The organism is Agreia bicolorata (assembly GCF_000938265.1).
Lineage (GTDB): Bacteria > Actinomycetota > Actinomycetes > Actinomycetales > Microbacteriaceae > Agreia > Agreia bicolorata.
The window spans coordinates 570,551-624,281 of record NZ_JYFC01000002.1; the positions used below are offsets into that span (position 1 = coordinate 570,551).

Annotated in this window: 69 protein-coding genes and 1 pseudogene (2 of these 70 cut by a window edge); 64 read left to right on the forward strand and 6 right to left on the reverse strand. The window is 64.7% G+C overall.

What is annotated here, in order from left to right; genetic code table 11:
- From TZ00_RS19925 to map, 33 genes are all read left to right on the forward strand, one after another.
- Positions 1 to 298: the 3' portion of an FHA domain-containing protein gene (locus TZ00_RS19925; protein ID WP_161793736.1), read on the forward strand. It extends 161 nt beyond the left edge of the window; only the last 298 of its 459 coding nucleotides appear in the window; its start codon lies off the left edge, out of view; the stop codon is at positions 296 to 298.
- A gap of 88 nt (positions 299 to 386) precedes the next feature.
- Positions 387 to 1,358: a hypothetical protein gene (locus TZ00_RS18725; protein WP_052521342.1), complete on the forward strand. Its 972-nt coding sequence runs from the start codon at positions 387 to 389 to the stop codon at positions 1,356 to 1,358.
- A 5-nt stretch (positions 1,359 to 1,363) separates the two neighbouring features.
- Positions 1,364 to 1,840, forward strand: coding sequence for a hypothetical protein (locus tag TZ00_RS06105; protein WP_044439994.1), 477 nt, complete (start codon positions 1,364 to 1,366; stop codon positions 1,838 to 1,840).
- Between the two features lie 83 nt (positions 1,841 to 1,923).
- A complete protein-coding gene (locus tag TZ00_RS06110; RefSeq protein ID WP_044439996.1) occupies positions 1,924 to 3,141 on the forward strand; it encodes a zinc ribbon domain-containing protein in 1,218 nt (405 codons plus the stop codon).
- 308 nt (positions 3,142 to 3,449) lie between these two features.
- Positions 3,450 to 3,824 (forward strand): 30S ribosomal protein S12, encoded by a 375-nt coding sequence (gene rpsL / locus TZ00_RS06115; RefSeq protein WP_044439998.1) that lies wholly within the window; start codon positions 3,450 to 3,452, stop codon positions 3,822 to 3,824.
- A complete protein-coding gene (gene rpsG, locus TZ00_RS06120; RefSeq protein WP_044440000.1) occupies positions 3,824 to 4,294 on the forward strand; it encodes a 30S ribosomal protein S7 in 471 nt (156 codons plus the stop codon). Before rpsL ends, rpsG begins: the two co-directional genes overlap by 1 nt.
- A gap of 102 nt (positions 4,295 to 4,396) precedes the next feature.
- Entirely contained in the window at positions 4,397 to 6,511 is a 2,115-nt protein-coding gene (gene fusA / locus TZ00_RS06125; RefSeq protein ID WP_044440002.1) for an elongation factor G, read from the forward strand.
- A gap of 133 nt (positions 6,512 to 6,644) precedes the next feature.
- Complete coding sequence (tuf, locus tag TZ00_RS06130) at positions 6,645 to 7,838, forward strand: elongation factor Tu (protein WP_044440003.1); 1,194 nt, start codon at positions 6,645 to 6,647, stop codon at positions 7,836 to 7,838.
- A gap of 161 nt (positions 7,839 to 7,999) precedes the next feature.
- Positions 8,000 to 8,209: an Rv0909 family putative TA system antitoxin gene (locus TZ00_RS06135; protein WP_044440004.1), complete on the forward strand. Its 210-nt coding sequence runs from the start codon at positions 8,000 to 8,002 to the stop codon at positions 8,207 to 8,209.
- A gap of 67 nt (positions 8,210 to 8,276) precedes the next feature.
- On the forward strand, positions 8,277 to 9,248 hold the full coding sequence (locus TZ00_RS06140) for a DNA topoisomerase IB (RefSeq protein WP_078713874.1): 972 nt from the start codon (positions 8,277 to 8,279) through the stop codon (positions 9,246 to 9,248).
- 407 nt (positions 9,249 to 9,655) lie between these two features.
- Complete coding sequence (gene rpsJ / locus TZ00_RS06145) at positions 9,656 to 9,964, forward strand: 30S ribosomal protein S10 (protein WP_018171443.1); 309 nt, start codon at positions 9,656 to 9,658, stop codon at positions 9,962 to 9,964.
- 17 nt (positions 9,965 to 9,981) lie between these two features.
- Positions 9,982 to 10,653, forward strand: a complete 672-nt coding sequence (gene rplC, locus TZ00_RS06150) for a 50S ribosomal protein L3 (RefSeq protein ID WP_044440007.1) — start codon at positions 9,982 to 9,984, stop codon at positions 10,651 to 10,653.
- A gap of 3 nt (positions 10,654 to 10,656) precedes the next feature.
- Positions 10,657 to 11,325 carry a 50S ribosomal protein L4 gene (rplD, locus tag TZ00_RS06155; RefSeq protein ID WP_044440009.1) on the forward strand — a complete coding sequence of 223 codons (669 nt, stop codon included), beginning with the start codon at positions 10,657 to 10,659 and terminating at the stop codon, positions 11,323 to 11,325.
- Positions 11,326 to 11,327: 2 nt separating this feature from the next.
- Entirely contained in the window at positions 11,328 to 11,633 is a 306-nt protein-coding gene (rplW, locus tag TZ00_RS06160; RefSeq protein ID WP_044440011.1) for a 50S ribosomal protein L23, read from the forward strand.
- An 18-nt stretch (positions 11,634 to 11,651) separates the two neighbouring features.
- Positions 11,652 to 12,491, forward strand: a complete 840-nt coding sequence (rplB, locus tag TZ00_RS06165) for a 50S ribosomal protein L2 (RefSeq protein ID WP_044440013.1) — start codon at positions 11,652 to 11,654, stop codon at positions 12,489 to 12,491.
- A 12-nt stretch (positions 12,492 to 12,503) separates the two neighbouring features.
- Positions 12,504 to 12,785 carry a 30S ribosomal protein S19 gene (rpsS, locus tag TZ00_RS06170; protein ID WP_044440015.1) on the forward strand — a complete coding sequence of 94 codons (282 nt, stop codon included), beginning with the start codon at positions 12,504 to 12,506 and terminating at the stop codon, positions 12,783 to 12,785.
- 24 nt (positions 12,786 to 12,809) lie between these two features.
- Positions 12,810 to 13,205, forward strand: coding sequence for a 50S ribosomal protein L22 (gene rplV / locus TZ00_RS06175; RefSeq protein ID WP_044440016.1), 396 nt, complete (start codon positions 12,810 to 12,812; stop codon positions 13,203 to 13,205).
- Entirely contained in the window at positions 13,205 to 14,014 is an 810-nt protein-coding gene (rpsC, locus tag TZ00_RS06180) for a 30S ribosomal protein S3 (protein WP_044440017.1), read from the forward strand. The genes rplV and rpsC overlap by 1 nt, the downstream gene beginning before the upstream one ends.
- 2 nt (positions 14,015 to 14,016) lie before the next feature.
- Positions 14,017 to 14,436 carry a 50S ribosomal protein L16 gene (gene rplP, locus TZ00_RS06185; RefSeq protein ID WP_044440018.1) on the forward strand — a complete coding sequence of 140 codons (420 nt, stop codon included), beginning with the start codon at positions 14,017 to 14,019 and terminating at the stop codon, positions 14,434 to 14,436.
- Complete coding sequence (gene rpmC / locus TZ00_RS06190; protein ID WP_044440019.1) at positions 14,436 to 14,765, forward strand: 50S ribosomal protein L29; 330 nt, start codon at positions 14,436 to 14,438, stop codon at positions 14,763 to 14,765. Before rplP ends, rpmC begins: the two co-directional genes overlap by 1 nt.
- Positions 14,765 to 15,070 (forward strand): 30S ribosomal protein S17, encoded by a 306-nt coding sequence (gene rpsQ, locus TZ00_RS06195; protein ID WP_044440020.1) that lies wholly within the window; start codon positions 14,765 to 14,767, stop codon positions 15,068 to 15,070. Before rpmC ends, rpsQ begins: the two co-directional genes overlap by 1 nt.
- Before the next feature lie 35 nt (positions 15,071 to 15,105).
- Positions 15,106 to 15,474 (forward strand): 50S ribosomal protein L14, encoded by a 369-nt coding sequence (gene rplN / locus TZ00_RS06200; protein ID WP_044440021.1) that lies wholly within the window; start codon positions 15,106 to 15,108, stop codon positions 15,472 to 15,474.
- Positions 15,475 to 15,477: 3 nt separating this feature from the next.
- Positions 15,478 to 15,837, forward strand: coding sequence for a 50S ribosomal protein L24 (rplX, locus tag TZ00_RS06205; protein WP_044440022.1), 360 nt, complete (start codon positions 15,478 to 15,480; stop codon positions 15,835 to 15,837).
- Complete coding sequence (gene rplE, locus TZ00_RS06210; protein WP_044440023.1) at positions 15,837 to 16,427, forward strand: 50S ribosomal protein L5; 591 nt, start codon at positions 15,837 to 15,839, stop codon at positions 16,425 to 16,427. Before rplX ends, rplE begins: the two co-directional genes overlap by 1 nt.
- 183 nt (positions 16,428 to 16,610) lie before the next feature.
- On the forward strand, positions 16,611 to 17,009 hold the full coding sequence (rpsH, locus tag TZ00_RS06215) for a 30S ribosomal protein S8 (RefSeq protein ID WP_044440024.1): 399 nt from the start codon (positions 16,611 to 16,613) through the stop codon (positions 17,007 to 17,009).
- A 6-nt stretch (positions 17,010 to 17,015) separates the two neighbouring features.
- Positions 17,016 to 17,552: a 50S ribosomal protein L6 gene (rplF, locus tag TZ00_RS06220; protein WP_044440025.1), complete on the forward strand. Its 537-nt coding sequence runs from the start codon at positions 17,016 to 17,018 to the stop codon at positions 17,550 to 17,552.
- A gap of 2 nt (positions 17,553 to 17,554) precedes the next feature.
- Positions 17,555 to 17,926, forward strand: a complete 372-nt coding sequence (gene rplR, locus TZ00_RS06225) for a 50S ribosomal protein L18 (protein WP_044440026.1) — start codon at positions 17,555 to 17,557, stop codon at positions 17,924 to 17,926.
- Positions 17,927 to 17,955: 29 nt separating this feature from the next.
- Positions 17,956 to 18,627, forward strand: coding sequence for a 30S ribosomal protein S5 (rpsE, locus tag TZ00_RS06230; protein ID WP_044440027.1), 672 nt, complete (start codon positions 17,956 to 17,958; stop codon positions 18,625 to 18,627).
- The gene (gene rpmD / locus TZ00_RS06235) at positions 18,627 to 18,812 is read left to right on the forward strand and encodes a 50S ribosomal protein L30 (RefSeq protein WP_044440029.1); all 186 of its coding nucleotides are present in this window, start codon (positions 18,627 to 18,629) and stop codon (positions 18,810 to 18,812) included. The genes rpsE and rpmD overlap by 1 nt, the downstream gene beginning before the upstream one ends.
- The gene (rplO, locus tag TZ00_RS06240) at positions 18,812 to 19,501 is read left to right on the forward strand and encodes a 50S ribosomal protein L15 (RefSeq protein WP_044440031.1); all 690 of its coding nucleotides are present in this window, start codon (positions 18,812 to 18,814) and stop codon (positions 19,499 to 19,501) included. The genes rpmD and rplO overlap by 1 nt, the downstream gene beginning before the upstream one ends.
- Positions 19,502 to 19,630: 129 nt before the next feature.
- Positions 19,631 to 20,953: a preprotein translocase subunit SecY gene (secY, locus tag TZ00_RS06245; protein ID WP_044440033.1), complete on the forward strand. Its 1,323-nt coding sequence runs from the start codon at positions 19,631 to 19,633 to the stop codon at positions 20,951 to 20,953.
- On the forward strand, positions 20,950 to 21,546 hold the full coding sequence (locus TZ00_RS06250) for an adenylate kinase (RefSeq protein WP_174436064.1): 597 nt from the start codon (positions 20,950 to 20,952) through the stop codon (positions 21,544 to 21,546). Before secY ends, TZ00_RS06250 begins: the two co-directional genes overlap by 4 nt.
- On the forward strand, positions 21,543 to 22,373 hold the full coding sequence (gene map / locus TZ00_RS06255) for a type I methionyl aminopeptidase (protein ID WP_044440035.1): 831 nt from the start codon (positions 21,543 to 21,545) through the stop codon (positions 22,371 to 22,373). The genes TZ00_RS06250 and map overlap by 4 nt, the downstream gene beginning before the upstream one ends.
- Positions 22,374 to 22,396: 23 nt before the next feature.
- On the opposite strand, the gene TZ00_RS06260 is transcribed toward map, so the two are convergent.
- Positions 22,397 to 24,307 (reverse strand): BglG family transcription antiterminator, encoded by a 1,911-nt coding sequence (locus TZ00_RS06260; protein WP_044440037.1) that lies wholly within the window; start codon positions 24,305 to 24,307, stop codon positions 22,397 to 22,399.
- A gap of 159 nt (positions 24,308 to 24,466) precedes the next feature.
- Here TZ00_RS06260 and TZ00_RS06265 point away from each other — a divergent pair, with 159 nt between their 5' ends.
- From TZ00_RS06265 to TZ00_RS06345, 17 genes are all read left to right on the forward strand, one after another.
- Positions 24,467 to 24,790, forward strand: coding sequence for a PTS sugar transporter subunit IIB (locus tag TZ00_RS06265; protein WP_044440038.1), 324 nt, complete (start codon positions 24,467 to 24,469; stop codon positions 24,788 to 24,790).
- A 36-nt stretch (positions 24,791 to 24,826) separates the two neighbouring features.
- Positions 24,827 to 25,093, forward strand: a complete 267-nt coding sequence (locus tag TZ00_RS06270; RefSeq protein ID WP_044440040.1) for an HPr family phosphocarrier protein — start codon at positions 24,827 to 24,829, stop codon at positions 25,091 to 25,093.
- Positions 25,094 to 25,098: 5 nt separating this feature from the next.
- Positions 25,099 to 26,751, forward strand: a complete 1,653-nt coding sequence (gene ptsP / locus TZ00_RS06275; protein WP_044440435.1) for a phosphoenolpyruvate--protein phosphotransferase — start codon at positions 25,099 to 25,101, stop codon at positions 26,749 to 26,751.
- Between the two features lie 67 nt (positions 26,752 to 26,818).
- Positions 26,819 to 28,384, forward strand: a complete 1,566-nt coding sequence (locus TZ00_RS06280; RefSeq protein WP_044440041.1) for a PTS mannitol transporter subunit IIBC — start codon at positions 26,819 to 26,821, stop codon at positions 28,382 to 28,384.
- A gap of 100 nt (positions 28,385 to 28,484) precedes the next feature.
- Positions 28,485 to 28,922, forward strand: coding sequence for a PTS mannitol transporter subunit IIA (locus tag TZ00_RS06285; RefSeq protein ID WP_044440042.1), 438 nt, complete (start codon positions 28,485 to 28,487; stop codon positions 28,920 to 28,922).
- Positions 28,919 to 30,073: a mannitol-1-phosphate 5-dehydrogenase gene (locus TZ00_RS06290; protein ID WP_044440043.1), complete on the forward strand. Its 1,155-nt coding sequence runs from the start codon at positions 28,919 to 28,921 to the stop codon at positions 30,071 to 30,073. The genes TZ00_RS06285 and TZ00_RS06290 overlap by 4 nt, the downstream gene beginning before the upstream one ends.
- 158 nt (positions 30,074 to 30,231) lie before the next feature.
- Positions 30,232 to 30,453 carry a translation initiation factor IF-1 gene (gene infA / locus TZ00_RS06295; protein ID WP_022883252.1) on the forward strand — a complete coding sequence of 74 codons (222 nt, stop codon included), beginning with the start codon at positions 30,232 to 30,234 and terminating at the stop codon, positions 30,451 to 30,453.
- A gap of 85 nt (positions 30,454 to 30,538) precedes the next feature.
- Complete coding sequence (rpmJ, locus tag TZ00_RS06300; protein WP_044440044.1) at positions 30,539 to 30,655, forward strand: 50S ribosomal protein L36; 117 nt, start codon at positions 30,539 to 30,541, stop codon at positions 30,653 to 30,655.
- Positions 30,656 to 30,803: 148 nt separating this feature from the next.
- Entirely contained in the window at positions 30,804 to 31,178 is a 375-nt protein-coding gene (rpsM, locus tag TZ00_RS06305) for a 30S ribosomal protein S13 (protein ID WP_044440045.1), read from the forward strand.
- A gap of 51 nt (positions 31,179 to 31,229) precedes the next feature.
- The gene (gene rpsK, locus TZ00_RS06310) at positions 31,230 to 31,628 is read left to right on the forward strand and encodes a 30S ribosomal protein S11 (protein WP_044440047.1); all 399 of its coding nucleotides are present in this window, start codon (positions 31,230 to 31,232) and stop codon (positions 31,626 to 31,628) included.
- Positions 31,629 to 31,780: 152 nt separating this feature from the next.
- Positions 31,781 to 32,770 carry a DNA-directed RNA polymerase subunit alpha gene (locus TZ00_RS06315; protein ID WP_044440049.1) on the forward strand — a complete coding sequence of 330 codons (990 nt, stop codon included), beginning with the start codon at positions 31,781 to 31,783 and terminating at the stop codon, positions 32,768 to 32,770.
- A gap of 56 nt (positions 32,771 to 32,826) precedes the next feature.
- Positions 32,827 to 33,408, forward strand: coding sequence for a 50S ribosomal protein L17 (gene rplQ / locus TZ00_RS06320; RefSeq protein ID WP_044440050.1), 582 nt, complete (start codon positions 32,827 to 32,829; stop codon positions 33,406 to 33,408).
- Between the two features lie 72 nt (positions 33,409 to 33,480).
- Positions 33,481 to 34,347 (forward strand): tRNA pseudouridine(38-40) synthase TruA, encoded by an 867-nt coding sequence (gene truA / locus TZ00_RS06325; RefSeq protein WP_238579597.1) that lies wholly within the window; start codon positions 33,481 to 33,483, stop codon positions 34,345 to 34,347.
- Between the two features lie 206 nt (positions 34,348 to 34,553).
- Positions 34,554 to 35,000, forward strand: coding sequence for a 50S ribosomal protein L13 (gene rplM / locus TZ00_RS06330; protein ID WP_044440054.1), 447 nt, complete (start codon positions 34,554 to 34,556; stop codon positions 34,998 to 35,000).
- A gap of 50 nt (positions 35,001 to 35,050) precedes the next feature.
- A complete protein-coding gene (gene rpsI, locus TZ00_RS06335) occupies positions 35,051 to 35,551 on the forward strand; it encodes a 30S ribosomal protein S9 (protein ID WP_044440056.1) in 501 nt (166 codons plus the stop codon).
- Positions 35,552 to 35,591: 40 nt separating this feature from the next.
- Positions 35,592 to 36,956: a phosphoglucosamine mutase gene (gene glmM / locus TZ00_RS06340; RefSeq protein ID WP_044440057.1), complete on the forward strand. Its 1,365-nt coding sequence runs from the start codon at positions 35,592 to 35,594 to the stop codon at positions 36,954 to 36,956.
- A gap of 38 nt (positions 36,957 to 36,994) precedes the next feature.
- On the forward strand, positions 36,995 to 37,849 hold the full coding sequence (locus tag TZ00_RS06345; protein WP_238579598.1) for an SDR family oxidoreductase: 855 nt from the start codon (positions 36,995 to 36,997) through the stop codon (positions 37,847 to 37,849).
- Between the two features lie 13 nt (positions 37,850 to 37,862).
- Here TZ00_RS06345 and coaA read toward each other — a convergent pair whose 3' ends face one another.
- Positions 37,863 to 38,819, reverse strand: coding sequence for a type I pantothenate kinase (gene coaA / locus TZ00_RS06350; protein WP_044440058.1), 957 nt, complete (start codon positions 38,817 to 38,819; stop codon positions 37,863 to 37,865).
- Between the two features lie 48 nt (positions 38,820 to 38,867).
- On the opposite strand from coaA, the gene glmS reads away from it, so the two are divergent.
- From glmS to TZ00_RS20060, 11 genes and pseudogenes are all read left to right on the forward strand, one after another.
- The gene (glmS, locus tag TZ00_RS06355; protein WP_044440059.1) at positions 38,868 to 40,718 is read left to right on the forward strand and encodes a glutamine--fructose-6-phosphate transaminase (isomerizing); all 1,851 of its coding nucleotides are present in this window, start codon (positions 38,868 to 38,870) and stop codon (positions 40,716 to 40,718) included.
- A gap of 9 nt (positions 40,719 to 40,727) precedes the next feature.
- Complete coding sequence (locus tag TZ00_RS06360; protein WP_044440060.1) at positions 40,728 to 41,102, forward strand: holo-ACP synthase; 375 nt, start codon at positions 40,728 to 40,730, stop codon at positions 41,100 to 41,102.
- Entirely contained in the window at positions 41,102 to 42,214 is a 1,113-nt protein-coding gene (gene alr / locus TZ00_RS06365) for an alanine racemase (RefSeq protein WP_152631097.1), read from the forward strand. Before TZ00_RS06360 ends, alr begins: the two co-directional genes overlap by 1 nt.
- Entirely contained in the window at positions 42,211 to 42,987 is a 777-nt protein-coding gene (locus TZ00_RS06370; RefSeq protein WP_052521344.1) for an alanine racemase, read from the forward strand. Before alr ends, TZ00_RS06370 begins: the two co-directional genes overlap by 4 nt.
- Positions 42,984 to 43,478: a tRNA (adenosine(37)-N6)-threonylcarbamoyltransferase complex ATPase subunit type 1 TsaE gene (gene tsaE / locus TZ00_RS06375; protein WP_044440061.1), complete on the forward strand. Its 495-nt coding sequence runs from the start codon at positions 42,984 to 42,986 to the stop codon at positions 43,476 to 43,478. The genes TZ00_RS06370 and tsaE overlap by 4 nt, the downstream gene beginning before the upstream one ends.
- Positions 43,479 to 43,522: 44 nt before the next feature.
- Positions 43,523 to 43,777, forward strand: a pseudogene (tsaB, locus tag TZ00_RS20305) (tRNA (adenosine(37)-N6)-threonylcarbamoyltransferase complex dimerization subunit type 1 TsaB); the annotation flags it as partial.
- 82 nt (positions 43,778 to 43,859) lie between these two features.
- Entirely contained in the window at positions 43,860 to 44,141 is a 282-nt protein-coding gene (locus tag TZ00_RS20310; RefSeq protein ID WP_238579609.1) for a hypothetical protein, read from the forward strand.
- Positions 44,138 to 44,659, forward strand: a complete 522-nt coding sequence (gene rimI / locus TZ00_RS06385; protein WP_044440062.1) for a ribosomal protein S18-alanine N-acetyltransferase — start codon at positions 44,138 to 44,140, stop codon at positions 44,657 to 44,659. Before TZ00_RS20310 ends, rimI begins: the two co-directional genes overlap by 4 nt.
- Positions 44,656 to 45,747 carry a tRNA (adenosine(37)-N6)-threonylcarbamoyltransferase complex transferase subunit TsaD gene (gene tsaD / locus TZ00_RS06390; protein WP_044440063.1) on the forward strand — a complete coding sequence of 364 codons (1,092 nt, stop codon included), beginning with the start codon at positions 44,656 to 44,658 and terminating at the stop codon, positions 45,745 to 45,747. Before rimI ends, tsaD begins: the two co-directional genes overlap by 4 nt.
- Positions 45,748 to 45,756: 9 nt before the next feature.
- Positions 45,757 to 46,086, forward strand: a complete 330-nt coding sequence (locus tag TZ00_RS06395) for a DUF4190 domain-containing protein (protein WP_052521345.1) — start codon at positions 45,757 to 45,759, stop codon at positions 46,084 to 46,086.
- A gap of 76 nt (positions 46,087 to 46,162) precedes the next feature.
- Entirely contained in the window at positions 46,163 to 46,714 is a 552-nt protein-coding gene (locus TZ00_RS20060) for a DUF4190 domain-containing protein (protein WP_052521346.1), read from the forward strand.
- A 58-nt stretch (positions 46,715 to 46,772) separates the two neighbouring features.
- On the opposite strand, the gene TZ00_RS06405 is transcribed toward TZ00_RS20060, so the two are convergent.
- On the reverse strand, positions 46,773 to 47,960 hold the full coding sequence (locus TZ00_RS06405) for a THUMP-like domain-containing protein (RefSeq protein WP_044440064.1): 1,188 nt from the start codon (positions 47,958 to 47,960) through the stop codon (positions 46,773 to 46,775).
- 165 nt (positions 47,961 to 48,125) lie between these two features.
- Here TZ00_RS06405 and groES point away from each other — a divergent pair, with 165 nt between their 5' ends.
- The 3 genes from groES (at position 48,126) to TZ00_RS06420 (ending at position 50,887) form a co-directional block, all read left to right on the forward strand.
- Positions 48,126 to 48,422: a co-chaperone GroES gene (gene groES, locus TZ00_RS06410; protein WP_044440065.1), complete on the forward strand. Its 297-nt coding sequence runs from the start codon at positions 48,126 to 48,128 to the stop codon at positions 48,420 to 48,422.
- Between the two features lie 99 nt (positions 48,423 to 48,521).
- Positions 48,522 to 49,478, forward strand: a complete 957-nt coding sequence (gene rarD, locus TZ00_RS06415) for an EamA family transporter RarD (protein ID WP_044440067.1) — start codon at positions 48,522 to 48,524, stop codon at positions 49,476 to 49,478.
- 140 nt (positions 49,479 to 49,618) lie between these two features.
- Entirely contained in the window at positions 49,619 to 50,887 is a 1,269-nt protein-coding gene (locus TZ00_RS06420) for an ABC transporter substrate-binding protein (RefSeq protein ID WP_044440069.1), read from the forward strand.
- 434 nt (positions 50,888 to 51,321) lie between these two features.
- On the opposite strand, the gene TZ00_RS06425 is transcribed toward TZ00_RS06420, so the two are convergent.
- The 3 genes in view from TZ00_RS06425 to TZ00_RS06435 are tightly spaced (each overlapping or abutting the next) and all read right to left on the reverse strand, a layout consistent with a single transcriptional unit that may run on beyond the window.
- On the reverse strand, positions 51,322 to 52,092 hold the full coding sequence (locus TZ00_RS06425; RefSeq protein ID WP_044440071.1) for an ABC transporter ATP-binding protein: 771 nt from the start codon (positions 52,090 to 52,092) through the stop codon (positions 51,322 to 51,324).
- The gene (locus tag TZ00_RS06430) at positions 52,089 to 53,090 is read right to left on the reverse strand and encodes an ABC transporter ATP-binding protein (RefSeq protein ID WP_044440073.1); all 1,002 of its coding nucleotides are present in this window, start codon (positions 53,088 to 53,090) and stop codon (positions 52,089 to 52,091) included. Before TZ00_RS06430 ends, TZ00_RS06425 begins: the two co-directional genes overlap by 4 nt.
- Positions 53,083 to 53,731, reverse strand: partial view of a branched-chain amino acid ABC transporter permease gene (locus TZ00_RS06435; RefSeq protein WP_044440074.1) — the 3' portion only. The gene runs 329 nt beyond the window's last position; only the last 649 of its 978 coding nucleotides appear in the window; the start codon falls outside the window, past its right edge; it ends in the stop codon at positions 53,083 to 53,085. Before TZ00_RS06435 ends, TZ00_RS06430 begins: the two co-directional genes overlap by 8 nt.

Genomic DNA, 53,731 nt, shown 5'->3' on the forward strand with positions numbered 1-53,731 from the left:
TGGCCAGGCCGTCACGATTGCGGGCATGGGGCTCATCGGACGTGCGCCGCGAGACACGGGAGGCGACGTATCCCTGCAGCTGGTGAGTGTCGACGACCCGGGGCGGTCGGTATCGAAAGTGCACGCTCGGTTCGAGATCGACGCCCGCGGTCTGTGGATCGAGGATCTCGACTCGGGCAACGGCACCGTGATCGTGCAGCCGGGCGGATCGCCGACTCCGCTCCGGCCTGGAGAGAGAAATGGCGTCGGCGTCGGCGGCGTCGTGCGCATCGGCCGCCAATCGTTCACGGTGCGCTGACGCGGGGCGCGCGCGGGCGCCGTGCGCTCATACAAGTCGTGGGCCGCGCCTCCTGGCGAACCGGCACCCCGGGAGGCAGGATGGCCTTATGAGCACGAACAACGATCCCGACCGCGACCCGCTTTCCCAGGACAGCCCCGAGAACAGCCGGCTCGAGCCTCAGCGTGAGGCGCCGACTGAATCCGCGCGTGAGTTCGTCGTGGCCGAACCGTCGAGCGTCGAGCCTGGCACGCTCGAACCCGTGGTCGTGCGCACGGGCGTCGAGCCAGAGCAGGGCGCGGCCGCGTCGCAGGGGTGGACGAGTCCAGCTGTGAGCCGCGAGACGGAGGATCCCAATCCCTACGTCGTCCGCACCACCGTTCCTCCGATGAACCCGCACACCACGGGCGCTCCGCTCGCTCAGCAGACCGAGGGCTCCGCACCGCCGGCTGCTCCGAACGCGGCCCCGGGCATCCCTGGCGGCGAGATCTACTCGCAGGCACCAGCGCCGGTGTACGTGGCGCGCCCCGCGCAGCCGGTTCGGCGCGGTAATCGGCTGTTCGGCACCGTCATCGCTCTTCTGGGAACGGTCGCCTTCGCCGTCGTGTACGCGGCAGTCGCGTCTCTGTTCTTCGTCTTCAACCCCGCGGTCGAGAACGCGGTGTCGACCCTGACGCGGTTCCTCGTCAACTTCGCCTTTATCGTTCCCGTCTTCTTCTTCGCCATCGCGTTCATCCTCCTTGTGCTGATCCTCAACCGCGCGGGCTGGTGGGCCTACATCATCGGCGGCTTCGCCGTGGCCGCCGTCGTCTATGCCGGATCGATCGTCGGTGCATACCTCGCCGTTCAGGGATGGACGATGAGTCAGAGCGACCTCGGTGATTTCCTGCGCTCGCTTCTGATGGACCCGCTGCCGATCGTCGCTGCGATCGTCGCGCGTGAGGTCTCCGTCTGGACGGGAGCGTGGGTCTCCTCCAGAGGCCGCAAGGTCAAGGAGCGCAACCAGGCCGCCCAGGCGGAATACGACAAGACAATGGCCGAGGCTCCGGTGACTGCGCCACAGGGGTCGCCGGCCTGGTAATCGCCGTGCCGAGCCGCGGTCTCCGCTACGGTCGGTCGGTCTTCGCGACCGCCCTGTTCGTCGCCCTCGTCGTCGCAGGCTGGGGATTCGTCAGCCTTCTGGGCGAAACGGATGTGGTGGTCGATCCTGACGTGGGGCCGATCATCGTGCCGGTGTCAGTGGCGGTCAGCGCCACGGCGGTCCTGTTCGCATTGGCGTCGCCGCGCTGGTCGGAGGTGACCGTCAGGGGCCTGGGGGCGGTGCTCGGATCATCCGCCGTTCTCGCCCTCGGCGCGGTTGCCGTGCAACTCGCCACTCTGGGCGTTCTGCAGTTCGTGGCGACCGGTCGACTCACGGCTCTCCTGCTGGTCATCGCTGCCCAGGCGCCAACCCCGTACACGATCGTGGTCATCGGGGCGGCGTTCGTCGCAGCCGTCGGGCTGGCGCTGCTCGGCGCAGGGCAGGGCCGGGCATCCTGGCCTTGGGAGAAGGAGGGCGACTGATCGGGTCGACCGGGTGCAGGCCATGTGTCGGCGGTCGATCTCTGCTTGGATGGGTATCCGGGATTCGAAGCGAGGAGCTCTCGATGTCAGACAACAACCTTCCCCCTGTGCCCCAGGGCGCGTCGCCGCTTCCTCCGGTGCCGCCCGTCCCGCCGGCGCCGTCAGCTCCTGTGCCGCCTGTGCCGCCGGTTCAGAGCTATCCGGGCGTGCCGCAGTTCCAGCCGCAGCCGCCCCAGTTCACGCAGCCGCAGCCGCAGTTCACGCAGGCTCAGCCGCCCCAGTTCCAGCCCCAGCCGGGCGCTCGCAAGTCGCGCAAGGGGCTGATCGTCGGCATCTCCATCGCCGCGGCCGTGCTCATTCTCGGTGGTGGCGGTCTGGCCGTTGCCGGCGCATCCATTTCGTCGAGCGTCGCACCCGACGCTCAGGTCAAGGAATTCCTGCAGGACCTGGTCGACGGCAGAGCGGAGGCGGCTCTCGAGGTCATGGGGGAGAAGCCTTCTGGTCTGCTCACCGACGAGGCCTACAATGCGTCGGCCAACCACATCACTGACTTCACCGTTGGCAAGGCGAAGACGACCGGTGACACATCGATCGTCACAGCCAAGATCACCCAGGGGGGAACGAGTTACACCCAGGAGTTCGAGCTCGCGAAGGCCGGCAAGACGTTCGTGGTCTTCGACACCTGGCAGCTGCAGTCTCTGCCTCTCGGAGTGGTCGACGTGCAGGTTCAGGGGCCGGCGGGCCTCGCTGTTCAGGTCGACGGCAATGCCATCGATGTGGCCGACGGATCGAGTCTCCGGGCCTTCCCCGGCGACTACGAGGTTTCGGTCGTCGATGACAGCGACCTCTTCGATGCCGAGCCCGCGACCGCGAACGTCGTCGGACTCTCCGACGACGCCGCGGGAAGCGTCGCGACAGCGGCGGTCACCACCACGCTCACGGAGGCCGGCACGGCGGCCGCCCGCTCCGCGGTCGACGCCTACGTCGATGGATGCGTGGCTCAGCAGAGTCTCGCGCCGACGGGCTGCGGTTTCGGGGCGCGCGCGCAAGACGGCGTCAGCTATTCGAACATCCGCTGGACGTTGACGGTGAGGCCGACCTACTCGGTAGGCGACTGGGCGGGCAACGGCTGGTCTGTCACCACCGAGACGGCCGGAACGCTCGATGTCGTAGCCGACTCTGTCGACGGCGCCGGTCGCTCCGGTCAATCGGGCACGACCCTCTCGAACTACCGGCCCGTCGGCACGGTGTCCGTGGTCGACGGTGCGCTCACGTTCTCGTCGTCGGTGCTGCCGTTCTAGCGCCCTGCCTCGCTTGACCGAAGCACCGCTTCGGGCTAATATTGCCGGGTGTGTGCATTCTTGCACGCCCACTTTTCATCTCGGATTCGTCCGAGACGAGATTCTTGCGACAGACCAGTCTGGGGCAAGGCAAGGGCAGGCCCTATCTGGGGCACGCCCCCACGGCATACCCACCATCACAATCTCTGCAGGCGTTCGCGTGTGCAGGCGGCGGGTCCACAAGAACATCGGTTGAATCCCGCACGCGGGCGCCGCCGATTGCTACGCGAAAGCAAGCTGTCACCGTGCAGCAGAAAATAGGAGAAGTAGTGCCAACCATTCAGCAGTTGGTCCGCAAGGGCCGAACTCCGAAGGTCACCAAGACCAAGACGCCGGCCCTGAAGGCCAACCCGCAGCAGCGCGGCGTCTGCACCCGCGTTTACACGACCACGCCCAAGAAGCCCAACTCGGCTCTTCGCAAGGTCGCCCGCGTCAAGCTGTCGAACGGCACCGAGGTCACCGCGTACATTCCCGGTGAGGGCCACAACCTGCAGGAGCACTCGATGGTGCTCGTGCGTGGCGGTCGTGTGAAGGACCTGCCCGGTGTGCGTTACAAGATCGTCCGCGGCGCCCTGGACACCCAGGCCGTCAAGGGCCGCAAGCAGGCTCGCAGCCGTTACGGCGCGAAGATGGAGAAGAAGTAATGCCTCGTAAGGGACCAGCACCCAAGCGCCCCGTCGTCGCAGACCCCGTCTACGGCGCACCGATCGTCAGCCAGCTCGTCAACAAGATCCTTCTTGATGGCAAGAAGGGCCTGGCCGAGCGCATCGTCTATGACGCACTCGAAGGAGTTGCGGCCAAGAACGGCGCCGACGCCGTCGTCACCCTCAAGAAGGCGCTCGACAACGTGCGCCCCACCCTCGAGGTCAAGTCGCGCCGCGTTGGTGGATCGACCTACCAGGTTCCGGTCGAGGTCAAGCCTCACCGTGCCAACACCCTCGCCCTTCGCTGGCTCACGAGCTACGCGAAGAGCCGTCGCGAGAAGACGATGACCGAGCGTCTCACCAACGAGATCCTCGACGCGTCGAACGGCCTCGGTGCCGCGGTCAAGCGCCGCGAAGACACCCACAAGATGGCCGAGTCGAACAAGGCATTCGCGCACTACCGCTGGTAATCGCGCGTGCTGGTCGAGAGGCCGGTTCGCCACGCGAACCGGCCCCTCGTCCCGCGCCGCCATCGTTCGACAAACCCCTTAGTAAACAACCGGAGGCAATCTGTGGCACAGGACGTGCTCACCGACCTGAACAAGGTCCGCAACATCGGCATCATGGCTCACATCGATGCCGGCAAGACCACCACCACCGAGCGCATCCTGTTCTACACGGGTATCACGCACAAGATCGGTGAAGTCCACGATGGCGCAGCCACCATGGACTGGATGGCACAGGAGCAGGAGCGTGGAATCACCATCACGTCCGCTGCGACGACCTGTTTCTGGAACAAGAACCAGATCAACATCATCGACACCCCGGGTCACGTCGACTTCACCGTCGAGGTGGAGCGTTCGCTCCGCGTGCTCGATGGCGCCGTCGCCGTCTTCGACGGCAAAGAGGGCGTCGAGCCCCAGTCGGAGACCGTCTGGCGCCAGGCCGACAAGTACGACGTTCCGCGCATCTGCTTCGTCAACAAGATGGACAAGCTCGGCGCCGACTTCTACTACACGGTCGACACCATCATCAACCGCCTCGGAGCCAAGCCGCTGGTCATCCAGCTGCCGATCGGCGCCGAGTCGAGCTTCGAAGGCGTCATCGACCTGGTCGAGATGCGCGCGCTCACCTGGCGTGGAGACTCCAAGGGTGACGTTCAGATGGGTGCCAAGTACGAGATCGAAGAGATCCCGGCCGACCTCAAGGAGAAGGCCGACGAGTACCGCCAGCTTCTGCTCGAGACCGTCGCCGAGACCGACGACGCCCTTCTCGAGAAGTTCTTCTCGGGCGAAGAGCTGACCGTCCCTGAGATCAAGGGCGCCATCCGCAAGCTCACCGTGTCGAGCCAGATCTACCCGGTTCTCTGCGGCTCGGCGTTCAAGAACCGTGGCGTTCAGCCAATGCTCGACGCCGTCATCGACTACCTCCCCACCCCGCTCGACGTGCCGGCCACCGAGGCCCACGACGCGCGTGACGAAGAGGTCGTCGTGATGCGTCACCCCGACGCGAACGAGCCTTTCACCGCGCTCGCGTTCAAGGTCGCCGTGCACCCGTTCTTCGGTCGCCTCACGTACATCCGCGTCTACTCGGGCAAGCTCGAGTCTGGCGGACAGATCATGAACTCGACCAAGGGCAAGAAAGAGCGCATCGGCAAGATCTTCCAGATGCACGCCAACAAGGAGAACCCGGTCGACTCTGTCACCGCCGGTCACATCTATGCGGTCATCGGTCTGAAGGACACGACCACGGGCGACACGCTGAGCGATTCGCAGCACCAGGTCGTTCTCGAGTCGATGACGTTCCCCGACCCGGTCATCGAGGTCGCGATCGAGCCGAAGACGAAGGCCGACCAGGAGAAGCTGGGTGTCGCCATCCAGAAGCTCGCTGAAGAAGACCCGACCTTCCGCACCGAGCAGAACCAGGACACGGGCCAGACGGTCATCAAGGGAATGGGCGAGCTTCACCTCGACATCCTCGTCGACCGTATGAAGCGCGAGTTCAACGTCGAGGCCAACGTGGGCAAGCCCCAGGTCGCGTACCGCGAGACGATCCGCCGCCTGGTGCCGAAGCACGACTACACCCACAAGAAGCAGACCGGTGGTTCAGGTCAGTTCGCGAAGGTGCAGATCTCGATCGAGCCCATGGAGGTGACCGCGGAGAAGAGCTACGAGTTCGAGAACAAGGTCACCGGTGGTCGCGTTCCGCGCGAGTACATCCCCTCGGTCGATGCGGGAATCCAGGATGCCCTCCAGGTCGGCGTTCTCGCCGGCTACCCCATGGTGGGTGTCAAGGCAGCCCTGCTCGATGGCCAGTTCCACGACGTCGACTCCTCGGAGATGGCGTTCAAGATCGCTGGTTCCATGGCGTTCAAGGAAGCCGCCCGCAAGGCGGACCCGGTCATCCTTGAGCCGTTGATGGCAGTCGAGGTGCGCACCCCTGAGGAATACATGGGTGACGTCATCGGCGACCTCAACTCGCGCCGTGGCCAGATCCAGTCCATGGAGGACGCGACCGGTATCAAGGTCATCCGTGCCCATGTACCGCTTTCGGAGATGTTCGGTTACATCGGTGACCTGAGGTCGAAGACCTCGGGCCGCGCGGTGTACTCGATGACTTTCGACAGCTACGCCGAGGTCCCCAAGGCTGTTGCCGAAGAGATCATCAACAAAAACAAGGGCGAATAGTCCTGTATCGTGTTCCGGTGCTCAATATTGTTGCGAGCACCGGAGCGCGTAACATCAATACACAAACACCCCCGCTCTTCACCCGGTAGTTTTTTGTCCGGATGCGGAGCAAGAGAGTCCTGAGGAGGACCCAGTGGCCAAGGCCAAGTTCGAGCGGACCAAGCCGCACGTAAACATCGGAACGATCGGTCACGTCGACCACGGAAAGACCACGCTGACTGCAGCGATCTCCAAGGTCCTTGCCGACAAGTTCCCGTCCAAGACCAACGTTCAGCGCGACTTCGCGTCGATCGACTCCGCTCCCGAAGAGCGCCAGCGCGGTATCACGATCAACATCTCGCACGTCGAGTACGAGACCGAGAAGCGTCACTACGCTCACGTCGACGCCCCGGGTCACGCCGACTACATCAAGAACATGATCACCGGTGCTGCTCAGATGGACGGCGCGATCCTCGTGGTTGCCGCTACCGACGGCCCGATGGCTCAGACCCGCGAGCACGTTCTGCTCGCCAAGCAGGTCGGCGTTCCCTACCTGCTGGTCGCGCTCAACAAGTCCGACATGGTCGACGACGAGGAGATCCTGGAGCTCGTCGAGCTCGAGGTTCGCGAGCTGCTCTCCAGCCAGGACTTCGATGGCGACAACGCTCCCGTCGTTCGCGTCTCGGGCCTCAAGGCTCTCGAGGGCGACGAGAAGTGGGTCGACGCGATCCTCGAGCTCATGCAGGCCGTCGACGACTCCATCCCGGAGCCCGTCCGCGACAAGGACAAGCCCTTCCTGATGCCCGTCGAGGACGTCTTCACGATCACCGGTCGTGGAACCGTCGTCACGGGTCGCGCCGAGCGCGGAACCCTCGCCATCAACTCCGAGGTCGAGATCGTCGGCATCCGCCCGACCGTCAAGACCACGGTCACGGGTATCGAGATGTTCCACAAGCAGCTCGACGAGGCATGGGCCGGCGAGAACTGTGGTCTGCTGCTCCGCGGCACCAAGCGCGAAGACGTCGAGCGCGGCCAGGTCATCGTCAAGCCGGGTTCGGTCACGCCGCACACCGGTTTCGATGGAACCGCCTACATCCTGTCGAAGGATGAGGGTGGCCGTCACAACCCGTTCTACACGAACTACCGCCCGCAGTTCTACTTCCGCACCACGGACGTGACCGGCGTCATCACCCTCCCCGAGGGCACCGAGATGGTCATGCCCGGCGACACGACTGACATCAGCGTCGAGCTGATCCAGCCCATCGCCATGGAAGAGGGCCTCGGCTTCGCGATCCGTGAGGGTGGCCGCACCGTCGGTGCCGGTACCGTCACGAAGATCACCAAGTAGTCGTTTCTTCACCAGTAGCGCCATAGCAGGGCCTCACCTTCGGGTGGGGCCCTGCTGCCGTTTAAGCCTGTCGAAGGAAAGGAGCCATATGGGCTCGCCCTCGACTCCCTGCGGTGAAAAGAGCACAATGGGGCGAAACAAGTTCCGATCAAAGGAGAATCATGGGACTCGAAGACATCACGAAGAAGGCGCAGGAGTTCCTGGGCGACAACAAGGTTCAGGAGGCGCTGAAGAGCGAGCAGGCTGAGGACATCAGCGACAAGCTGCTCGACGGCGTCGCCGGCGCGGTCAACAAGGTGACCGGCGACAAGTTCGACGAACAGGTCGAGGGTGCTCGGGCCGCAGTCGACAAGGCGGTCGGCACGGAGTAGCGTCGCCCCTTGTCAAGCCCTCGGCCGCGATGAGGCGGCCGACGCGAACCTGCCTCAGAATAGGCAAATGGTGAGGCTGAGGCGAAGCAATTCCGCGGGTGCGGGCCTGCACAGGGTTCGTGCCGGACGGGGATTCTCCTACCGCAACCACGATGGCACGGCCGTGGCCGATGCTGAGTTGAGAGAGCGCATAGAAAAGCTCGCCATACCGCCTGCCTGGACCGATGTCTGGATCGCGCCGTATGCCAACGGGCACATTCAGGCGACGGGGATCGACGCTGCAGGCCGTCGACAGTACATCTACCATCCGACCTGGCGAGAGCAGAAGGACCGCATCAAGTTCGACCGGGCGCTCGCTCTCGCGGAGTCGCTGCCCACAGCGCGGCGGGCGGTGACCATCGATCTCCGAAGCGGGGAGCCGACGAAGGAACGCGCCTTGGCCGCGGCATTCCGGATGCTCGACACGGGTTCGCTGCGGGTCGGCAGCGAGCGATATGCCGAATCGAACGGCAGCCACGGCCTCTCGACCCTGCTGGGCGCTCATGCCCGGGTCAGCGGGGACACCGTGCACCTGGCGTTCCCGGCGAAGAGCGGCCAGGCATGGGAGAGCGACATCACGGATCCGGACCTCGCGGCGGTCGTGAGGGCATTGAAGCATCGCGGGTCGCGGGCGCGCCTGCTGGCCTGGCGCGCGGGAGCCGGCAACTGGCATCCGATCGCCGCCGACGAGATCAACGACTACGTGCGAGACAAGACCGGCGGGCAGTTCACGGCGAAGGACTTCCGCACTCTGCACGGCACTGTCGCGGCTGCGGTCAGTTTGGCCAAGCACGGCCCTGAGCAGCGCAGCACCGCTCGCTCGCGGGCTCTCGCTCAGGCGATGCGTGATGCCGCGGAGGTTCTCGGAAACACGCCCTCCATCGCAAAGAAGAGCTACGTCGACCCCCGGGTGGTCGACCACTACGTGGAGGGGACCACTATCGATCCCCACCGGCTGGGGTCGGCGGAATCCGAGCTTCGGGCGCTTCTCTTCGAGTGATTGATCGGATGCCCTCATCCCTTCACTGGCGCGACACGCCCAACGCGACACGCCCGGGTTGCACGATGCCCCTCGGGTGTGGCAAACTCGTCTAGTTCAACATTTTCGTGTCACCTTGCGTGCGCGGAATCACTGCCAGGCAGTGCACAGCTAGCCCACTGGGTCTTCGTGATCCGAGGTTGAGAGCTGGGCCGCGGGCAGCAGAACACACTTCAATCCTTTTTCTTTGTACCGCAGTTCGTTCTGCGCGCGGGGCGAGACGGGTTGGGTCCGCGAGGACATTGACAGAAGAACAGTGGTGCGACCGACTGCGGGCGTATCGAGCACGGGCTGCAAGGCTCGGGCAAGCAAGCGCGTCCAATGCTGCCTACAGGCGGTAAGACGCAAGACAAGAGAGTGAGTCACACATGGCGGGACAGAAGATCCGCATTCGACTTAAGTCGTACGACCACGAGGTCATCGACTCCTCGGCGCGCAAGATCGTCGACACGGTGACCCGCGCGGGTGCGACCGTCGTCGGTCCGGTGCCGCTGCCGACCGAGAAGAACGTGATCGCAGTGATCCGTTCGCCCCACAAGTACAAGGACAGCCGCGAGCACTTCGAAATGCGCACGCACAAGCGTCTGATCGACATCATCGATCCCACGCCCAAGGCCGTCGACTCGCTCATGCGTCTCGACCTGCCGGCTGACGTCAACATCGAGATCAAGCTCTAAGCGGGGGACTGAACACTATGTCTACGCCTACACAAGCAGCCGCCACCAAGACCAGCAAGGGTCTCCTCGGCAAGAAGCTCGGCATGACCCAGGTCTGGGACGAGAACAACCGTCTCATCCCCGTCACGGTCGTCGAGATCACGCCGAACGTTGTCACGCAGATCCGCACCGTCGAGCGCGACGGCTACGTGGCCGTTCAGATCGCCGCCGGCCAGATCGACCCCCGCAAGGTGAACAAGCCGGCTACGGGTCACTTCGACGCCGCCGGTGTCACGCCCCGTCGTCACATCACCGAGATCCGCACCGCCGACGCGGCCGACTACACGGTGGGCCAGGAGCTCACCGTCGACGCCGTCTTCGAAGCCGGCAAGAAGGTCGACGTCGTCGGCACTTCTAAGGGCAAGGGTTTCGCCGGTGTTATGAAGCGTCACAACTTCCGAGGCGACAACGCCTCGCACGGTGCTCACCGCAACCACCGCAAGCCCGGTTCCATCGGCGCATCCTCGACCCCGTCGCGCGTCTTCAAGGGCATGCGCATGGCCGGTCGCATGGGTGGCGAGCGCGTTACCGTGCTCAACCTCGCCGTGCACTCCATCGACGCCGAGAAGAACGTCATCCTCATCAAGGGTGCCGTTCCCGGAGCGCGTGGCCGTCTCGTTTTCGTTCGTACCGCAGTGAAGGGGGCCTAGTTCATGGCTACCGCAACTACCACGGTTGACGTCGTCGACGTCAAGGGCAAGAAGGCCGGCACTGTCGACCTTCCCGCCGAGCTGTTCGACGTCCAGACCAATGTCCCGCTGATCCACCAGGTCGTCGTCGCTCAGCTCGCCGCCGCTCGCCAGGGAACCCACAAGACCAAGCGTCGTGGCGAGGTTTCCGGTGCCGGTCGCAAGCCGTTCAAGCAGAAGGGAACCGGTCGCGCTCGTCAGGGCTCGATCCGCGCTCCCCAGATGACCGGTGGTGGCATCGTCCACGGACCGACTCCGCGCAGCTACGACCAGCGCACCCCCAAGAAGATGATCGCCGCAGCTCTGCTCGGTTCGCTGTCCGACCGCGCACGCGGTGGACGCGTTCACGTGGTCGAGTCCCTTGCTCAGGGCGACACGCCCTCGACCAAGGGTGTTCTCGAGCTGCTCAGCCAGGTCGCGACCTCGAAGCACGTTCTCATCGTGCTCGAGCGTGACGACGTGCTGAGCTTGAAGAGCGTTCGCAACATCCCGACCGTGCACGTGCTGCCGGCCGACCAGCTGAACGCATACGACGTGCTCGTCTCAGACGACATCATCTTCACCAAGGCTTCGTTCGACGCGTTCGTCGCAGCCAAGACGAAGAGCACCGAGCAGGCGAAAGACGAGGCATAAGCATGAGCAACGCCGCATTCAATAAAGACCCGCGCGACATCATCCTGTCGCCCGTCGTCTCCGAGAAGAGCTACGGCCTGATCGATGAGGGCAAGTACACGTTCATCGTCGACCCCCGCTCGAACAAGACCGAGATCAAGCTCGCCATCGAGAAGATCTTCAAGGTCGAGGTTGCGTCGATCAACACGCTCAACCGTGTCGGCAAGACCCGTCGCACCAAGTTCGGCATTGGCAAGCGCAAAGACACCAAGCGCGCCATCGTCACGCTCAAGTCCGGCACCATCGACATCTTCACCGCTGTCGGCTAGGGCCAGAGGGATATAGAAATGGCTATTCGCAAGTACAAGCCCACCACCCCGGGTCGTCGCGGTTCGTCCGTCGCCGACTTCGCGGAGATCACCCGGTCGACGCCCGAGAAGTCGCTGCTGCGTCCGCTCTCGAAGACCGGTGGACGTAACAACGCAGGTCGCATCACGACCCGTCACATCGGTGGTGGCCACAAGCGCCAGTACCGTGTCATCGACTTCCGTCGTAACGACAAAGACGGCGTCAACGCCAAGGTCGCTCACATCGAGTACGACCCCAACCGCACCGCACGCATCGCCCTTCTGCACTACCTCGACGGAACCAAGCGCTACATCCTGGCTCCGAACAAGCTGGCGCAGGGCGACATCGTCGAGTCGGGAGCGTCTGCCGACATCAAGCCCGGCAACAACCTGCCGCTCAAGAACATCCCCACCGGTACCGTCATCCACGCGATCGAACTGAAGCCGGGCGGCGGCGCCAAGATGGCCCGCTCCGCCGGAGCCTCGGTTCGTCTCGTCGCAAAAGACGGCCCCTACGCGCAGCTTCGTCTTCCCAGCGGTGAAATCCGCAACGTCGACGCCCGTTGCCGTGCAACGATCGGCGAGGTCGGCAACGCCGAGCAGTCGAACATCAACTGGGGAAAGGCCGGCCGTATGCGCTGGAAGGGCGTTCGCCCGACCGTGCGTGGTGTCGCCATGAACCCGGTCGACCACCCGCACGGTGGTGGTGAGGGAAAGACCTCCGGTGGACGTCATCCTGTGAGCCCCTGGGGCCAGAAGGAAGGCCGCACCCGGCACATCAACAAGGAAAGCGACAAGCTCATCGTTCGTCGCCGTACCGTCGGCAAGAAGCGTAAGTAGGAGTTGTAGAAGATGCCACGCAGTCTCAAGAAGGGCCCCTTCGTTGACGACCACCTGTATCGCAAGGTTGTCACTCAGAACGAAGCCGGTTCCAAGAACGTCATCAAGACCTGGTCGCGCCGATCGATGATCATCCCCGCGTTCCTCGGTCACACGATCGCCGTCCACGACGGTCGCAAGCACATCCCGGTGTTCGTCACCGAAACCATGGTTGGGCACAAACTCGGCGAGTTTGCTCCCACCCGCACCTTCCGTGGTCACGTGAAGGACGACAAGAAGGGCCGTCGCCGCTAACGCGGTGGCGAAAGGAGGAGAGAAATGGTGGAGTCAATCGCACGTGTGCGACACATCCGCGTCACCCCCATGAAGGCTCGTCGCGTCGTCAACATGATCCGCGGCAAGCAGGCAGTCGAAGCGCTGGCGATCCTGAAGTTCGCCCCGCAGGGTGCGTCCGACCCGGTCTACAAGCTCGTCGCGTCCGCCATGGCGAACGCTCGGGTCAAGGCCGATGCGTCGAACAGCTACCTCGACGAGCAGGACCTGTTCGTTTCGGCCGCATTCGTCGATGAGGGAACCACCCTCAAGCGTTTCCAGCCCCGTGCACAGGGCCGCGCGTTCCAGATTCTGAAGCGCACGAGCCACATCACGGTCGTGCTGAACACGCCCGACGAGGCAGCAGTGGCAACGTCCACGAAGAAGGCAGGTAAGAAGTAATGGGACAGAAAGTAAACCCGTACGGCTTCCGTCTCGGTATCACCACCGACCACGTGTCGCGTTGGTTCTCCGACTCGACGAAGCCGGGACAGCGCTACGCGGATTTCGTTGCAGAAGACGTCAAGATCCGCAGGCTGCTCAGCACCTCGCTCGATCGTGCCGGCGTCGCCCGCATCGAGATCGAGCGCACCCGTGACCGTGTTCGCGTCGACATTCACACCGCCCGTCCGGGCATCGTGATCGGTCGCCGTGGAGCCGAGGCCGAGCGCATCCGCACCGACCTCGAGAAGCTCACGGGCAAGCAGATCCAGCTCAACATCCTCGAGGTCAAGAACCCCGAGGCCGAAGCCCAGCTCGTGGCCCAGGGAATTGCGGAGCAGCTCACCGCTCGCGTCGCGTTCCGCCGTGCCATGCGCAAGGGAATGCAGGGCGCTCAGCGCACCGCATCGGTCAAGGGTGTTCGTATCCAGGTCTCCGGCCGTCTCGGCGGCGCCGAGATGAGCCGTTCGGAGTTCTACCGTGAGGGTCGTGTGCCGCTGCACACCCTTCGCGCGAACATCGACTACGGCTTCTACGAGGCCAAGACCACCTTCGGTCGCATCGGCGTGAAGGTCTGGATCTACAAGGGCGACATCACCAACAAGGAGCTTGCCCGCGAGCAGGCCAACCAGAAGTCGACGCGCCCCGACCGTCGTGACGACCGCCGCGATGGCGACCGTCCCCGTCGTGGAGCTGCCGGCACGAATTCAGGCGCTGGCGCCTCCGCCCCCAAGGCAGAGGCTCCCGTTGCAGCAGGAGTTGAGGCATAACCATGTTGATTCCACGCAGAGTCAAGCACCGTAAGCAGCACCACCCTGGACGCAGTGGCCACGCCACCGGCGGCACCACGGTGAGCTTCGGAGAGTACGGCATCCAGGCCCTTACCCCTGCATATGTGACGAACCGCCAGATCGAGTCCGCTCGTATCGCAATGACGCGTCACATCAAGCGCGGCGGAAAGGTGTGGATCAACATCTACCCCGACCGCCCGCTCACCAAGAAGCCCGCCGAAACCCGCATGGGTTCCGGTAAGGGTTCACCCGAGTGGTGGATTGCGAACGTCAAGCCGGGTCGCGTGCTCTTCGAGCTCAGCGGCGTCAGCGACACGATCGCACGCGAAGCCCTCACCCGGGCCATCCACAAGCTGCCGCTCAAGGCACGCATCATCAAGCGCGAGGAGGGCGACGCATAATGGCGATCGGTTCCAAGGAGCTCGCCCCTGTCGAGCTCGACACATTCGAAGACGCCCGCCTGGTCGAAGAGCTGCGGAAGGCGAAGGAAGAACTGTTCAACCTTCGCTTCCAGTCGGCTACCGGCCAGCTCGAGAGCCACGGACGCCTGCGCGCCGTGAAGCGCGATATCTCGCGCATCTACACGATCATCCGCGAGCGTGAGCTGGGCATTCGTGCCACGCCCGCTCCGGTTGCCGTGGCTCCCAAGGCAGAAAAGAAAAGCAAGGCCAAGAAGGATGCGACCGCTTCGGCAGACGCCCCGGCCGCTGAGGCTGAGGAGGCCAAGTAATGGCAACGACTAAAGATGCGGCTGCAACGCCGGCCGACGAGACCACGGCAGCCCCCCGCGGCTACCGCAAGTCCCGTCGTGGATACGTCACGAGCGACAAGATGGAGAAGACCATCGTCGTCGAGGTCGAAGACCGCGTGAAGCACCCCCTGTACGGCAAGGTCATCCGCCGCACGTCCAAGGTCAAGGTCCACGACGAGGCGAACTCCGCCGGCATCGGCGACCTCGTCCTCATCAGCGAGACCCGTCCCCTCAGCGCCACGAAGCGCTGGCGCCTGGTCGAGATCCTCGAGAAGGCCAAGTAGGCCTCGCGCTTACTTCGCCTAAGGAAGAGTAGAAAATGCTGCAGCAGGAATCCAGAGTCAAGGTCGCCGACAACACCGGCGCCAAGGAGCTCCTCACGATCCGCGTTCTCGGTGGCTCAGGCCGCCGGTACGCCGGTCTCGGTGACGTCATCGTCGCCACCGTCAAAGACGCGATCCCCGGCGGAAACGTCAAGAAGGGCGATGTGGTCAAGGCCGTCATCGTTCGCGTGAAGAAGCAGACCCGTCGTCCCGACGGTTCGTACATCAAGTTCGACGAGAACGCCGCAGTGATCTTGAAGACCGACGGTGACCCCCGTGGTACCCGTATCTTCGGCCCCGTCGGCCGCGAGCTTCGCGACAAGAAGTTCATGAAGATCATCTCGCTGGCGCCGGAGGTTATCTAAGTCATGGCAAACATCAAGAAGGGTGACCTCGTTCAGGTCATCACGGGCGCGACCCAGGCTCGCGGCGGAGACCGCGGCAAGCAGGGTCGTGTTCTCGAGGTACTCGTCGAGAAGAACCGTGTCGTCGTCGAGGGCGTGAACTTCATCACGAAGCACGTTCGCGTCGGACAGACGCAGCGCGGCACGAAGACCGGCGGCATCGAGACCCATGAGGCCCCGATCCACGTGTCGAACGTCGCGATCGTCGATCCCGAGACCAAGAAGCCGACCCGCGTCGGTTTCCGCACCGAAGAGGTAACGAAAGACGGCGTCACCAAGACCGTCCGCATCCGTTACGCCAAGAAGTCAGGTAAGGACCTGTAATGACCGATACTGCAGTGGTGTCTGGCAAAATCCAGCCCCGTCTCAAGCAGAAGTACCGCTCCGAGATCTCGAAGCAGCTCCAGGAGGAGTTCGGCTTCACGAACGTGCACCAGGTGCCCGGACTCGTGAAGATCGTGGTCAACACCGGTGTCGGCGAGGCCGCCCGCGACGGCAAGATCATCGATGGGGCCGTCAAGGACCTCACCGCGATCACCGGCCAGAAGCCGCAGGTCACGCTCGCCCGCAAGTCGATCGCTCAGTTCAAGCTGCGCGAGGGCCAGCCCATCGGCGCACACGTCACGCTTCGTGGCGACCGCGCCTGGGAGTTCCTCGACCGCCTTCTGTCGCTCGCGCTTCCCCGCATCCGCGACTTCCGCGGTCTCAGCGACAAGCAGTTCGACGGACGTGGCAACTACACGTTCGGCCTGACCGAGCAGTCGATGTTCCACGAGATCGACCAGGACAAGATCGACCGCGTTCGTGGTTTCGACATCACTGTCGTCACGACCGCCAAGACCGACGACGAGGGTCGCGCGCTGCTCAAGGCGCTCGGTTTCCCGTTCCGCAACGCGGAGAACACCCCCGCATAGTCTCGTCCCACGCGGTTTTCGACCGCGTGGGATAAGCTTTGTTGTTTGCCGTTTCGCCTGGGTCGTGTCTCACGGCCCAGGCGTAACGCATGCAGCGAAAGGCTCCGCAGGTTTTGCGGAGTTCACCACCAAAGGTCGGCTCCCTCGTAAAGGGTGTCGAAACCAGGCGAAAGGCACCACACAATGACAATGACAGATCCGGTCGCAGACATGCTGACCAGACTGCGCAACGCGAACTCGGCATACCACGACACCGTGTCCATGCCGCACTCGAAGCTCAAGTCTCACATCGCAGACATCCTCAAGGCCGAAGGTTACATCTCGGCGTGGGACGTCAAAGACGCAGAGGTCGGCAAGACCCTGACGCTCTCCCTCAAGTTCGGACCGAACCGCGAACGCTCCATTGCGGGCATCAAGCGCGTGTCGAAGCCGGGCCTTCGGGTCTACGCGAAGTCGACGGAGATCCCCACGGTTCTCGGTGGCCTCGGCGTTGCAATCCTCTCGACTTCCTCCGGTCTGCTCACAGACCGCCAGGCTTCCAAGAAGGGCGTAGGTGGGGAAGTCCTCGCCTACGTTTGGTGATCACTGATGTCACGTATTGGACGACTTCCCATTGAGATCCCTGCTGGGGTCGAAGTAAAGATCGACGGCCAGGCCGTCGCCGTCAAGGGACCGAAGGGCGAGCTCGCGCTCACCGTTGCAAGTCCCATCGAGGTCAAGATCGAGGATGGCCAGGTTCTGGTCACCCGTCCCGACGACGAGCGCGAATCGCGTTCGCTGCACGGTCTTACCCGTACCCTGATCGCCAACCAGATCATCGGTGTCACCGAGGGCTATTCCAAGAGCCTCGAGGTCGTCGGAACCGGTTACCGCGTTGCAGCCAAGGGTGCCGGCGTCGAGTTCGCGCTCGGCTACTCGCACCCCATCACCGTCGAGCCGCCCGCGGGCATCAGCTTCTCGGTCGAGGGCGTCAACAAGCTCACGGTCACCGGAATCGACAAGCAGGCCGTCGGTGAGGTTGCCGCAAACATTCGTAAGTTGCGCAAGCCTGAGCCCTACAAGGGCAAGGGTGTGCGTTACGCCGGCGAGGTAGTTCGCCGCAAGGCCGGAAAGAGTGGTAAGTAACCATGGGTCTCGGAACTAGAGGAAAGAGCAAGGGTGCTGCGCGTTCGCGCCGGCACGACCGTCTCCGCAAGAAGGTCGAGGGCACAGCCCTCCGCCCCCGTCTCGTCGTGACTCGATCGGCTCGCCACGTCTTCGTGCAGGTCGTCGATGACGCCCTGGGTCACACCCTGGCGTCGGCATCGACCCTCGAGGTCGACATGCGATCGTTCGATGGCGACAAGACCGCCAAGGCGCGCAAGGTCGGCGAGCTCGTCGCCGAGCGCGCGAAGTCAGCCGGCATCGAAGCAGTCGTCTTCGACCGCGGCGGAAACCGATACGCAGGACGCGTTGCGGCTATCGCCGAGGGCGCTCGTGAAGGTGGGCTGAACCTGTGAGCACCGAAAACACTACTAAGGAGAACGCTGTGGCTGTTGAAGCCCCGGTAGAGACCGCCGCATCGACGGAGGCAAACCAGACCGAGCCCCGCGAGGCTCGTCGCGGAGGCCGTGAGCGCAACCCCAACCGCGGAGACCGCGGCAGCCGTGACGCCGAGAAGAGCCAGTTCCTCGAGCGCGTCGTCACGATCAACCGCGTGTCGAAGGTCGTCAAGGGTGGTCGTCGCTTCAGCTTCACCGCTCTGGTCGTCGTCGGCGACGGCAACGGACTCGTCGGTGTCGGCTACGGCAAGGCCCGCGAGGTTCCCACCGCCATCTCGAAGGGCGTCGAAGAAGCCAAGAAGAACTTCTTCCGCGTTCCCCGCGTCGGCAACACCATCCCGCACCCGGTTCAGGGAGAGGCCGCCGCAGGCGTCGTTCTCCTTCGTCCCGCGGCTGCCGGTACCGGTGTTATCGCAGGTGGCCCCGTCCGCGCCGTGCTCGAGTGCGCCGGTATCCACGACGTGCTCTCGAAGTCGCTCGGTTCGTCGAACACGATCAACATCGTGCACGCGACCGTAGAGGCTCTGAAGATGCTCGAGGAGCCCCGCGCCGTCGCCGCTCGTCGTGGTCTTTCATACGAAGACGTGGCCCCGGCTCGTCTGCTCCGTACCGAGGCAGCGCTTCGCGAGGCCGCGGCAACTGCGAAGGCAGGTGCATGATGGCCGCGCGCCTCAAGGTAACCCAGATCAAGTCCAAAGTCAGTGAGAAGCAGTACCAGCGCGATACCCTTCGCAGCCTGGGACTCAAGCGCATCGGCGATGTCACGATCCGCGAGGACAACTCGCAGAACCGTGGCTACGTCAACACCGTCGCTCACCTGGTGAAGGTTGAGGAGATTGACTAATGGCTGAAGAAGCTAAGAAGGAGACGGCCGCCAAGGCTGCTCCGAAGAAGGCCGCTGCTCCCAAGGCAGAGACCGCAGCGAAGGCCCCCAAGGCCACGAAGTCCGAGGCCGCCCCCAAGGCGGAGAAGGCTGCTGCTCCGAAGAAGGCCGCAGCCCCCAAGGCTGACAAGGCCGAGTCGGCTGCCGCTGCTCCCAAGGCTGCGGCGAAGGCCGCACCGAAGGCCGAGAAGACCGAAGAGGCCGCTCCCCGCGAGCAGGTCCTCAAGGTTCATCACCTCCGGCCCGCGCCTGGCGCCAAGAAGGCGCGCACGCGCGTCGGCCGTGGTGAGGGATCCAAGGGTAAGACCGCCGGTCGTGGAACCAAGGGAACGAAGGCTCGTTACCAGGTCCGCGTCGGCTTCGAGGGTGGGCAGATGCCTCTGCACATGCGTACGCCGAAGCTGCGCGGGTTCAAGAACCCGTTCCGCGTCGAGTACCAGGTCGTGAACCTCGAGAAGCTCGCCGAGTTGTACCCGTCTGGCGGAGATGTCACCATCAGCGACCTGGTCGCCAAGGGTGCCGTACGCAACAACGAGAAGGTCAAAGTTCTCGGACAGGGCGATATTACGGTTAAGCTGAACGTTGCAGTCGACAAGGTCTCCGGTTCAGCCGAACAGAAGATCGTTGCCGCCGGTGGCTCCGTAAAGTAACGCACCTTCCGGTGCGGTGAGTGATCTATCGCTCACGCGCTACGGTTTCGACGAGAGCCCCCGATAGACTCCATGAGTCTGCCGGGGGCTTTCGCGCCATCACTTTCGCCAATTAGCAGGAGGCATTTTTTGTTTAGAGCCGTCGCGCGGATCTTCCGCACCCCGGATCTCCGCCGGAAGATCGGGTTCACGCTCGGCATCGTCGCACTGTTCCGTCTGGGATCGTTCATCCCCGCACCATTCGTGGACTTCGGAAACGTGCAGTTGTGTCTCGCTGCGAACCAAAACACCTCGGGCCTCTACGAGCTCGTCAACCTCTTCTCGGGTGGCGCTCTCCTGCAATTGAGCATCTTCGCGCTGGGAATCATGCCGTACATCACGGCGTCGATCATCACCCAGCTGCTCCGAGTGGTCATCCCGCACTTCGAGACGCTCCACAAGGAGGGTCAGGCGGGCCAGTCCAAGCTCACGCAGTACACCCGCTACCTGACCATCGCACTGGCGGTGCTGCAGTCGACGACGCTGATCACCGTGGCACGCTCCGGTGCGCTCTTCGGCACCACGACGGTGGCGGAGTGCACGCAGCTCATCACTGACGACGCCTGGTACGCGATCATGCTGATGGTCATCACGATGACCGCCGGTACCGGACTCATCATGTGGATGGGTGAGCTCATCACCGAGCGCGGCATCGGCAACGGAATGTCACTGCTGATCTTCACGTCGATCGCCGCTCAGTTCCCCACCTCGCTCTGGAGCATCGCCCAGGCGAAGGGCTTCGAGACGTTCCTTCTCGTGATAGCCGTCGGACTCGTGATCGTCGCGGCCGTGGTCTTCGTCGAACAGTCGCAGCGGCGCATCCCCGTGCAGTACGCCAAACGTATGGTCGGCAGGCGCACGTACGGTGGCAACAACACCTACATCCCGATCAAGGTCAATATGGCCGGTGTTGTGCCGGTCATCTTCGCCTCGTCGCTGCTGTATCTGCCGGCGCTCATCGCTCAGTTCAACCAACCGCCGGCCGGGCAGGCGCCCGCCGCATGGGTCACCTGGGTCACGAACTATCTCACCAAGGGCGATCACCCGCTCTACATGATCCTGTACTTCCTGCTCATCGTCGGATTCACCTACTTCTACGTCGCCATCACCTTCAACCCCGAAGAAGTGGCCGACAACATGAAGAAGTACGGCGGATTCATCCCCGGCATCCGTGCCGGTCGCCCGACCGCGGAGTACCTCGACTACGTTCTGACTCGCGTCACGCTGCCCGGCTCGATCTACTTGGGTCTGATCGCCCTGATTCCACTGGTGGCCCTTGCGCTTGTGGGAGCCACATCGAACTTCCCGTTCGGTGGAGCATCGATCCTGATTGTGGTCGGTGTCGGCCTCGAGACGGTCAAGCAGATCGACTCGCAACTGCAGCAGCGTCATTACGAAGGCCTGCTGCGATGACCTCGGTCGACACGGCTACGGGAACCGTGCGGCTGCTGATCATCGGTCCTCCCGGGGCTGGCAAGGGCACGCAGGCGGCGAGGCTCGCAGAGATCTATGGAATCCCGGCGATTTCGACGGGCGACATTTTTCGCGCCAACATCAAAGAAGGAACCGAGCTCGGCAAGAAGGTGCAGGCCATCGTCGAGTCGGGCTCATACGTTCCCGATTCGCTGACGAACGATCTCGTGCGCGACAGGCTGATGCAGCCCGACGTGTCGGGTGGATTCCTTCTCGACGGCTACCCGCGTACGACGGAGCAGGTCGACGAACTCGATCGCATCCTCGCTGAGGCGCACGCGCGTCTCGATGCTGTGGTGCAGCTCGTGGCCGATGTTGACGAGGTCGTCGAGCGTCTGCGCAAGCGCGCGCTCGTCGAAGGTCGCGCAGACGACACAGAGGAGGTGCTGCGGCACCGCCAAGAGGTCTACGCCGACCAGACGGCGCCATTGATCGACGTATACGCGGGCCGTGGCCTCGTTGTCGCTGTCGACGCGCTGGGCGAGGTCGACGAGGTCACCGAGCGCATCGTCACGGCACTCGCCTCTCGATGAGCTTTCGCAAGAACATCTACAAGACGCCCGATGAGCTGCGGCTCATGGTGCGCCCTGGACAGGTCACGGCAGCGTCCCTCGACGCGGTGCGTGCCGCGATCAGGCCGGGCATCAGCACCCTCGAACTCGACACCATCGCAGAGCGCGTGATCGTCGAGGCCGGGGGAGTGTCGAACTTCAAACTCGTGCCGGGCTACCGTCATACGATCTGTGCGTCGGTCAACGACGACGTGGTTCATGGCATCCCCGGCGAACGCATCCTTCAGCCGGGCGACATCGTCTCGATCGACAACGGCGCGGAGGTCGAGGGCTGGAACGGCGACTCGGCGTTCACCGTGGTCATCCCCGACGAGTCGCGCCCCGAGCTCGTGGCGGAACGTCAGCGGCTGTCCGATGTGACGGAGGGTTCGCTGTGGGCCGGTATCGCACGTCTCAGCACGGCTCGCCACCTGAACGAGGTGGGCGAAGCAATCGAGGAGTACATCGAGGCGCAGGGCACCTTCGGCATCGTCACCGATTACATCGGTCATGGCATCGGTCGAAGCATGCATGAGGCTCCGCCCGTGTTCAACTACCGGGTGCGCGCCAAGGGTCCCGACGTGAAGCCCGGCCTGGTGGTCGCGATCGAGCCGATGGTCACGCTCGGGTCGATCGAGACGTACGTTCGCGACGACGACTGGACTGTGGCGACCGAAGACGCAAGTGTCGCAGCGCACTGGGAGCACTCGGTGGCTGTGCACGCCGACGGAATCTGGGTCACGACGGCCCATGATGGCGGCGAGGCAGGCCTGGCCCCGTTCGGCGTCACCCCGACACCCATCCGGTAGCTGCACTCCAGGGAACGGGCGGGCTACTTGTCCATGATGTGCACGAGTTCGTCGATGAAACTCGGGAAGTCGACGGCGCGCTTGATGATGCGCTGCACATCGGCCCTGTCGGAGAACACCTCGACGAACTGATCGAAGACCTCTTGAAACGAGGTTCGCCCGGTGGCGGCGAACGCGATGAACGCAATGACGTTCACCCTATTCTCGCCCCACTCCATCGCCGAATCGTTGATCACGATCGCGATGGAGGTGCGGTGTGCGGTCATCGCCATGGCATGAGGCACCGCGATACTGTCGGTGAACGCGGTCGACGACATGAGCTCGCGTTCGATGGCTCCGTCGACATAAGAGCGGTCGATCACGCCCTGATCGACCATTCGGCGACCGAGCGTCTCGATCATCTCCACCTCGCTCGTCACGTGCAGTTCCCTGAAGAAGAGCGCTTCGTCGAAGTAAAGCAGCAGATCGTCTTTGATCTTCATGCGGCGGGCATGGCGACGCACGCGGCTGATGGCTCGGCGCACGTTCTCGATATCGCCATCGGTCAGAAACGGCTGGATGACGACTTCGTTCTCGCGTGGAGTGCGGGAGGCGATCGTCGAGAGCACGAGGTCGGCGTCGAACTCCGTCCAATCGACGTCGGTGCGGGTGATCACGATCGCGACGTCGAGCTCGTCGCCCAGTGCCTTGGTGATGCGCTCGGTGAGCATCTCGTGCATGTCGTAATAGTTGGGGCACACCACAGCGCAGCGCAGTCTGTCACCCCGACGCTGCTTGCGTTCGAGGTAGGAGCCGACGTGCAGCGCGATGAAGGCGATCTCATCGTCGTTGATGTGGATCCCCGCTCGACGCTGGAGCTGGCTCGCGATGAACACCGAGAGCTCGTAGGTCATCGGGTACGACGTCTTCATCGAGCGGGTCAGAGGATTGACCGAATACGCGTTGTCGTGTGCTCGGGCCACGAGGTTGCGCACGTGCAGCGACAGCCGAACCATGAACTCCTCATCGGCGAGGTCGATCAGGTACTCCTGATGCACGAGCGCGACGATGTCGCGCACGGTGGCCAGCACATCAGCGTCGACGTAATTCTCGACGACCTGTTTCGTTGACTCGTCATGACCGGGCGTCACGACTCGGGTGGTCAGCAGCACTGCGAGATAGTCGAGGTCTGGAGCGCTGAGCGATACCGCGAAGTGCTCGACGACGAGACCCGACAGCGCCGAAGCGATCTCCGCCACCCGCGGTCCGGCGGCCACGAGCGGCACGTCCGGCTGCTCGCGGTCTTTTCTCTCGAGAGCGATCATCAGGTGCAGCAGCACATTGTTCACCCCGTACTCGTTCACGAAGTACCCGTGCGCATCGAGCATGTCGATCAATTCCGTCTTGAAGCTCCCGAGATTCTCGGACTCGAATTCGCGCTGCACTCGTTCGAGTTCGAGGAAGCCCTGCGCGCTCTCTTCGCGGAACATACGGCTGAGCAGTCGGCGATGGTTCGCCTCCGAGCCCACGATCGAGACCAGATTGTCGCGCCTCACCAGTGACAGGTCATCTGCTTCGACGAGGAGCTTGACCTTGCGGAGGTCTTGTTCGAGAGTCGAATCGCTGACGAAGAGGCGCGCCGCGAGGCTGCGCGCCTCGAGGCCCTCGGGTGCGTTGCCGAGAAGCCGTACGAGTTGGTAGATACGGTCGCGGGGGGTCTCGGGCTCCACGACCCGACCCTCCGCGCGGAAGGCACTCAGCGCGTCGCGGTCGACCCGGTAGCCGAGTACGCCCGACTGGATCGTCTCGTGCGGGTGCGATGCGCTCTTGGCGGCCGTCACGTAACTTCGCACGCTGCGGCTCGTGACACCCAGCTTGTCGGCGAGCTCGGCAGCGGTCACCCAGCCGTCGGCTTGGGACAGATAGTCCAAGAGCCGTTCGTACTTCTCATTCATGTGCTGGTCGCTCCCGACCCGAGTCAACCATCCCGGGCCCATCCAGACTAATTGCCGCGACGCTGCTTCCGCCCCTGCGGAAATTTTTCTGGGGCGCAACCGGGCGCGAAGCCGTGACTTCTCCGAGAGTATTGAACGTAGATCGCAAGGAGGCGAGAGATGCACAGAGTTCTGGTTGTCTGCGGTGCCGGTGCATCGAGCACTTTTCTGGCCCACCGCATTCGGGCCGCCGCGCACGGTCGCGATATCGATGTGAGCGTCTCGGCATCCAGTACCGAGGGGCTCGACGAGCGAATCGGCGAGATCGACGTACTGCTGGTCGGCCCCCACCTCGCCGCACAGTTCGATGAGCTCTCGCAGCTGGCCGACGCCGCGGGTGTGGCAATCGCCCTCCTTCCCGACACGATATTCGGCGCGAGCGGCGAAGAGACGGCACTCGATCTCGTGCTGCGCAGCGTCGCCCACCCCACCAGCTCGTCGTGACCCACCGAATGAACCACGAAATATCAAGGAGAAATCATGGCTGAACGCACCGTCACCATCGCCTCGACCCACGGGCTGCACGCGCGTCCGGCGTCGATCTTCACTCAGGCCGCGGCCAAAGCGGGAGTCCCCGTGCAGCTGACGAAGGGTGACAAGACCGTGAACGCGGCCAGCATTCTCGGTGTGATCTCGCTCGGCATCGACCACAATGACGACGTTGTGCTGTCTGTCGAGGGCGACGGCGCCGACGCGGTGCTCGACGAACTCGCAGCCCTGCTCACCACCGACCACGACGCCGCGTGAGCGCCATGACATTCCAGGGAGTAGGAATCGGTCGCGGTATGGCGATGGGAACGGTGCTGCAGATGCCGGCTCCGCTGCCCGAACCGCAGGATGCGCCGTCGACGCTGAGCGTCGATGCCGAGAAGGAACGTGCCGCGGTCGCGCTCGCCGCCACTGCGGCAGGCATCCGGGCTCGCGGCGAGCGCGCCGGCGGTTCCGCCAAAGACGTGCTCGAGGCCCAGGCGTTCATGGCCGAGGATCCGACGCTCTCCGACGACGTCAAGGCGCGCATCGGCACGGGCAAGACGGCCGAACGCGCAGTGTTCGAGGCCTTCGCGAGCTTCCGCGACCTGCTCGTCAGCATGGGTGGTTACATGGGGGAGCGGGCGACCGACCTCGATGACGTGTCTCAGCGAGTCGTCGCCCAGCTGCAGGGAGTCGAAGCACCCGGTGTGCCGGACCCCGATCACCAGTTCGTGCTCGTGGCCCGTGATCTGGCTCCTGCCGACACGGCGCTTCTCAACCTCGACAAGGTGCTGGGACTGATCACGAGCGACGGCGGGCCGACCTCGCACACGGCCATCCTCGCGCGTGAGAAGTCGATCGTCGCTGTGGTCGGTGCCGCCGGCGCTCTCGAGATCGCGAACGGAACCACCGTCGTCGTGGATGCCTCGACCGGCACGATCACCGTCGACCCGAACGAAGACCAGCGGTTCGCCGCAAAGATGGCCATTCAGGAGCGTGCCTCGCTCGCGAAAGCACCGGCAGGCCCCGGTCGTCTCGCAGACGATACAGAGATTCCCCTGCTGGCCAACCTCGGCTCGGCGGGCGGAGCAGAAGAAGCCGTGGAACTGGGCGCCGAGGGTGTGGGGCTTTTCCGCACCGAGTTCCTGTTCCTCGACTCGGCGCAGGCGCCGACAGTCGAGGAGCAGCAGGCGCAGTACTCATCGCTCTTCGCTGCGTTCCCGGGCAAGAAGGTCGTGGTCCGCGCGCTGGACGCAGGAGCCGACAAGCCGCTCAGCTTCTTGAACGATGCTCCGGAGGAGAACCCGGCGCTCGGCCTTCGTGGTCTGCGAGCCCTGCGGGCGAATGAGCAGATTCTGCGCGACCAGCTCACCGCCATCCGCAATGCCGAAGCGGAGAACACGGCCGACGTCTGGGTCATGGCGCCGATGGTGTCGACCCTCGAGGAGACCCGGTACTTCACGAGCATCGCTCGTGAGATCGGCCTGAAGACGGCCGGGGTCATGATCGAAGTGCCCTCGTCTGCCCTGCTGGCCGATCGCATCCTCGTCGACGCCGACTTCGCGTCGATCGGAACGAACGACCTGACGCAGTACACACTGGCCGCCGACCGCCTGCTCGGCAGCGTCGCGTCGTTCCAGGACCCGTGGCACCCTGCTGTACTCCGCCTCGTTGGAGAAGTGGGCAAGGCCGGGGCGGCCTTGGGCAAGCCCGTCGGCATCTGCGGCGAGGCTGCCGCCGACCCGCTGCTCGCCGTCGTGCTCGTCGGGCTCGGGGCCACAAGCCTCTCGATGTCGCCCGCCGCGCTCGCCGACGTTCGTGCAGAGCTGCGTCTCTACACGATCGAGCAGGCACAGCACTTCGCCGAACTCGCCCTCAAGGCGAACAGCGCGATGGAGGCCCGCGCAGCGGTGTCCGCCAGCGCGTCCTCCTGATGTAACACCTGCACCGCACACGACCGATCACGCATCCCTCTCAACACAGAAACAAGGAGAAACACTCATGACGACGACGTCAGCTCCCGCTACAACGGGAGGTGCCCGCGTTCGCGTTCAGCGATTCGGCACATTCCTCTCCGGCATGATCATGCCGAACATCCCCGCCCTCATCGCGTGGGGCCTCTTGACGGCCCTCTTCATCGATGTCGGATGGCTTCCGAACGAGCAGCTGGCGACCATCGTCGGGCCGTTCATCCACTACCTGCTGCCGATCCTGATCGCCTACACGGGCGGCCACATGATCTACCAGGTCCGCGGTGGAGTCGTCGCCTCGATCGCCCTGATGGGTGTCATCGGCGGGTCGGACTACCTGATCGCTCAGATCAACGCGGCCGCGCTGGCCGCCAACCCCGACGCGTCGGAGCTCGGCCAGGTGCACATGTTCATCGGTGCCATGATCATGGCCCCGATCGCCGCGTACTCGATGAAGTGGCTCGACGGCCTGTGGGACGGCAAGATCCGGCCCGGCTTCGAGATGCTGGTCAACATGTTCTCGGCCGGAATCTGGGGCTTCGTCCTCCTCATCATCGGGTTCTACCCGGTGGCCTGGGCGATCAACGGCATCATGTCGCTGCTGAGCGGCGCCGTCGGATGGCTCGTCGACACCAACCTGCTGCCCTTGACGAGCATCATCATCGAGCCGGCCAAGGTCTTCTTCCTGAACAACGCCATCAACCACGGTGTTCTGACCCCCCTCGGCATCGAACAGGCCGCCGGCGAGAGCCACAAGTCGATCCTGTTCCTGCTCGAGGCGAACCCCGGCCCCGGTGTCGGCCTGCTGCTCGCGTTCGTCGTCTTCGGAATCGGCGCGGCTCGCGCCTCCGCTCCCGGCGCCGCGATCATCCAGTTCTTCGGCGGCATCCACGAGATCTACTTCCCGTACGCACTGATGAAGCCGACCCTGATCATCGCCCTCATCGCGGGTGGCATGACCGGCGTGACGACCAACATGCTGATGGACTCGGGCCTCCGCGCTCCAGCGGCCCCGGGAAGCATCATCGCGGTCTTCGCGCAGACCGCATCGGACAGCTACCTCGGTGTCGCGCTCTCGGTTCTGCTGTCGGCCGCCGTCACGTTCTTCGTCTCGATGATCATCCTTCGGTCGAGCCGCAAGAAAGATCTCGCAGCCGAGGCCGCCGGCGAGGACGCCCTGGGCGCAGCTCTCGCGGCGAACGCGGCGAACAAGGGCGGCGAGAGCCGCGTCGGCTCCCTGCTGGGAACCGACTCAGCCACGTCGGCGACGGCGAGCAGCGGAGTGGCGACCGCCGCGAAGCTCGAGAACATCGTGTTCGCCTGCGACGCAGGCATGGGATCGAGCGCCATGGGAGCCTCCGTGCTGCGGAACAAGCTCAAGAAGGCAGGCATCACCGATGTCTCGGTCAAGAACCTCGCCATCGCGAACCTGACTGATGACATCGATCTGGTGATCACCCAGAAGGAGCTCACCGATAGGGCACGCCAGAAGACGCCGAACGCCCAGCACGTCTCGGTCGACAACTTCATGAACAGCCCGAAGTACGACGAGGTCGTGAACCAGGTCGCAGCCCAGCACCCCACGGACCAGGCGTAGCCTGATCCTCCACCCCAGGACGCCCCCGGCCGTCGGAGCACGACTCCGGCGGCCGGGCGGCCCGGGCCCTAACACCTACGAAGCGAACGAAGAGGACGTCATGAGCGACAAAGTACTGGATCTCGAATCAATCAGCGTCGACGGCACCGCGACCACGCAGGAGGAGGCGATCCGCGAAGCGGCATCCATTCTCGTAGCCGCGGGGGCCGTGACCGACAGCTACGTCGGCTACATGCTCGAGCGAGAGAAGAGCGTCTCGACCTATATGGGCAATTTCCTGGCCATCCCCCACGGAACGAACGAGGGCAAAGACACGATCCTCGCCTCCGGCCTGTCGTTCGTGCGCTACGCGGCCCCGATCGACTGGGATGGCAACGAGGTGCGCTTCGTCGTCGGCATCGCCGGCAAAGACAACGGCCACCTCGACATCCTCTCGAAGATCGCCATCATCTTCTCCGACGACGACGAGGTTCAGAAGCTCCTGGATGCGCCTGACGCCCCCGCACTCTTCGCGCTGCTGGGCGAGGTCAACGAATGAAGGCGGTTCACTTCGGCGCCGGCAACATCGGTCGCGGTTTCGTCGGACTGATTCTGCACAACGCCGGCTACGAGGTGGTGTTCGCCGATGTGAACGCCGAACTCATCGACTCGCTCGCCTCGACGCCCAGCTACCGGGTGCACGAGGTGGGGGCGTCCTCGAAGAGCTGGATGGTCGACAACTACCGGGCATTGAACTCGGCCACGCACGAGGCTGACGTCGTCGCCGAGATCGCATCGGCCGACATCGTTACGACCGCGGTGGGTCCGAACATCCTGCGTTTCGTCGCGCCCCTCATTGCCCGCGCCATCAACGCGCGGGATGCGTCGCTGAAGCCGCTCGCGGTCATGGCCTGCGAGAACGCCATCAACGCCACCGACCTGCTGAAGCAGGAGATCGTGGCGGGGCTCGACGACGCGGCCCTCGCATCCCTCGACGCTCGTGCCGTCTTCGCGAACACGGCCGTCGACCGCATCGTTCCGGGCCAGGCGGCGGACGCCGGACTCGACGTGACCGTCGAGGATTTCTTCGAGTGGGCGATCGAATCCGGCCCTTTCGGCGACGAACTGCCCCAGATCGCCGAAGCCCACTTCGTCGACGACCTCGCTCCCTACATCGAGCGCAAGCTCTTCACCGTGAACACCGGCCACGCCACCACGGCCTACTTCGGCTTTCTGGAGGGCGCGGCCACCCTGGCCGACGCCATGCGCAGCTCCGAGGTCTTCGCCCGGGTCGCCGCGGTGCTCGACGAGACCAAGGCTCTGCTTATCGCGAAGTACGACTTCGACCCTGAGGTGCAGGAGGCGTACGTACAGAAGAACCTCACGCGCTTCGCAAACCCGTTCCTGCCCGACACTCCGGCCCGCGTCGGACGCCAGCCCGTGCGCAAGCTCGGCCGACACGAGCGCTTCATCGGCCCGGCGGCAGAGCTCGCCGAGCGCGGCATAGTGCCCGAGGCTCTGCTGGGCGCGATCGGGGCGGCGCTGCGCTTCGATCTGCCGGAAGACGCGCAGAGTGTGGAGCTGAAAGAGCTGCTCGCCACGTCGACGGCCGAGGACGCGACGTCACGTCTGACCGGGCTCGACGCAGCCCACCCCCTCTACGCCCACGTGGTGAGAGTCGTCGAGCGGGTGCAGAAGAGTCAGCCCTGAATCGTAGCGGGATCGACTTGCCAGAAAGGCTCATATCACCTAAGCTCGATCTTTGGTGTTTGTACGCCCTTTTCGGCGTGCCGCGTTCGGGTTTCTCCCGGCGCAATCACCCATCCAAACGCACGACCAGCAATCAATAACTTTAGCGATAGTGAGTAATGGCCAAAAAAGACGGTGTCATCGAGATCGAAGGCGCAGTGGTCGAGGCTCTGCCCAACGCGATGTTTCGTGTTGAGCTGACCAACGGACACAAAGTACTCGCCCACATTTCGGGCAAGATGCGTCAGCACTACATCCGAATCCTCCCCGAGGACCGGGTGATCGTAGAGCTGAGCCCCTACGACCTGACCCGTGGTCGGATCGTCTACCGCTACAAGTAACGCTCATCCGAGCGATGTTGATCGCTGGAAAGTAACGGCCCGGGGCATCCTCCGGGTACGAAGACAGCGAAAGCAAGGAATCACCATGAAGGTCAACCCCAGCGTCAAGCCGATGTGCGAGCACTGCCGTGTCATTCGTCGCAACGGCAACGTGATGGTCATCTGCAAGAGCAACCCGCGTCACAAGCAGCGCCAGGGCTAAGCAGCCGCCAGCTCCACCCGTTTCACCCTCACAACACAACAGCAGAACCAGATCCGATCGGCCGAGAGGCTGATCGAGGACACCCGCGGTCGGAGGCCGCGGCACCGGTTCTGCTGCAGACCTCCACTCATCAACAGGAGCCACCACCATGGCACGTCTAGCAGGCGTAGACATTCCGCGCGACAAGCGCGTGGAAGTCGCACTCACCTACATCTACGGAGTCGGTCGCACCAGTGCGCTCAAGACTCTGGCCGACACCGAGATCTCGGGCGACATCCGAGTCAAGGATCTCAGCGATGACCAGCTCATCGCGCTGCGCGACTACATCGAAGGCAACTTCAAGGTAGAAGGTGACCTTCGTCGTGAGGTCGCAGCAGACATCCGTCGCAAGGTCGAGATCGGAAGCTACCAGGGTGTTCGTCACCGTCGTGGCCTGCCCGTTCACGGACAGCGCACCAAGACCAACGCTCGCACCCGCAAGGGCCCGAAGCGCACCGTCGCCGGCAAGAAGAAGGCCCGATAGCGAGAGGCCCCAGAGCCTCACGCATCGCCATAAACGTTTTAGGAGAAAACAATGGCAGCACCAAAATCGGCCGCTCGTAAGCCGCGTCGTAAAGAGAAGAAGAACATCGCCGTGGGCCAGGCCCACATCAAGTCGACGTTCAACAACACCATCGTCACCATCACCGACCCCCAGGGTGCTGTGCTGAGCTGGGCTTCGTCGGGAACCGTCGGCTTCAAGGGATCGCGCAAGTCGACCCCCTTCGCCGCGCAGCTCTCCGCCGAGTCGGCCGCGCGCCAGGCTCAGGAGCACGGTGTCAAGAAGGTCGACGTCTTCGTCAAGGGACCGGGATCCGGCCGCGAGACCGCCATCCGCTCGCTCCAGGCCGCAGGCCTCGAGGTCGGATCGATCAACGACGTCACCCCGCAGGCGCACAACGGTTGCCGCCCGCCGAAGCGCCGTCGCGTCTAAGTAAGCCAACCGCCGATCGGAGAATGGGATTTTTCCCATTCTCCGATCGACGGGTTGTACGTGGTTTCATAACTCAATAACCAGCCGGGCCCGCCACCCGGTTGTCACTGCAAGGTGTCATATAGCGGACATCTGGCCGAAAGGAATCAATAGTGCTTATTGCACAGCGCCCCACGCTCACCGAAGAAAACATCTCCGAATTCCGCTCGCGGTTCGTCATCGAGCCCCTGGAACCCGGTTTCGGCTACACGCTCGGCAACTCGCTCCGTCGCACACTGCTGTCGTCGATCCCCGGAGCCGCTGTCACCAGCATCCGTCTCGACGGCGTGCTGCACGAGTTCTCGACGATCCCCGGTGTTAAAGAAGACGTCACCGAGATCATCCTGAACATCAAGGGACTCGTTGTCTCGAGCGAGCACGACGAGCCGATCACCGCCTACCTGCGCAAGCACGCATCGGGCCAGGTCACGGCTGCAGACATCTCGGCTCCGGCCGGTGTCGAGATCCACAACCCCGAGCTCGTGATCGCGACGCTCAACGAGAAGGCCAAGTTCGAGCTCGAGCTCATCATCGAGCGCGGCCGTGGATACGTCTCCGCCACGCAGAACCGCAGCGAGTTCTCCGAAGCCGGCCAGATCCCGGTCGACTCGATCTACTCGCCCGTGCTGAAGGTGACCTACCGCGTCGAGGCGACTCGTGCCGGTGAGCGCACCGACTTCGACCGCCTGGTTGTCGATGTCGAGACGAAGAACGCCATCACGCCGCGCGACGCCATCGCTTCGGCGGGCCGCACGCTGACCGAGCTCTTCGGCCTGGCTCGCGAGCTCAACACCGCCGCAGAGGGCATCGAGATCGGCCCCGCGCCGGTCGACGCCGTTCTCTCCAGCGAACTTGCCGTTCCGATCGAAGACCTCGACCTGAGCGTGCGTTCGTACAACTGCCTCAAGCGCGAGGGAATCAACACGGTGAGCGAACTGGTCGCCCTGAGTGAGACCCAGCTCATGAACATCCGCAACTTCGGACAGAAGTCGGTGGATGAGGTCAAGGACAAGCTCGTTGAGCTTGGCCTGTCGCTGAAGGACACGGTTCCCGGTTTCGACGGAGCCCACTTCTACGGCGGCTACGACGACGAGAACATCTAGTCGCGCTCTGCCGTCGACGCGAACCTACTTACCTGAACTGATTCTGGAGAAACACCATGCCTAAGCCCACCAAGGGACCCCGTCTCGGTGGCGGACCGGCGCACGAGCGCCTGCTGCTCGCCAACCTGGCTGCCGCCCTCTTTACCCACAAGAGCATCAAGACCACCGAGACCAAGGCCAAGCGCCTGCGTCCGGTCGCCGAGCGTCTGATCACGTTCGCCAAGCGCGGAGACCTGCACGCTCGTCGTCGCGTTCTCGGCGTCATCGGCGACAAGAGCGTCGTGCACGAGCTCTTCACCGAGATCGCTCCGCTCGTCGCTGAGCGTGAGGGTGGCTACACCCGCATCACGAAGCTCGGCTTCCGCAAGGGCGACAACGCCTCGATGGTTCAGATCGAGCTCGTGCTCGAGCCCGTCGTGAAGACGCCGTCGAAGTCGAAGTCCAAGAAGGTCGCCGACGCTCCGGTCGAAGACGCTCCGGTCGAAGACGCTCCGGTCGAAGACGCTCCGGTCGAAGATGTGCCGGTCGAACAGACTGAGACCGTCGAAGAGAGTGCGCCCGTCGAAGACGAGGTCGTGACCGACGCCGCTGCAGAGGTCGAGGCCGACGCCGCCGACAAGGCCGACGACGCCAAGTAGTCAGCACCACCTGCGAACGCCCCGTCATCCGCTCGGATGACGGGGCGTTCTCTCGTTCTATGCTCGTTGACGATGACCGACCGGAGAACTGATATGACGCTCGTGCCGAGTGCCGAAGACCTCGTTCGTGTGCGTTTGGGCATCGCCTACGACGGCACGGGTTTCTCGGGCTGGGCGAAACAGCCCGCGCTGCGCACGGTGCAGGGGGTGCTCGAAGAGGCCCTCGACACCATCTATCACCGCCACGGGCCCGCCCCCACGCTCGTGGTCGCCGGGCGAACGGATGCCGGGGTGCACGCGACGGGGCAGGTCGCGCACCTCGATCTGACGCCGGCCCAGGCCGCTCGGCTGGCACCCGAAGCTTTGGCTCGGCGCATCAACGGTGTGCTCGGGACGACATCGGATGTTGTGGTCACCTCGAGCGCGCGGGCCGACCAGCACTTCGATGCGCGGTTCTCGGCCACGTGGCGTCGCTACGAGTACCGCCTCGCCGATGCGTCGACCGAGCGCAATCCGCTCGAGCGCACGTTCACCGCCGCGTACACCGGTTCTCTCGACGCCGCCCTGATGCATGCCGCCGCGCAGAGTCTCCTCGGGCTGCGCGACTTCGCCTCGTTCTGCAAGCCGAGAGAGGGAGCCACCACCATCCGGTCTCTTCAATCCTTCACTTGGCAACGCGACGATGAGGGGGTGCTGGTGTCGAGACTGCAGGCCGATGCGTTCTGCCACAGCATGGTGCGGGCCCTGGTGGGGGCCTGCGTCGCCGTGGGGGAGGGGCGCTTCGATACGAGCGAACTCGTGTCTCTGAGCGACGCGCTCGAGCGCACGAGCGCCTTCAAGGTCATGCCGGCGCGTGGCCTGATACTGCGCGAAGTGGGCTACCCCGAGGCATCCGGTTTCGCCGACCGGGCCCTGCAGACCCGCGCGAAGCGCACGTGAGTTCGCCGCGGCAGTCGCGGAGCGGCCGCAAATAGGCTAGTCTCGATTCTTGGTGTCCACGCAGCTTCGTGTGGCGCCCGAACTTGAGCCCTCCACGGGCCGCGTTCCCGGGCTTCTTGCCCGTGGTCGAGTGAGTCGATCGAGGAACACGCCACCGGAGTGGGATTTCACGGACTCCTCATTTCGACAAAGAAAGCAGTAATACTGTGACGCGCACTTATTCCCCCAAGATCAGCGAGGTCACCCGTAACTGGGTCATCATCGATGCCGAAGACGTAGTCCTCGGTCGCCTCGCCAGCCACGCAGCGGTCATCCTCCGCGGCAAGAACAAGGCCACCTTCACCCCCCACATGGACATGGGTGACTTCGTCATCATCATCAACGCCGAGAAGGTCGCCCTGACCGGCAAGAAGCTCGCGCAGAAGCTGGCATACCGCCACTCGGGCTACCCGGGCGGACTGTCGTCGGTGACGTATGCCGAGCTCCTCGAGAAGAACCCGACTCGCGCAATCGAGAAGGCCGTTCGCGGAATGCTCCCGAAGAACTCGATCGGTCGCGCCCAGCTGACGAAGCTCAAGGTGTACACCGGCTCCGAGCACCCTCACGCTGCCCAGCAGCCGACGCCGTACACCCTCGACCAGGTCGCCCAGTAGCGACCGGCCCAGACACTTCTTCTAAGACAAGCTAAGGATTCGTAACCATCGTGGCGAAGATCGCAGACCAGATTGACGTTGCTCCCACCGAGGAGCAGCAGAGCTATTCCACCGAGACGCCCGCCGAGGCAGCCGCACAGGCAGCCCCGCGCCCCGCGCTCACCGTTTCAGGAGCGGCCGTCGGCCGTCGCAAGCAGGCCATCGCCCGCGTGCGTCTCGTTCCGGGTGCCGGCACCATCACGGTCAACAGCCGTGAGTTCGCCGACTTCTTCCCGAACAAGCTGCACCAGCAGCTGATCACCGACCCGTTCAAGGTTCTCGACCTGCTGGGCAGCTACGACGTCGTCGCAAAGATCTCTGGCGGTGGCCCCTCCGGTCAGGCCGGCGCTCTTCGCCTGGGCATCGCCCGTGCGCTGAACGAGATCGACGAAGAGAACAACCGCGCGACGCTGAAGAAGGCGGGCTTCCTCAGCCGCGACGCTCGCGTCAAGGAGCGCAAGAAGGCCGGTCTCAAGAAGGCCCGCAAGGCTCCTCAGTTCTCGAAGCGCTAATCGCAGTCGTCCTTCGACTGCTCTAAAAGACAGCACCACAATGCCTCCCCGTCTGTTCGGCACAGACGGCGTTCGCGGACTCGCGAACGCCGATCTCACCGCCGACCTCGCACTCTCCCTCGCTCAAGCCACCGCGGTGGTTCTCGGCCAGGGCCGCAGTGCGGCCGCTCGCGCGGCGACGGGGAGGCGTCCTGTTGCGGTGGTCGCTCGAGACCCCCGCATCTCGGGCGAGTTCATCTCCGCGGCGGTAGCCGCCGGCCTGGCGAGTTCGGGCGTCGACGTGCTCGACGCCGGGGTCATTCCGACGCCGGCGATCGCGTTTCTCATCGCCGACATCGATGCAGACTTCGGTTTTATGGTCTCGGCCTCGCACAACCCTGCGCCCGATAACGGCATCAAGATCTTCGCCCGCGGCGGCACGAAGCTGCCCGACGAGGTAGAAGATCGCATCGAGGCCGCCATGTCGGGCCCTAAGAAGGCGCCCACGGGCAAAGACGTTGGCCGCATCCGCCGATTCGCCGACGCCGAAGACCGCTACGTGGTTCACCTGCTGGCCAGTCTCCCGCACCGCCTCGACGGCCTGCACGTCGTGCTCGACTGTGCCAACGGCGCGGCGGCAGGCGTGTCACCCCAGGTGTTCACGGATGCTGGAGCGCGCGTCACCGTGATCGGTGACGACCCAGACGGGCTTAACATCAACGACGGCGTGGGCTCGACCCACCTCGACAAGCTGGCCGAAGCAGTGCTGCTGCACGGCGCCGATGTGGGCATCGCTCACGACGGCGACGCAGACCGCTGCCTGGCCGTCGATCGCAATGGCACCATCGTCGACGGCGACCAGATCATGGCGATTCTGGCGATCGGCATGAACGAGCGCGGCGCTTTGCGCGACAGCACCCTGGTAGCCACCGTTATGAGCAACCTCGGCCTTCTCGTCGCGATGAAGCAGAACGATATCAAGGTCATCCAGACGAGCGTTGGTGACCGCTACGTGCTCGAAGAGATGAACGCCCACAACTATTCGCTGGGTGGTGAGCAGTCGGGCCACGTGATCATGAGCGACTTCGGCACGACCGGCGACGGCATTCTCACCGGTCTCCACCTCGTCGCCGAGATGGCCTGGCGCGGCAAGACGCTGGCCGAACTGGCCGAGGTCATGACGGTGTTCCCCCAGATCATGGTGAACGTCAAGAACGTCGACCACCACGCCGTGCACACCGACGAGGTTCTCGCCGAGGCCGTACGTACCGCAGAGGCTGAACTGGGCGACACCGGCCGCGTGCTGCTGCGCAAATCGGGCACCGAGCCGCTCGTGCGCGTTATGGTCGAGGCGGCCGACCAAGCCACCGCCGATCGCATCGCGCACAGCCTGGCCGACGTCGTTCGCGACCGCCTCGGCCTCTGAACCGCCGCTGAGCGCGCGCTCGGCGTAGCCTTGGCGGCATGAACATGTCTGCCGACCGCTCATCGTCGTTGCCCCTCGCCGGCCGCACGGCTCTTGTCACCGGAGTATCGCGGCGCCGTGGCATCGGGCTCGGTGTGAGCCGACGGCTCGCCGAACTCGGGGCGAGCGTCTTTGTGCAGCACTATTCTCCCCACGACGCGGACCAGCCGTGGGGTGCTGACGACATCGACTCCGTTCGCGCCGCGGTCCGTTCGGCGCTGGCCCCGGGTGCGGACTTCGGCGACTGGGGTCTCGACCTCGCGGAGTCCACGGCACCTCGCCGTCTCATCGATGCAGCGGTCGACACGTTCGGCCGTCTCGACATTCTGATCTGCAATCACGCGCGCAGCGGCGGAGATGGCTCGATATTCGACATGACACCCGAGAGCCTCGACGCCCACTGGTCGGTCAACGCTCGCTCAACGCTGCTGCTGACCCGTCACTTCGCCGAACAGTTCGCCCCGGACTCGTTCGGGCCGATCGACGAGAGCGCCACGGGCCGGGTGATCTGGATGACCTCCGGGCAGCACGAGGGTCCGATGCCCGGGGAGGTGGCCTATGCCACGAGCAAGGCGGCTCTTGCGGGCATCACCCCGACGGTGGCTTCCGAGCTCCTGACCCGGGGGATACTGCTGAACACCGTGAACCCCGGGCCGGTGAATACGGGATACCTCGACGACGAGCCCACCGACAGATCGGCCGAGGTCAAGAAGGGGGCGCTGCGTTCGATGCCGTTCGGTCGCTTCGGGCTGCCCAGCGACCCCGCCCGTCTGATCGCCTGGCTCGTCTCGGACGAGGGTCGGTGGATGGTCGGCCAGGTTCTCACGAGCGACGGCGGCTTCTCGCTGAGCTGAGCCGCTGAGTCACTCAGATCTTGCGCAGCAGGACCCTGTCGACGGCGTGCGTCGATGATTTGCGCAACACCAGCGTGGCCCGCGATTTCGTGGGCTGGATGTTCTCGACGAGGTTCGGCTCGTTGATCGAACGCCAGATCTCGGCGGCCGTCGAGCGGGCATCGTCGTCGCTCAGCTCCGCGTAGCGGTGGAAGAACGAATTCGGATTCGCGAATGCCCCACGCTTGAGAGCCAGGAAGCGATCGACGTACCACGTGGCGATGTCGCTGGTGCGGGCATCCACATAGATAGAGAAGTCGAACAGGTCGCTCACGGCGAGACCCTGGCCCGGCTGTGGGGGCTGCAGCACGTTGAGTCCTTCGACGATGAGGATGTCGGGCTGCCGCACCACGATCTGAGCCTCGGGCACGATGTCGTAGGCGAGGTGCGAGTAGAACGGCGCGCGTACTTCGGGAACACCGCTCTTGACCGCGCTGATGAAGCGCAACAGGGCTCGCCTGTCGTACGACTCGGGAAATCCCTTGCGGTGCATGATGCCGCGTCGGGTGAGCTCGGCGTTCGGGTAGAGGAAGCCGTCGGTGGCGACGAGTTCGACCCGGGGCGTGTCCGACCACCTGGCAAGCAGCTCGCGCAGCAGGCGCGCGATCGTTGACTTGCCGACGGCAACCGAGCCGGCGACGCCGATGACGAAGGGCGTGGCGGTCTGTCTGTCGCCGAGGTAGTCGCTGGTCGATGCGTGCAGCCTCTTGGCGCCGGCCGCGTACAGATTGAGCAGACGACTCAGCGGGAGATACACCTCGGCGACCTCGGTCATGTCGAGCGGCTCACCGAGCCCGCGCAGTTGAACGATCTCCGTCTCGGAGAGAGGTTGCGGTGTGGACGGCGCCAGATCGGCCCATTCCCTGCGGGCGATGTCGCGGAAGGGAGTCGGGTGGCCCGTGGTTTGGGGGGAGTGCCCGGTATCAGCCATAGATTCCCTATTGTGCCCCACGCCTGGTACAGGCCGTAAACTCGAGGGATGTGCGGAATCGTAGGTTATGTCGGTAACAACTCCAGTCTCGATGTTCTGATGGGCGGGTTGGGTCGGCTCGAATACCGGGGATACGACTCCGCTGGCGTCGCCATCATCACCGAATCGGGCGAGCTGGTCACACGCAAGCGGGCTGGCAAGCTGGCGGTCCTCGCCGCCGATCTCGAGGCATCCGCTCTGACCGATGGCCGCACCGGCATCGGCCACACACGCTGGGCCACGCACGGTGGCCCCACCGATGTCAACGCGCACCCGCACCTGAGCGCCGACGGTCGCATCGCACTCATTCACAACGGCATCATCGAGAACTTCGCAAGTCTGCGCGACGAGCTGCTGGCCGACGGGTACACATTCGAGAGCGAGACCGACACTGAGGTCGCCGCCAAGCTGCTGGGCCGGGAGTACCTCGAAGGAGAGGGCGGTCTTCCCGCTGCGCTCGGTCGCGTCGTTGCCCGCCTCGAGGGCGCCTTCACCCTGCTTGCTCTGCACCAGGACGAGCCCGGCGTCGTCGTGGGCGCACGGCGCAACTCGCCGCTCGTCATCGGCCTGGGCGACGGCGAGAACTTCCTCGGCTCCGATGTGGCCGCCTTCATCGAGCACACCCGCCGTGCCATGGAGATCGGGCAGGATCAGATCGTCACGATCACGCCCGACTCTGTCTCTGTCACCGACTTCGCGGGCAACGGCGTCGAGGCTCACGAGTACGAGGTGTCATGGGATGCCTCCGCCGTGGAGAAGGGCGGCTGGTCGAGCTTTATGGCGAAGGAGATCAGCGAGCAGCCCGAGGCCGTCTCGAACACGCTCCTTGGCCGCATCCACAACGACCACGTGGTGCTGGGCGAACTCGAGGGCATCGACGAGCTGCTTACTGCGATCGACCGCATCGTTATTCTCGGGTGCGGCACGGCGGCGTATTCGGCCATGCTCGGCAAGTACGCCATCGAGAAGTGGGCCCGCATCCCCGTCGAGGTCGAGCTCTCCCACGAGTTCCGCTACCGCGACCCCGTGGTCGATGAGCGCACCCTGGTGATCTCGATCAGCCAGTCCGGCGAAACCATGGACACCCTCGTGGCCGTTCAAGAGGCGAAGGCGAAGGGGGCCCGCACCCTGTCGATCTGCAACACCCAGGGCGCCACGATTCCGCGCGAGTCCGATGCGGTCATCTACACGCATGCCGGCCCCGAGGTCGCCGTCGCATCGACCAAGGCGTTCATCGCTCAGATCACGGCGCTCTACCTCTTCGGCCTCCACCTCGCCCGCGTGCGTGCGACGCTCGACGACGAGACGATCGCCACCTCCATCGTCGAGCTTCAGGCGATCCCCGACAAGATCCGCTGGGTGCTCGAGCAGCACGGCGACATCACCGAGCTGGCGAACTGGATGAGCGACTCCCGTGCCGTTCTCTTCCTTGGCAGGCACGTCGGATTCCCGGTGGCCCTCGAGGGTGCGCTGAAGCTCAAGGAGCTCGCGTACATTCACGCCGAGGGTTTCGCTGCGGGCGAGCTCAAGCACGGTCCGATCGCGCTGATCGAGCCGGGCCAGCCCGTCTTCGTGGTCGTGCCTAGCCCGCGTCACCCCAACTCGCTGCATGCCAAGGTCGTGTCGAACATCCAGGAGATCAAGGCTCGTGGCGCCAAGGTGCTCGTGATCGCCGAAGAGGGCGACGTTGCGGTGCTGCCCTACGCGTCCGAGGTTTTCCGCATCCCGCTGGCCGGCCCGCTGTTCGAGCCGCTGCTGGCCGTCATCCCGCTGCAGATCTTCGCCATGGAGCTCGCGACGGCAAAGGGGCTCGACGTCGACCAGCCGCGCAACCTGGCCAAGTCCGTCACCGTCGAATAGGTCTCGTCGGTGATCGTGGGCATCGGCGTCGACCTCGTCGACGTGCCTCGATTCGTGCGGTCGATCGATCGCACGCCCGGGCTTGTCGAGCGCCTGTTCGCCGAGGGCGAACGCGGCCGTCCTCCTCGGTCGCTCGCTGCGCGGTTCGCTGCCAAGGAGGCGCTGATCAAGGCACTTGGCGACTCCTCCGGCTTTCGGTGGCACGACATGGAGGTCGTGACCGATGAAGACGGCAAGCCGTCGTTTCTGCTTGCCGGACAGGTAGCCGAGACGGCGCGCGCCCGCGGCGTGGGACCGATTCACCTCTCGCTCAGCCACGACGGCGATTCGGCCTTTGCCTTCGTCGTGGCCGAGCGCGCCGAGGAGACCGGAGGCGGGGCTTGATGAGCGCTTCCGGCACCGGTGCACCCATGGCGCCCGACTCGGTCGCGTTGATCGACCTTGCGACGGTTCGCCACAACGTCGCCCGATTCGTCTCCCTCGCCGACGGGGCGCAGGTGATGATCGTGGTCAAGGCGAACGCATACGGGCACGGCGCCGTCGAGGTTGCGCGCGCCGCGCTCGACGGTGGTGCGACATGGCTGGGCGTTGCCGATCTCGCCGAGGCCTTTGAGCTGCGGGATGCGGGGATCGCAGAGCCCGTGCTCGCCTGGCTGCACGAGTCCCACGAGAATTTCGCGGCGGCGTTGGAGGCGGGCATCGACATCGGCGTCAGCGATCTCGGCCAGCTCGATGCGCTCGCCGAGGCTCAGCGTGCCGTCGGGGGAGCTCCCGCGTCTGTGCACCTCAAGCTCGACACAGGGCTGGGGCGCAACGGTGCCGATGAGCCGAACTGGGGTGCCCTCTTCGCCGAGGCGCGTCGACTCGAGCTCGCAGGTCACCTGATCGTTCGAGGTGTCTTCAGCCATCTCTCCAATGCAGACGACGCAGAAGACGCGCGCCAGCTCGAGCGCCTGCATGTCGGCGTCGAGGCCGCACGCCAGGCGGGCTTGCGGCCGCAGCTTCGCCATCTGGCATCGACCGCTGCAGCGCTGCGACTGCCCGCCACGTGGCTCGACCTCGTGCGTGTCGGTATCGGCGCCTACGGTCTCTCCCCGCTCGACGGTGTCGACTCGGCTGCGCTCGCGCTTCGCCCGGTGATGACGCTGCGCAGCACGATCGTCGCGGTCGCACCCTCGTCCGACGCCGATTTCGCAGCACGATCGGGCATCGTGCCCCTGGGCTATGGTGATGGCATTCCTCCGCAGGCCGCAGGCCGCATCCATGTCACCGGCGACGGTGGGCGGCTTCTCGTGACGCGCATCGAATCCGACCATCTCGTCGTCGAGCCTGTATCGCCGGGCGCAGATTCGGCACGGGGAGATGTCGTGACCCTGTTCGGTGACCCGGCCCGGGGCGTCGCCTCCGTCGATGACTGGGCGCGTGCCGCCGACACGATCAACTACGAGATCGTCACCCGACTGGGCGCCCGGGTCGCGAGAAAGTACACGGAATGACCCCGCCAGCCACGCCCGCAGACACGCCGATCCGCGGACGCGAAGCCACGATCGACCTCGACGCGTTCCGCACCAACGTGTCGATCCTGGCCGCTCGGACTGTCGGTGGTCCTCTCGTGATCGACATGACGGCGGATGCCTACGGCCACGGACTCGTTCCTCTCGCCCGCGTCGCGGCAGAGTCGGGCGCAGATATTCTGAGCGTGCGCGATCAAGGGGATGCCGAGAGCATCGCCGATGCCGGCATCGGAATCGATGTGCGCTGCTGGCACACGACGCGGTTCTCTGTTCCGCCCGCAGGATCGGGCATCGCGGCATTCGGTTTCGGCATGGATCTCACTGACGGTGCGCCGACCGGAGTCGTTCCCGTGATGACCGTCTCTGCCCCTGTGCTTTCGGTGAAGAGAGTGCCCGAGGGCCACGGGGTCTCGTACGGATTCGTGTATCGAACCCCGAAGGAGACGACCCTCGCCCTCGTGCCGGTGGGCTATGCCGACGGCATTCCTCGTGGCGCAACCGGCTCGGGGCGCATGGCGATCAACGGCCGCCAGTACCCCATCGCGGGCCGCATAGCGATGGATCAGGTTGTGCTCGACGTCGGCGACGCGCCCATGGTTCCTGGCGACCGGGCCATCGTGTTCGGGCCGGGTCTCGAGGCAGAGCCGACCGCTGCGGACTGGGCCGCGAACTCGGGCTCGACTGCGGGGGAGATCCTCGCGCGGATCGGCCGTCGTGTTCCCCGCCGGTACATCGATCGGGAGGTGGCCAGGTGACCGCGCTGCACAGAGAGCTCGTGATCGCAGATCCCGGACAGATGGCGGCTCTCGCCCACGAGGTGGCGGGCTCGCTCACAGCTGGTGACGTCATTCTGCTCACGGGCGAACTCGGGGCGGGCAAGACCACCTTCACGCGGGGGCTTGGCCACGCGCTCGGCGTTCGGGGCGCGGTGACGAGCCCCACCTTCGTGCTCGCCCGAACGCATCCGCGTCTTGATGCCGCCCAGCCGCCCCTCGTGCACGTCGATGCCTACAGGCTTTCGAGCGCTGTCGAGCTCGACGACCTCGACATCGACTTCGACCGCTCCATCGTCGTCATCGAATGGGGTGCCGGCCTCGTCGAGGAGCTCACCGACTCGTGGCTCTCGATCACGATCGATCGGCCGCGCGGCGCATCCGATGATTCGGATGCCGAGGGCCCCGACGACGAGGAGCCGATCGAACCGCGCCGGGTCACCATCGACGGCGTCGGCCCGCGCTGGCAGTGAGCGGCCGGGCACCGACGCGCTCGCGGGCGACTAACCTATAACTCGTGCTTCTGGCCATCGACACCTCAGCGGGTACCTCCGTCGCCATCGTCGACCCGTCGACAGGCGCGATCGTCGTCGAACGGTCCACGCCCGACACCATGAGGCACGCCGAGGTCATCGGCACCCTGCTCGCCGAGGCTCTCTCTGCGGCCGACGTGCGGCCCTCGTCGCTCGACGGTGTGGTCGTGGGAATGGGGCCCGGGCCGTTCACCGGTCTCCGCGTCGGCATCGCCGCGGCGCGCACCTTTGCTCTCGGGGCGGGGCTCCCGCTTCATCCCATGGTCAGTGCTGATGCCGTTGCGCGCCAGGAGGCGCTCGCGGGGGGCATCCGACACCGTCATGGTGGTCACCGATGCTCGCCGCAAAGAGGTGTTCTGGTCGCTCTACGACCTGTCGAACGCCGAGCCGGTGCGCCTCGACGGGCCCGGGCTCGCCAAGCCCGATGCGCTTCCGCACTCCGACGCACGGCGGGTGGATGCCGCGGAGATCCCCGCCGCCCAGCTCGCCCTGGCCGCCGCGGCGCTCCTCGGTGCCGGATTGCCGCTCGCGTCCGACGAGGCGCTCTACCTGCGTTCGCCCGACGTGACCATGCCATCCGGAATCAAACGGGTGACGCAGTGAGCTGGCAGCTGCGGCGAGCCGGCGCTGACGACCTCGACGCGATCATGCAGATCGAGACGAGTGTGTTCACGACCGACGCCTGGACATCTGACGCGATGCGCGCCGACCTGACCAGTCCGCACTGCTACTACCTCGTCGCGCTCGGCGCCGACGATTCGCCGAGCAGCGCCGCGATCGCGGGTTATGCGGGTCTGCTGGCGCCTCGCGGCGCGAAGGAGGGCGACATCCAGACGATCGCCGTGGCGCCCGAGGCCCGGCGCAAGGGCCTCGGTCGCGTGCTGATGACGAGTCTTATGAACGAGGCTCGGCGGAGGGGCTCTCGCGAGATCTTCCTCGAGGTGCGCGCTGACAACCCCGGTGCCGAGGCGCTGTACTCATCGCTGGGTTTCGAGCGACTCGGCGTGCGCCCCGGCTACTACCAGCCTGACAACGTGGACGCCATCGTGATGCGTGCTGCCATCCCCGACCAGCAGACGCGCTGGACCGGCATCGGCGACGCCGAGGAGATCGAACCGTGAACACCGACAATCCTCTCGTTCTCGGCATCGAGACATCCTGCGACGAGACAGGCGTGGGAATCGTGCGGGGCACGACGCTGCTGAGCAACACCATCGCGTCGTCGATGGACGAACACGCGCGCTACGGGGGAGTCGTTCCCGAGGTCGCCGCGCGGGCACACCTCGAGGCCATGACACCCGCCATCACCTCGGCACTCGCCGACGCCGGAGTCACGCTCGCCGAGATCGATGCCATCGCGGTCACGAGCGGGCCGGGCCTCGCCGGAGCGCTGATGGTCGGAGTCGGGGCCGCCAAGGCTCTCGCCCTCGCGATCGAGAAGCCGATCTACGCGGTGAATCACCTGGTCGGGCACGTCGGTGCCGACGTGCTGCGAGTGCCGCAGAACACAGTCAATGGATCGAGCGAGGTGGAGGACGGTGAGATTCAGTACCCGACCATCGCTCTTCTCGTGTCGGGCGGGCACACCTCGCTTCTGCTGGTGCGCGATCTGGTCTCCGATGTCGAGCTTCTCGGCGAGACGATCGACGACGCGGCGGGCGAGGCGTTCGACAAGGTCGCGCGACTGCTCGGTCTGCCGTACCCCGGTGGGCCCGAGATCGACCGTGCGGCCGTCGGAGGCAACCCGAAGGCCATTCGCTTTCCGCGCGGGCTGAGCCTGCCGAAAGACCACGATGCCCACCGCTACGACTTCTCGTTCTCGGGGCTCAAGACGGCGGTTGCCCGGTGGGTTGAGAAGAAGCAGGATGCGGCAGAGGATGTTCCACTCGCCGATGTCGCCGCCAGCTTCCGCGAGGCGGTCGTCGATGTTCTGATCACTAAGGCGCTCGCGGCGTGCGCCGAGTACGGGGTGCCTCGACTTCTTCTCGGCGGCGGCGTCGTTGCCAATGCCCGTGTTCGCGAGGTCGCCGCAGCTCGAGCCGGGGCCGCCGGTGTCGCCCTGCGTATCCCGCCTCTCAGCCTGTGCACCGACAACGGCGCGATGATCGCCGCGCTCGGGGCGCAGCTGATCATGGCGGGTCATGCGCCGTCGGGTCTGGGGTTCGGGGCCGATTCGACTCTGCCGATCACCGACATCCAGGTCGGCTAGGCTCGATTTATGTCGAGCCAGCCTGTCTACGCGCCGTATTCGCCCGACCCGGGGTCGGCCGCTTTCGGGTCTCAGGCCGCGCCGCCCGTTCAAGCGCGCCGCATGCTCAACATGCCGGCTCTCTTCGCTCTGATCACCGGCGTGCTTCTTATCTCGCCGGTTGCCATCGTTCTCGGGCACATCGGCATCGCGCAGGTGAGACGGCGGCGGCAGTCGGGCATGATCCTCGCGGTCGTCGGCCTCATCCTCGGGTATCTAGGCCTCATTGCGACCGTCGGTGTACTGGTCGCGCTGGTGATGTTCGTGAGTTCCGGTCCCACGCCGCCGACATCGTTCTGAGCCGTCAGGCCCATCCGGCCGGGCCAATCTGGGTGTCCCGTAGATGTGGGTGACCGAGCTTCAGTAGTGTTGACCCATGACTGATCCCAATACCCCGTCGACCGAGGGCACGCCGTCGGTCCCGCCGCTGCCTCCCACGGCCCCGTCCACCCCGCCCGCGCCCAGCTACGGTGCCCCGAGCTCGCCGCCGGCTCCGCCGGCTCCGCCCGCTCCGCCCGCTCCGCCCGCGTACACGCCGCCGGCCGAGCCGTCGACCCCGTCGTACGGAGCGCCCAGCTACCAGCAGGCCCCGCCGGCCAACCCCTACGCTCAGGCCCCGAACGCGGCTCCCTACGGACAGCCGTATTCGCCCGTCGCAGCGGCCCCGAAGACACTCAGCCTCATCGGTATGATCGCCGGTATCGTCGGCGTCGTCATCTCGCTGTTCGGCGCGGGCTTCGGTCTGATCTTCTCGATCGGCGCCGTCGTTCTCGGATTCCTCGGCAAGAAGCGTGAGCCCGCAGCGAAGGGCTTCTGGCTCACCGCGATCATCACCGGTTTCGTCGGAATCGGCGTCTCGGTGATCTGGGGCATCGTATGGGTGCTCATCTTCGCGACTGCAGCGTCCTCCGGGTACAGCAGCTACTAGACCCGATCGACGAAGCGCCCTCTGTCTTGCGACGGAGGGCGCTTCGTCGTTCTCAACGTCAGACGCGCTCGGCGAGGATCGCCGTGTGGCGACCTGCCACCCGCGTCATCACAAGAGTGGCCTCCGCGTCTCCCGACAGCGACAGTCGTCGGCGCAGCACGGCCGGGTCGATGTCGACGCCGCGCTTCTTGATCTCGAGTCGTCCGATGCCGCGTCGGCGCAGTTCCTTCTTGAGCTTCGACTCGTCGCTCGGAAGGGCGTCGACGACGCGGAAGGCAGCGACGAACGGCGACGAGACGAGAGTGTCCGAGGTGAGGTAGGCGATCTGCTCGCTCAGCATTCGAGCATCGAGCGAGCGGGCGAGGTCGCCGATCAGCCGTGCGCGAATCACAGACCCGTCGGGCTCATAGAGATAGGTGCCGAGCTCGGCCACGTCGGCATCGACGCTGTCGCCGGCCGCGACCAGTTCGGCGCTGTGGTCTCCGCGCAGCACGAGGGCGCTGCGGGTGATGCCCTCACGTGCGAGCGGGCCGAACCACAGGCTGTTCTCCACCAGTTGGCCGTCCACCGAAATCCACTGCGCCTCCGCTTCGTCGGGAATGAGCTCGCGATCGAAGCCTGGCCCGAGCTTGATGCCCGTGGGCATTGTGCGCGCCACACCGAAGGCGAAGTCGAGCGAGGGGGAGTAGTCGCGCGGGTCGGGCAGGCGGCGCGTGTCAGAGTGCCCCGAGGTGCGTCGCGCGGGGTCGAGATAGACCGAGTCGACGCCGGTGAGATCATGATCGGCCGCGTCGCCGAGGCTCACCGTGACGTTGGTGAACGGGGCCAGATTGTACGAGGCGATGGCCGCTGTCACCTCATCGTGTTCGACGGCTTGCACCTCGAGATCGAGCGCGGCGAAGGCGAGAGCGTCGGCCCCGATTCCGCAGCCCAGATCCGCGACGCTCCGGATGCCGGCGGCCTGGTATCGCCCGGCGTGCAGCGCGGCCACCCGCAGGCGTGTGGCTTGCTCGAGGCCGGCCTCGGTGAACAGCATGCGCGAGGCGAACTCACCGAATTTGCCCGTGGCCTTCGCTCGGAGCCGTGACTGCGTCAGCACAGCCGACACGAGATCGGCCGGGTGGCCGTCGCGCCTCAGCGCGGCGACGGTCTTGACGATGTCGGTGGATTCGCTGTATTCGGGCAGTGAATCGAGCAGCCGCAGGGCTGCCGATGTCATCACAAGGCCGAGCTCGTCTTTGTTCATTCGCTGCGCCTGTTCACCCCGTCAGCCTAGACGGCGGTCGCGTCGACTCGGTGTGCCACGACGGTTGGCACTCGGATTGACCGAGTGCCAGTTCACCCCCTAAACTCGACTTAGCACTCTCGGTGTGAGTGTGCTAATCAGACGTGAAGAAAGAAGAGGTCAACCGTGTCGGTCTCCATCAAGCCGCTCGAGGATCGCATCGTCATCCGCCAGGTCGAGGCGGAGCAGACCACCGCTTCGGGCCTGGTCATCCCTGACACTGCCAAAGAGAAGCCCCAGGAAGGCGAGGTCGTGGCCGTGGGCCCCGGTCGCGTCGACGACAACGGCAATCGTGTTCCGATCGACGTCGCCGTGGGCGACAAGGTCATCTACTCCAAGTACGGCGGAACCGAGGTCAAGTACGGCGGAGAAGACCTTCTCGTGCTGTCGGCTCGCGACGTGCTCGCTGTCGTCGTTCGCTGAACCTAGACAAACAGACAAAGACCCGGATGGCTCTGCCATCCGGGTCTTTTTTGTTGTCCGGCGCGATCGACTGATCCGACCCGGAGGTAGCATTCATCAGTGCCCCGACCCGCCGTTTCTTCCGTTTCAGCCCCTCGGGCGGTCGATCAGCCGTCGCGCTCGGGCATCCTCTACGCCGTCAGTGCCTACACGATGTGGGGGTTTCTCCCCGCCTACTTCCTGCTTCTCCTTCCCTCCGGCGCCTTCGAGATCGTCGCCATACGCATCTTCTTCTCACTCGCCTTCTGCGTCGTGATCATCACGGTGACCCGTGCGTGGCCCGCTTTCGTCGCCATCGTGCGTCAGCCGCGGCTGCTCTTCACGATGGGCCTCGCGGGCCTGCTCATCTACGTCAACTGGCAGACCTACGTCATCGGCGCGACGGGCGGGAACGTCGTCGAGACGGCGCTCGGATACTTCATCAATCCGATCGTCACGATCCTGCTCGGCGTGGTCATCCTCGGCGAGCGGCTGCGTATCGTGCAGTGGGTCGCCCTCGGCATCAGCGTGGTCGCCGTCGGCGTACTGACCGTGGGTTTCGGTTCCGTTCCGTGGATCGCCCTCATCCTGGCCTTCTCGTTCGGACTCTATGGCTTTGTGAAGAAGCGCATCGGCCCGGTAGTCGACGCCGTGTCAGGTCTCACGCTCGAGACGCTATGGCTGCTTCCTGTCGCGGCCGTGCAGACGGTCATCGTCGCGGCCACCCCGCAGGGCCTCGCCTTCGGCTCGTCGGGCACCGCGCACGTCGTGCTGATGGTCGGTGCGGGCGTCATCACCGCGGTTCCACTGCTGCTCTTCGCCTCGGCGGCCAAGAGGCTGCCGCTCGTATATATGGGGTTCATCCAGTACATCGCGCCGATCCTGCAGTTCCTCTTCGGCGTCTTCATCATGAAAGAGCCGATGCCCGTCGAGCGGTGGATCGGATTCGGTCTCGTCTGGGTGGCATTGATCGTGCTCACAGTCGACATGATCAGAACGAGCCGATCGGGTCGGATGCCTGTGGCTGAGCCGGTCTGACACGGGGAAGGTAACGATTGGGTCGCGTTACACGCCCGTAACAGGAATGTATTGTCGGTGCGACTTTGGGCCGTTAGCTTTGCAGGACGGCCAACTTCGTTACGCCGTGCACCACAAAACAATCACATTCAAGGAGCATCATGGGCGTATTCGCCAAGACCGGTTCCCGGTCGCTGAAGACCACCCTCGGTGGCGCGGCAATTCTGGGAATCAGCGCGCTCGTTCTCGTCGGCTGCTCGAGCGGCTCGACCAGCGGCGGCAGCGACTCCGGTGACCTGTCCCTCAAGATCGGCACGATTCTTCCGCAGACCGGTACGCTCGCCGTGCTCGGCCCGCCCGAGATCGCGGGCGTCGACCTGGCGGTCAAAGACATCAACGATGCCAAGGCCGGCATCTCGATCGACGTGACCCAGAAGGACTCGGGCGACACCACGACCGACATCGCGACGCAGTCGGCCACCTCTCTCCTCGCCGACGGCGTCTCCGCCATCATCGGCGCCGCCTCGTCGGGCGTCTCGAAGACGTTCATCGATCAGGTCACCCAGGCCGGCGTTGTGCAGATCTCGCCCGCCAACACCTCGCCCGACTTCACGTCGTACGACGACGACGGGTTCTACTGGCGCACAGCCCCCTCCGATGTTCTCCAGGGCCGCATCCTCGGAAACAAGATCGTCAAGGACGGCAAGACCAACGTCTCGATCCTCTACATGAACGACGCCTACGGCACCGGACTTGAGAAGAACGTCAAGGAGGCCCTCGAGGCCGGCGGAGCGAAGGTCGGAGCAGAAGAGACCTTCGAGCCGGCTTCCACCGACTTCAACTCGGCGCTCACGAGCGTTCTCGCGACCGACCCCGACGCCCTGGTCGTCATCTCGTTCGACGAGATCAAGACCATCGCCGAGCAGCTCGCGGCGAAGGGCTTCGACTTCTCGAAGCTGTACGGAGCGGACGGAAACTACGGCGTCATCACCGACAAGGACACCAACGTCGACATCGCCGGCGCGCAGTTCACCAACCCCGGTGTCGAGGCCAAGGCCGACTTCCAGGAGAAGCTCCAGGCTCTGGTCAAGGATCAGGGCAGCGACCCGCTGACCGTGTTCAGCTACGCGGCCGAGTCCTACGACGCGACCACGCTGCTGGCTCTTGCCGCCCTCCAGGGCGGTGCGACCGACGGTGCGACCATCAGAGACAACCTGCAGTCCGTCTCTGAAGAGGGAACCAAGTGCGAGACCTTCGCCGACTGCGCCAAGCTGATCAAGGACGGAACGGACGTCGACTACGACGGCATCTCCGGCCCGATCACGTTCGACAAGAACGGCGACCCGACCGAGGCGTATGTCTCGATCTACAAGTACGCCACGGGCAACAAGACCTCGTTCGAAGAGCAGGTCTTCGGCAAGCTCGACTAATTTCTCGTCAATAAAATAGGAGGGGCTCGGTCTTCGGACCGGGCCCCTTTTGTTGTGCGCCCCTTTTGTTGTGCTCAGAGCGTTGGCGCCTCAGCTCCAGCCTCAGAAATGGTGGGCGATGTAGTCATAGATCTGGCCTCGCACGGTGTCGCTCACGCCCACATAGAAGGTGCCTGTGCCGCCTTGGCTCGTCGAGACCTGGAGTGGAAGAACGTTCCGCGTTTGTCTTCGGCGACCGTGTGTGTGCTGCAGTTGTTCGGCAGGATGTCGAGCGTGATCAGCGCGCGATGGCTCCGAAGTCGTCGTCGGGCGTTACGGTGGTTTCACCGACCCGGCCATCAGGCATGCGGAAAGGCCCAGCACCCCGGCCGCCACGACCCCGGTGAGGGCGATGTGCGGGGCGCGGGTGCTGGGCCTCGGCATGGTGCGAGCGGTCAGCCGCCCACCGTCGGCGTCGAGGTGGTGACCTCATTGGTCGTGGCGAGGGTTCCGAGGTAGAGCTCGATCACCTTGGGGTCGTTCATCAATTCGCGACCGGGGCCTTCGTATGCGTCCTTGCCCTGATCGAGCACATAGCCGCGGTCACAGATCTGCAGCGCGCGGCGCGCGTTCTGCTCGACGATCATGATCGATACGCCGGCGCGGTTGATGCGCTGCACGTTCACGAACGTTTCGTCTTGACGCATGGGGGAGAGGCCCGCGCTGGGCTCATCGAGAAGAAGCATGCTCGGGTCCATCATAAGAGCCCGGGACATGGCGACCATCTGGCGCTCTCCGCCCGAGAGCGAGCCCGCGCGCTGCTTGAGTCGCTTCGACAGCTCGGGGAACAGGTCCTCGACGAACGCCAGCCGCGTCTTGAAGAGCTTGGGCTTCTGGTACATGCCCATCTCGAGGTTCTCCTCGATAGTGAGCGACGGAAAGACGTTGTTGTTCTGCGGCACGAAGCCCACGCCCTTGGAGACCAACTTGTCTGCCTTCAGCCCGGTGATGTCCTCGCCGTTCAGCTCGACGGAACCGCTGCGGATGTTGACGAGGCCGAAGATGGCCTTCAGCAGCGTCGACTTTCCGGCGCCGTTGGGGCCGATGATGCCGACGAGCTCGCCGCGCTTCACATAGACATTGGAGCCGTTGAGGATGTTGACACCGGGAACGTACCCGGCGAAGAGTTCCTTTGTGACAAGGACTCGATCGGTGTCGGTGCTCACTTCTTTTCCTCTCCGTCGACCGGGGTCGACGCGGCGTCGGTGCTGGGGGAGGGCTCGTGGCTCGGCACCGCGATGCCGGCGGCTTCCGCATCGTGCTCGACTTCGGAGCGAACCAGGTCGGACTCCATGTCCTCGGCCACCTCGAGCTGGCCCTCGATCGTTCCGAGGTCGGTGGCGTGGTGGGCGCCGAGATAGGCGTCGATCACCGCGGGGTCGGACATGACCGTCGAGGGCGGGCCCTCTGCCACGACCTTGCCCTCCGCCATCACGACCACCCAGTCTGCGATCGTGTTGACCATGTGCATGTCGTGCTCGACGAAGAGCACGGTCATTCCCTCGTCTTTCAGGTTGACGATGTGGCCGAGCAGCGACTGCGTCAGTGCGGGGTTGACTCCCGCCATCGGCTCGTCGAGCATCACTAATTCGGGGCTCGACATCAGGGCGCGCGCCATCTCGAGCAGCTTCTTCTGGCCGCCGGAGAGACTCGACGCGTAGTCGTCTTTCTTGGTGTCGAGCTTGAACTTCGCGAGCAGTTGCATGGCCCGCTCGGTGATCTCGTCTTCCTTGGCTTTCCAGAGCGGTTTGAAGAGAGAGACGAAGATATTCTCGCCGCCCTGCTTCGTGGCGCCCAGGCGCATGTTCTCGAGAACGGTCATTCCGCTCAGGGCCTTCGTGAGCTGGAACGTGCGCACCATGCCCATGCGGGAGACCTTGAACGCGGGAACCCCGGCCAGGCTCTTGCCCTTGAATGTCCAGTTGCCCGTGTTCGGCTTGTCGAAGCCCGTGAGCAGGTTGAAGAACGTGGTCTTGCCCGCACCGTTCGGGCCGATCAAAGCTGTGATCGAACCGCGCGGGATCTCGAGGTGGGCCACGTCGACCGCGGTGAGGCCGCCGAAGCGGCGACTCACGGCGTGAGCGACGACGATGGGGTCCTTTTTCTTGACGCCCGGAACGATCACATCGTCGGTGATGTCGGAGACGAGAGTTTTTTCAGGCAAAGTGCAGATCCTTCTTCTTGCCGAAGATTCCTTGCGGACGGAATATCACGAGGAGCATCAGGGCCACACCGACGATGATGAATCGGATCGGACCTGTCTGGGTCGTCGTGAGCGGGAGGACTCCGGCCTCGATGCCGAGGCTGAGGAGCCCGTCGGTGAGCGACAGCGTGACCCAGAAGATGATGGAGCCCACCACCGGGCCGAAGACGGTCGCCGCTCCACCGAGCAACATGATCGTGTAGAGGAAGAACGTCAGCTGGGTTCCATAGTTGTCAGGCTGTAGCGACCGCGGCAGGATGAAGACGACTCCGGCGAGGCCTCCGAGCACGCCACCGAGGATCAGCGCCTGGATCTTGTATGAGAAGACGTTCTTGCCGAGCGAGCGCACGGCATCTTCGTCTTCGCGGATACCCATGATGACTCTGCCCCACGGACTGCGCATCAGAAGGAAGACCAAGAGGCAGGCGAGGGCGACGAGGCCCCATCCGACGATGCGGATCCACCACTGGTCCTGGTTGTAGACGAGCGGGGTGCCCATGATGCCGAATCGGCCCTCGGGCAGCGGGTTGATGGCGTTGAACGCCTTGGCCGCGCCGTTGATGCCCTCGGAGCCACCGGTGACCTCCGAGAACTCCGGGGTC

What these genes read in the sequence shown, in the direction of transcription:
- rpsK (WP_044440047.1), top strand. Translation starts at nt 31,230, where the DNA reads ATGGCAGCACCAAAATCGGCCGCTCGTAAGCCGCGTCGTAAAGAGAAG.
- coaA (WP_044440058.1), bottom strand. Translation starts at nt 38,819, where the DNA reads ATGGCTGATACCGGGCACTCCCCCCAAACCACGGGCCACCCGACTCCC.
- rpsJ (WP_018171443.1), top strand. Translation starts at nt 9,656, where the DNA reads ATGGCGGGACAGAAGATCCGCATTCGACTTAAGTCGTACGACCACGAG.
- rplC (WP_044440007.1), top strand. Translation starts at nt 9,982, where the DNA reads ATGTCTACGCCTACACAAGCAGCCGCCACCAAGACCAGCAAGGGTCTC.
- TZ00_RS06250 (WP_174436064.1), top strand. Translation starts at nt 20,950, where the DNA reads ATGACCTCGGTCGACACGGCTACGGGAACCGTGCGGCTGCTGATCATC.
- rplW (WP_044440011.1), top strand. Translation starts at nt 11,328, where the DNA reads ATGAGCAACGCCGCATTCAATAAAGACCCGCGCGACATCATCCTGTCG.
- TZ00_RS06280 (WP_044440041.1), top strand. Translation starts at nt 26,819, where the DNA reads ATGACGACGACGTCAGCTCCCGCTACAACGGGAGGTGCCCGCGTTCGC.
- TZ00_RS20060 (WP_052521346.1), top strand. Translation starts at nt 46,163, where the DNA reads ATGACTGATCCCAATACCCCGTCGACCGAGGGCACGCCGTCGGTCCCG.
- rpsH (WP_044440024.1), top strand. Translation starts at nt 16,611, where the DNA reads ATGACAATGACAGATCCGGTCGCAGACATGCTGACCAGACTGCGCAAC.
- rpsQ (WP_044440020.1), top strand. Translation starts at nt 14,765, where the DNA reads ATGGCAACGACTAAAGATGCGGCTGCAACGCCGGCCGACGAGACCACG.
- TZ00_RS06260 (WP_044440037.1), bottom strand. Translation starts at nt 24,307, where the DNA reads ATGAATGAGAAGTACGAACGGCTCTTGGACTATCTGTCCCAAGCCGAC.
- TZ00_RS06140 (WP_078713874.1), top strand. Translation starts at nt 8,277, where the DNA reads ATGGTGAGGCTGAGGCGAAGCAATTCCGCGGGTGCGGGCCTGCACAGG.
- rpsG (WP_044440000.1), top strand. Translation starts at nt 3,824, where the DNA reads ATGCCTCGTAAGGGACCAGCACCCAAGCGCCCCGTCGTCGCAGACCCC.
- rplQ (WP_044440050.1), top strand. Translation starts at nt 32,827, where the DNA reads ATGCCTAAGCCCACCAAGGGACCCCGTCTCGGTGGCGGACCGGCGCAC.
- TZ00_RS06420 (WP_044440069.1), top strand. Translation starts at nt 49,619, where the DNA reads ATGGGCGTATTCGCCAAGACCGGTTCCCGGTCGCTGAAGACCACCCTC.
- TZ00_RS06270 (WP_044440040.1), top strand. Translation starts at nt 24,827, where the DNA reads ATGGCTGAACGCACCGTCACCATCGCCTCGACCCACGGGCTGCACGCG.
- TZ00_RS06370 (WP_052521344.1), top strand. Translation starts at nt 42,211, where the DNA reads ATGACCCCGCCAGCCACGCCCGCAGACACGCCGATCCGCGGACGCGAA.
- rplE (WP_044440023.1), top strand. Translation starts at nt 15,837, where the DNA reads ATGACCGATACTGCAGTGGTGTCTGGCAAAATCCAGCCCCGTCTCAAG.
- TZ00_RS06285 (WP_044440042.1), top strand. Translation starts at nt 28,485, where the DNA reads ATGAGCGACAAAGTACTGGATCTCGAATCAATCAGCGTCGACGGCACC.
- ptsP (WP_044440435.1), top strand. Translation starts at nt 25,099, where the DNA reads ATGACATTCCAGGGAGTAGGAATCGGTCGCGGTATGGCGATGGGAACG.
- truA (WP_238579597.1), top strand. Translation starts at nt 33,481, where the DNA reads ATGACCGACCGGAGAACTGATATGACGCTCGTGCCGAGTGCCGAAGAC.
- TZ00_RS06290 (WP_044440043.1), top strand. Translation starts at nt 28,919, where the DNA reads ATGAAGGCGGTTCACTTCGGCGCCGGCAACATCGGTCGCGGTTTCGTC.
- rplD (WP_044440009.1), top strand. Translation starts at nt 10,657, where the DNA reads ATGGCTACCGCAACTACCACGGTTGACGTCGTCGACGTCAAGGGCAAG.
- rplO (WP_044440031.1), top strand. Translation starts at nt 18,812, where the DNA reads ATGGCTGAAGAAGCTAAGAAGGAGACGGCCGCCAAGGCTGCTCCGAAG.
- rplV (WP_044440016.1), top strand. Translation starts at nt 12,810, where the DNA reads ATGGTGGAGTCAATCGCACGTGTGCGACACATCCGCGTCACCCCCATG.
- rplX (WP_044440022.1), top strand. Translation starts at nt 15,478, where the DNA reads ATGGCAAACATCAAGAAGGGTGACCTCGTTCAGGTCATCACGGGCGCG.
- rpmJ (WP_044440044.1), top strand. Translation starts at nt 30,539, where the DNA reads ATGAAGGTCAACCCCAGCGTCAAGCCGATGTGCGAGCACTGCCGTGTC.
- rpsC (WP_044440017.1), top strand. Translation starts at nt 13,205, where the DNA reads ATGGGACAGAAAGTAAACCCGTACGGCTTCCGTCTCGGTATCACCACC.
- TZ00_RS06345 (WP_238579598.1), top strand. Translation starts at nt 36,995, where the DNA reads ATGAACATGTCTGCCGACCGCTCATCGTCGTTGCCCCTCGCCGGCCGC.
- rpmC (WP_044440019.1), top strand. Translation starts at nt 14,436, where the DNA reads ATGGCGATCGGTTCCAAGGAGCTCGCCCCTGTCGAGCTCGACACATTC.
- rplN (WP_044440021.1), top strand. Translation starts at nt 15,106, where the DNA reads ATGCTGCAGCAGGAATCCAGAGTCAAGGTCGCCGACAACACCGGCGCC.
- rplR (WP_044440026.1), top strand. Translation starts at nt 17,555, where the DNA reads ATGGGTCTCGGAACTAGAGGAAAGAGCAAGGGTGCTGCGCGTTCGCGC.
- rplP (WP_044440018.1), top strand. Translation starts at nt 14,017, where the DNA reads ATGTTGATTCCACGCAGAGTCAAGCACCGTAAGCAGCACCACCCTGGA.
- rplF (WP_044440025.1), top strand. Translation starts at nt 17,016, where the DNA reads ATGTCACGTATTGGACGACTTCCCATTGAGATCCCTGCTGGGGTCGAA.
- rpmD (WP_044440029.1), top strand. Translation starts at nt 18,627, where the DNA reads ATGGCCGCGCGCCTCAAGGTAACCCAGATCAAGTCCAAAGTCAGTGAG.
- TZ00_RS06405 (WP_044440064.1), bottom strand. Translation starts at nt 47,960, where the DNA reads ATGAACAAAGACGAGCTCGGCCTTGTGATGACATCGGCAGCCCTGCGG.
- TZ00_RS18725 (WP_052521342.1), top strand. Translation starts at nt 387, where the DNA reads ATGAGCACGAACAACGATCCCGACCGCGACCCGCTTTCCCAGGACAGC.
- TZ00_RS06395 (WP_052521345.1), top strand. Translation starts at nt 45,757, where the DNA reads ATGTCGAGCCAGCCTGTCTACGCGCCGTATTCGCCCGACCCGGGGTCG.
- rplB (WP_044440013.1), top strand. Translation starts at nt 11,652, where the DNA reads ATGGCTATTCGCAAGTACAAGCCCACCACCCCGGGTCGTCGCGGTTCG.
- rpsS (WP_044440015.1), top strand. Translation starts at nt 12,504, where the DNA reads ATGCCACGCAGTCTCAAGAAGGGCCCCTTCGTTGACGACCACCTGTAT.
- TZ00_RS06265 (WP_044440038.1), top strand. Translation starts at nt 24,467, where the DNA reads ATGCACAGAGTTCTGGTTGTCTGCGGTGCCGGTGCATCGAGCACTTTT.
- glmM (WP_044440057.1), top strand. Translation starts at nt 35,592, where the DNA reads ATGCCTCCCCGTCTGTTCGGCACAGACGGCGTTCGCGGACTCGCGAAC.
- infA (WP_022883252.1), top strand. Translation starts at nt 30,232, where the DNA reads ATGGCCAAAAAAGACGGTGTCATCGAGATCGAAGGCGCAGTGGTCGAG.
- alr (WP_152631097.1), top strand. Translation starts at nt 41,102, where the DNA reads ATGAGCGCTTCCGGCACCGGTGCACCCATGGCGCCCGACTCGGTCGCG.
- rpsM (WP_044440045.1), top strand. Translation starts at nt 30,804, where the DNA reads ATGGCACGTCTAGCAGGCGTAGACATTCCGCGCGACAAGCGCGTGGAA.
- map (WP_044440035.1), top strand. Translation starts at nt 21,543, where the DNA reads ATGAGCTTTCGCAAGAACATCTACAAGACGCCCGATGAGCTGCGGCTC.
- TZ00_RS20310 (WP_238579609.1), top strand. Translation starts at nt 43,860, where the DNA reads ATGGTGGTCACCGATGCTCGCCGCAAAGAGGTGTTCTGGTCGCTCTAC.
- TZ00_RS06110 (WP_044439996.1), top strand. Translation starts at nt 1,924, where the DNA reads ATGTCAGACAACAACCTTCCCCCTGTGCCCCAGGGCGCGTCGCCGCTT.
- TZ00_RS06135 (WP_044440004.1), top strand. Translation starts at nt 8,000, where the DNA reads ATGGGACTCGAAGACATCACGAAGAAGGCGCAGGAGTTCCTGGGCGAC.
- glmS (WP_044440059.1), top strand. Translation starts at nt 38,868, where the DNA reads ATGTGCGGAATCGTAGGTTATGTCGGTAACAACTCCAGTCTCGATGTT.